The sequence below is a fragment of the Pseudorhodoferax sp. genome, assembly GCF_047601025.1.
Taxonomy (GTDB): Bacteria; Pseudomonadota; Gammaproteobacteria; order Burkholderiales; family Burkholderiaceae_C; genus Pseudorhodoferax.
The window spans coordinates 1286453-1342479 of sequence record NZ_JASGJZ010000001.1 but is presented as its reverse complement, the minus strand read 5'-3'; the positions used below and the strand labels follow the sequence as shown (position 1 = coordinate 1342479).

Here is a 56027-nt window from a genome sequence, read left to right as displayed (position 1 = left end):
GTGGCTGCCGCAGGCGGGCATGGCCGAGCTGTTCCAGACCAGCAAGCAGAACGTCGCCAAGCACCTGAAGGCGATCTTTGCCGAGGGGGAGCTGCGGCCCGAAGCAGTTGTCAACCAATGGTTGACAACTGCCTCTGACGGCAAGAACTACCGGGTGGCCTACTACAGCCTGGAGGCGATTCTGGCGGTCGGCTACCGGGTGCGCTCGCCGCGCGGCACGCAGTTCCGCCGCTGGGCCACGGAGCGCCTGGCGGAGTACCTGGTCAAGGGCTTCTCGCTGGACGACGAGCGCCTGAAGAACCCGCCCGTCGCCGGTTCCGCCGTTCCCGACCGTTTCGACGAGCTGCTCGAACGCATCCGCGACATCCGGGCCAGCGAGCGCCGGATGTACCTGCGGGTGCGCGAGATTTTCTCGATGGCGGCGGACTACTCGCCCACGCTGCCGGAAACCACCCGGTTCTTCCGCTTCATCCAGAACAAGCTGCACTTCGCCGTCACCGGCAAGACCGCCGCCGAACTGATCGCCGAGCGCGGCGACAGCCGCCGCCCCCACATGGGTCTGACGACCTGGAAGTCCGGCAGTGTGCAGAAGGCCGACGTGACGGTTGCCAAGAATTACCTGCTGGCGTCGGAAATCAGCGAACTCAACCGCGTCGTCACGATGTGGCTGGACTTCGCCGAGGATCAGGCGCGCCGACGCAAGGAGGTGTTTCTGAAGGACTGGGTGGAACGGCTCGATGCCTTCCTGGCCTTCAACGAGCGCGATGTGCTCACCGGCGCAGGCCGTATCTCCAAGAAGCAGGCCGACGCCCACGCCGAAAACCAGTACGAGCAGTTCGCCGCTCAGCGGCGGGCCTTGCTGGAGGCCGAAGGTGCAGAGGCCCATGCGCGCGCGCTGGAGGATGCCGCCAAGGCGCTGCCCAGGCCCGGCAAAACCGGCAAGAAGCGGGGATGAAGCACGGGCTCCGGCTTCCTCCGCACCGGTGAAGACACGCTGCGCGCCGGCCCGTGGCCTGCAGGCATCGTCAAGCCGGACGGCTGCGTGTTGCAGCGTCCGGAGACCTTGGGGCTGAAAGAGCCGTCCTGAAAGGCGGCCATGCCCCGTGTGCAGGGCGTGGCGCGCGTTTCTACAATCCGCGCCTTTTTGCCCGCTGCCCATGGACATCGTCGTCAACGAAGAACTCAAGGCCTACATCGATCCGCTGACGGCGGACGAGTACGCCGCGCTGGAGCGCAGCCTGCTGGCCGAGGGCTGCCGCGACGCGCTGGTGCTGTGGGGCGACGTGCTGGTCGACGGCCACAACCGCCATGCGATCTGCACCAAGCACGGCCTGCCGTTCCAGACCGTGCAGAACACGCGCTTCACGTCGATCGAGGACGTGCACCTGTGGATGATCGACCAGCACCTGGGCCGGCGCAGCGTGTCCGATTTCCAGCGCGGCGTGCTGGCGCTGCGCAAGCGCGAGATCGTCGCGGCGCGGCGCGCGCGGGCGCAGGCCGGCGCCGCGGCGGCGCAGGAGGACGCGGCTGCGGCGGCCGCACCGGCGCCGCTGCCGCCGGCCGAGTCGCTGGACAGCCGCGAGGCGCTGGCGCGCGCCGCGCGGCTGCGCAGCAACCAGGTGGTGATGATCGAGAAGATCCAGCAGAGCGCCGCGCCCGAGGTGGTGGCCGCCGTCAAGGCCGGCGAGATCTCGCTGAACGCCGCCGCCGCCGTGGCCAGTCTGCCGGCCGAGGAGCAGGCCGCCGCCGCGGCCGCCGGCAAGGACGAGCTCCGGCAGGCCGCCAAGCGCGTGCGCGAGGCCAAGCGCAAGCCGGCCCGCGCGCCGGCGGGTGACGACGACGCCGCCACCGAAGCCGCCGATGGGCCCGACGAGGGCGACCGCGAGGCCCTGCGCCGCCGCGTGGCCGAGCTGACGCAGGAGAACAAGCGGCTGCAGGCCGAGAACGCCGCGCTGCGCAAGCAGGTGCTCAACCTGCTGGACAGGCGCGGCCCGGCGCCGGCGGAATCCGCCGCGGCCGCGCCGCAGGACGACGCGCCGTTCTAGCGCGGGCGCCGCTCGCGGCCATCCCGCAGGGCGGCGCGGGTCAGGCCGTCACCGCGCCCCGCGCACGGGCCGCGCGCGGCGCCAGGCCGCCAGCGCCCAGCCGGTCGCCAGCAGCGCCCAGCCGGCCGGCTCGGGCACCTCGGCCGGCGGCGCGTCGAAGCGCAGCGTCGCCTGCGCCAGCGTGGCGCCCGTGTCGGCGCCGAGCTGGAAGCCGATCACCAGGAGTTCGTCCGCGGGCTGGGGCGCGGCGTGCAGCGTGGCCAGGTCCAGCCCGTCCACGTACAGGCCGGCGGCGCCGGCCGGCACGGCGCCGCCCATCCACAGCAGTGCGGTGGGGTAGCTGGTGTCCAGGAAGTTGGCGCCGAACAGCACCGCCTGGCCGCCCTGGCCGGTGTAGACCGTGGCCGCCGAGGCCAGGCCCTGGTCGCCGAAGCGGTAGGTCGTGCCGAGCAGGGTGAACTCCAGCAGCAGCGCGTCGCCGGTCAGGCGGTAGCTCGCGTAGTCCGGGTCCTCGAGCGTCTGCGGTCCCAGCAGCGCGGTGTCCACGCGGAAGCGGCCCTGCACGGGCGCGCCGGCGAAGGCCGGCGCGGCGGGGCCGGCGCCGAACAGCAGCGCGTCCTGCGCGATGCCGGAGAAGCTGCCGCTGACGATGGCGGCGGCGGCCTGCTGCGCGCAGGCGCAGCAGGCGATGGCGAGGACGGTGCGGGCGGGTGCGTGCATGCGGGGCTCCTGGCGGGCGGGACGGCCGCCGGACTATGCCAGCGACTGCGGCAGCGTGAACACCATGTTGGCCGCGCCGCGGAACTCGCCCTTGCGCGTCAGGAACCACAGCGTCGCCTGGTCGCCGAACACGGCGCCGACGTTGCCGCTGGCCGCGGCGCGGTTGGCCACCATCAGGCCGTAGGTGTTGCTGCCGGCCAGGTTCTCGGCCGTGAAGTGGTTGCCGGTGGCGTTCAGCAGCAGGCCGGCGCAGACCGACAGGTCGGCCGTGAAGGTGTTGCCCTGCAGCACCACGGTCTGGAACACGTCGCGCAGCGCGCCGGCCGTCAGCAGCTTGGCGGTCTCCTCGCCGATCGCCAGCCGCGCCAGCAGGTTGTGCGCGAACACCAGCTGGCCGGCGCCGGTGCCGGGCGCGAAGTCGCCGGGCTGCAGCGCGCGCAGCAGCTCGTCGCGCGGCACCGGCGTGGCCGGCAGGCCGTAGAACGCCACCGTGCCGGCGAACTGGCAGTGCTCCACGCTGCACAGCCGCTCGATCTTCTCGAACACGGCCGAGGTGCGCCGGCCGCCCGGCAGCACGCAGTGGCGCACGCGCACGGCGGTGCTGGTGCTGACGGTCAGGAAGGCCGGCATCAGGTCGTCGCGCCCCGTGATCGACACGCGGTCGATGTCGACCTGGGCGTTGTTGGTGGCGCTCACGATGCCGGTGCGCTCGGTCAGCGCGATCTGCAGGTCGCGCAGTTCCAGCGCGGCCAGGCCGGACAGCACGATGGGCCCGTCGGATTCGAGCGTGGCCGTGGGCCCGCAGCCGTGCAGCGACAGGCGCTGCGGCACGCCCGCGTTGGCGGCGTCCAGCTGCAGCCCGCCGGGCAACTGGTGCGTGCCGGGCAGGAAGCACAGGCACAGCCGGCCCGCGCCGCCCTCCAGCAGCTTGGCCAGCAGCGCGCTGTCCAGCGCCGGGACGTCGCCGCCCTCGCCGACGGTGATCTCGCAGCCGCGCGCGCCGCCGCCCTGCGCCGGCGCCTGGGCCAGCGCCGCGAACACCAGCGCCTGCCCGGCGACCGGCGTGCCGCCGCTGTCCAGCCGCTGCGCGCGCACGCGCTGCGCGCCGGCGGCGCCGAGCCGCCAGGGGCACTGCGCGAGGCCGTCGCCGTCGGTCAACATCTCGGCCACGCCGGCGCCGGGCGTGCCGACGGTGCCGCCGCCGGCTTCGAGCGTGAAGCGCACGCGGCTGCCGGCCACCGGCAGCGCGCCGCGCACCACGCGCACGCGCAGCGGCTCGGCCAGCGCGGCGCCGGGCGTGGCCTGCTGGCCGTCGCCGCCCCCGTAGAGCAGTTGCGTGAGCCGGGTCAGCGGCGGGAACGGCGTGCGGCAGTCCTCCACGGCGGCGACGAAGCCGTTCGCGTCCACGGTCACGATGCCCAGCCGCGCCCAGCCGTCCTGCACGCCGGCCGGCGGGCGGTCCTGCGGCGCGCCGTCCTCGTCGAGCGGCCATTCCACGTCGGCCGTGGCCGTGCGCGCCGGGATCTGCCAGTAGTCGCCCGGGCGGTAGCGCCCGCCCGGCGCGAAGCGCACCTGCACGCCGTCCTCCAGCGCGATCCAGGCGCCCTCCACCACGTCCAGCGCGTGCTGGCCCGCGGCCGCGGGCCGGTGGTCCCAGCGCCGCAGCAGCGGATGGAGGGATGCGTCCTGCCCCAGCGGGCCGCCGGGCACGCCGGCCAGCACCAGCTCCAGCGCGTCGTCGCCGTCGTTCAGGTACTCGAACAGCTGGCCGGCGCGCCGCTGCAGCGCGGCCGCGTTGTCCACCAGCTCCACGCGGTCGTGCAGCGCGAGGTCCAGCAGCGCGTCGCGGCCGCGCGCGGCCAGCCGCACCGTGGTGCGGCCGGCCACGGCGTCGATGGCCACGGACTGCACGGCGTAGGCCACCGAGCCGTTCTCGCGCGACCACTTGAAGGTGGCCGCGCCGGTGCTGGCGTCCACGCCGTGGATCTCCACGCGGTAGAGCTGGTTCTCCAGCCGGCGGTAGCCGGCGCTGGCGGCGATGTCGCACACGCCGGTGGCGGCCAGCTGCGGCTCGGCGCGCGCGGCCAGGCGCGCGCCGGGCGGCGCGGTCAGCGCGTCCCAGCCGTCCACCGCCGCGCCGCAGTGCCAGGGCGTGCCGCCGGCCGGCGATGCGCCCGGCGGCAGCGCCAGCGTGCGCACCTGGGCGATCTGCCGCGTGCGCGTGGCCGTGTCGGGTCCGCCCAGCGCCACCTCGCGGAGCGCCGGGTGCTCCAGCGCGCCGATGTGGCGCTGCCAGGCGTGCAGGTAGACCAGGTGCTGGCCGGGCGGCAGGCGCTCGGCCACGCCGCCGTCGGGCTGGTTGGCCAGCGAGCCGTCTTCTTCCCAGACGCAGTGCTGGCCCTGCACGTAGTAGCCCCCCGCGCCGATCAGGAGGCTGGCGGCCGGCAGCGCCGCCGCCGCGCCGGCGCCGGCCGCGGCCACGCGCCAGGCGCTGTCGCCGCCGACCAGCCAGGCGTCCGCCGCGCCGGCCACCGACAGGCCGGCCAGCGCCGGGCCGCCGGGCAGGGACTGGTCGGTCCAGCTGGCGCCGCCGTCCGCCGTGGCCAGCAGCGTGCCGCCGTCGCCGGCGGCCCAGCCGCTGCCGGCGTCGCGAAAGCGCAGCGCGCGCAGCCGGGCCGTGCTGCCGCTGGCCGCGGGGCTCCAGTTGGCGCCGCCGTCGCTGCTGGCCAGCAGCGTGCCGCCGTCGCCGGCCGCCCAGGCGCGCGCGCCGTCCAGCACCACGGCGCGCAGGGTGGCCGTGGTGCCGGCGTCGATGCGCGTCCAGCTCTGGCCGCCGTCGCTGCTGCGCACGACCGCGCCGCCCTGGCCCACGGCCAGGCCGTCCTGCGCGCTGGTGAAGGCCACGGCGTGCAGGCGCGCCACGCCGGCGGCGTGGCGCGTCCAGCTGGCGCCGCCGTCGGTGGTGCGCAGCACCAGGCCGCCGTCGCCCACGGCCCAGGCGCTCTGGGCGTCGAACGCGGCCACGCCGCGCAGCGTGGCCAGCAGGCCGCCGTCCTGCGCGGTCCAGCTGGCGCCGGCGTCGCCGGTGTGCAGCAGCGTGCCGCCGTCGCCCACGGCCCAGCCGGTGGCGCCCGCGCGCGCGACGGCGCGCAGGTGGCGCGTGGTGCCGGTGGCGGCCAGGGTCCAGCTGGCGCCGCCGTCGCCGCTGGCCAGCAGCACGCCGTCCTCGCCGGCGATCCAGACGCTGCCCGCGTCCTGCGCGTGCACGGCCAGCGCGCGCATGCCGCCCGCGAGCGCGAAGCCGGCGCCCTCGGCCGGCCCGCCGGCGGGGCCGATCACCTGCTCGGCCAGCCGCTCGTGGCGGTGGCGCGTGAGCTCGCCCTGTTCGTTGAAGTCCGCATCGGTCAGCACGCGGCCCTGCTGCAGGCGCACGGCGGTGTGGTGCGCGCGCGGGTCGAAGGTCTCGCGGGAGAGGTCGCCTTGCATGGTCGCTCCTTCCTTCCTGGTCTGGTCAATTCGCCTGGTGGATGCCTGCGACCAGGCCCAGGCGCAGGTACTCGTCCAGGGCCTCGCGCAGGTTGGCCGCGCGCTGCGGCTGGCGCAGGTGCTCGTGGGCGCCCATCTCGGCGCCGCTCTCCGCGCCGGTGCGGATCTGCACCGCGCAGCGCGGCTCCAGCTGGCCCAGCGCCGGGTCGCCGTAGCGGCGCGAGACGAACAGCGGGCGCACCGTGGCCTCGACCTCGGCGCGCAGCGTGGCCTTCTCGGCCGGCGTGGGCGCGGGCCGGCCGGCGGCCTGCGCCGCGGCGCGCAGCGCGGCCAGGCGCGTCTCGGTCTCCAGCTGCGGCTGGCAGCGGTAGCGCCGCGGCACGGCGGAGCCGGGCGGCACGTGGCAAAAGCGCACGCAGCCGCTCTGGCGCCGCGCGGCCGTGGCCGGTGCGTCGAAGATGCAGTCGCTGGCCGACAGCGCGAGGCCGTGCACTTCGCCGAGGAAGGTCGCGCGCGCGAGGTCCAGCGGCGCCTGCGGCGCGTGCAGCGCCGGCGCGCCGGGCAGGGCGGGGTCGGGCAGGCCGACGATGCTGTCCGCCACGGCCACGCCGGCGACGGGGCCGGCCACGGCGATCGGCGCGACCAGGCTGTGCAGCACGCGCAGCGCCAGCCGCGGGCTGTCGGCGCCGACGGTCAGCTGCCGCGCCGCGCCGGGCGGCAGCGTGCAGTGCGCCAGCTCCACCGCGCCGAGCGGCCCGGCGATCTCCAGCGGCCCCTGCAGCAGCAGGCCGTGCAGGAACAGCGCGCCGGCGTCGGGCGCGTCGGCCGCGGCCGTGCCCCGCACCTGCAGCCGGCCCTGCCAGTGCGCGCGCACCTGGCGCGCCTCGAAGCGGCCGGGCCGGCGCGCCACGCTGCCCGGCGGCGCGCCCGGGATCGGCTGCAGCGGCCACTGCCCGGCGACGACCAGCAGCTGCGTGCCGGCGCCGATCTCGATCGCCAGCGGCGCGGCGTTGGTCTCGGTCAGGCTGTCCATCAGCACGATCACGCCGGTGCGGCCGGGCGGCAGCGCGTTCCAGGCCTGCACGGCCGCGCGCAGCGTCGGGAACAGCGTGCCGCTGCCGTCGTCGGGCAGCAGGTGGGTGACGCCGGCCTGCCAGACGCCGGGGTCGAAGAAGCCGCCCGCCGCGTCCTCGGTGGCCGCGCCGGCGGACAGCCGGCGGCTCGCGGCGCGCAGCGCGTCGCCGCGGTCGTAGGGGCCGCCGCCGAGGTCGGCCGCGCTGCCGTGCGCGGCATGCACCCACACGCGCTCCACGTCGAGCGCGGCCGGAAAGCCGATGCGCCCGCGGCGCAGGTCCAGCGCGGCCACGCGCGGCGTGGGCACGGCCAGCTCCACGGTGTCGGGGATCTCGCAGATGCACAGGTCCTCGCGCGGGATCTCCACCGGCAGCGCCTCGCCGGCCAGCTGCGCGAACACGCGCAGCACCGGGTCGCGCGCCGTCATGAACACCGGCGCCGGCGCGGCGATGCCGGCGCGCAGCCGCTCCAGCTCGGCGTGCAGGGCCAGCGGGCGCAGCGGCGCGCTGGCGTTCTCCTCGCGCGCGGCGGCGGTCACGCTGCCGCCGGCCTCGGTGCGCGGCACGTTGAACAGCGGCGCGTCCACGCCGGCCGGGTGCACGTGCCAGAAGCCCTCGGGGCTGCGGCGCGCGCTGACGAAGTCGGCCTGCGCGTCGCCCGGGCTGCCCTGGCCCAGCGGCTGCGCCTGCAGGCGCCACAGGAAGAGGCCGACGTTCGGGATGTCGAAGCGCCCGGCCCGCGTGTCGGCGTTGCGCACCTCCAGCAGGTGGGCGAAGGGGTCGAACGCGCCGGCCGAGGCCTGCGCCAGCTCGGCCCGCGCGGCGTCGCGCACCGAGGCGGTGGCCATCGGCGCGCCGCGCACGTGGTTCATGTGCTGCGTGGTGGCCAGGCGCTGGAAGAACTCCACGGCCGCGGCGGGCCAGCCGGTCACGTCGCGCGCGAGCTGTTCGAGCACCAGCGCCGTGCCTTTGCGGCGCCGGTAGGCCAGCGTGTTGGCGACCCAGCCGCGGGTGCTGACGCCGGCCGAGGGCACGGGCCGGATCGGCCGCGCGCCCACCAGGTCGCCGATGTAGGGCACGGTCCATTCGTCGCAGGTCTCGATGAACCAGTTGTCGTACAGCCGCGCGGCCTCCTGTTCGAGCGCTTCGAGCTCCTCCTCGACCACGGCCAGCAGCGCGCGCAGCGGCAGGCCCTGCTCGGCGTCGCGCTGGCGGTGGATGGCGGGCAGCAGCTGGTACAGGCGTTCGGGGGTGAGCAGGCTCATGGCGGACCTCCAGCGACAACAAGGGCCGAGCTTTGCGATGGCCCGGATCGCAGGCCGAGCGCAGCGACGGCCCGGATGGGTGTCCGCCGGCCGGGGCCCCTGTGCCCACGCCGAGGAGCGCAGCGGCATGGGCGGCGCGCGAGCATCGCGCGCTTCGTGAACTGACTCATCGCATCTGTCTGAGCGGAGTTCGCGCAGCGAACGTAGCGAGTTATGCGATGCGCCCATGCCGCGAGCACCGCAGGTTGCCCGGAGCGCCGCAGGCGCGCAGGGTCGTGGGCACTGGGGTCGCCTTCTCTTTGGTTACTTTCTCTTGGCGAGACAAGAGAAAGTGACTGCGCCGCCGGGCGCACATCCCGGCCCCTGTGCGTGGCACGCACAGATGGAAATTCAGCTGCCGCAGGCGGGGATTTCGCCCCCGCGGGCGACTTCCTTTTCTTGTCTCGCCAAGAAAAGGAAGCAAAAGAAGGCGCCCCCGGTACCTGCGACCCTGCGCGCCTGCGGCGCTCCGGGCAACCTGCGCTGCTCGCCGCCAGCGGGGTCCGTGCAAACTCGCCCTTCGGGCTCAGACATGCACGGCCCTTTTCCCGCTGGCGGCTGCGCTGCTCGGCGCAGGCACAGGGGGAACAGCCACTCGGGCCATCGCTGCGCTCGGCCTTGGGTTGCCTTCGCTGCGCTTGGCCTGGGAGGGGGGCGGCGGGGGCATTCATAGCGTGGCCTCCGTCAGTTCCAGGGCGGCCGGGTTCAGCAGCAGCAACTCGGCGGACTGCATGGCGTGGGCCGCTGCGTCCCAGCGGGCGCCGAAGGCCGGCAGCACCTGCTGCACCGCGTCGGCCACGGCGGCCTCGCCGTACGGCTGCAGCCGCTCCAGGTCCACCGCCACCACGCCCGGCACCTGGTGCAGCAGCGCCAGCAGGGCGGCGGCCGTCACCGGCTCGGCCAGTTCGCGCGCGTCGAAGCCGAAGGCCTGCTGCAGCCGCGCCTGCGCGCCGGCCAGCACGGCGCCGGCCTCGTACTGCGCGTCGACCTGCACCCGCGCCGCGCAGCGGAAATAGCGCAGCGCCGCGGCCTGCAGCACGAAGGGCTGCGAGGGGTCGGACAGGCCGGCGATGGCCGCGCGCAGGTTGGCCATGACCTGATCGCCCGGCGCGCCGCCGGTCGCGCCCATCACCGACACCAGCACGCGCGTGCCGCCGCCGGCCGCGGCCAGGTCCGCTCGCGCCTTGCCGATGCCGGGGAACGCGCGCGCGAAGTCCTGGTAGTCCGACAGCGAGACCACGCGCTCGAAGGCCAGCAGCGCCAGCGGCGCGTTGCGGCGCGCGTCCTCCAGCCGCTCGGGCCCCTGCGCGCCGCTGGCCGGCAGCGGGTTGGTCACGCCGCGCAGGCCCAGCGGCAGCGCGCGCGGCATGGTCAGCGTGCCGGCCGCGACCTCGCCGTCCGGGCCGATGCCGGTGCGGTAGCGCGCCAGCACGTTCATCTGGCCGGTCGGCAGCCGCGCGCCCTGGCGGCCGTCGCCGAACAGGAGCGTCATGCGCGCGTCGTCGTCGATGCGCGTGGCGTAGACGTGCTCGTCGGGCCCGGCGCCGTACAGCGAGGGCCGTTCCTGCCAGAGCAGGCCGTTCACGCGCAGCGCGAGCGTGCTCTGCACGCCGCTGGCGCTGGCCGCCGACAGGTGCGTGGTCGGCGGCCGGCGCAGCGTGAAGCGCTGGAAGGCCAGGGCCGCGTCGCCGTGGCCCAGCACCTCCTGCACGCTCTCGCCGTGCGTGGCCGCGACCACGTTGGCATGAATGCGCAGGCCCTCGCGCACGTAGCCGAAGCGCAGCGCGTCCTGCAGCACCAGCACGCTGCGGCCGTTGGCGTGCACCACGTCGTCGATCCAGGCGATCTCGGCCGCGTCCACGCCGGCGATGTCGCTGCGCGGGCCGGCGAAGGCCAGCGGCCGGCCGCGCTGCAGGCCCAGCACCATGGTGGACAGCTCGATGCGCCGGCTGCCGGCGGCCACCGGCGCGTCGATCGGCAGCTCGGCCAGCGGCCGGCGCCGGCTGGCCACGTGGGCCGTGGTGTCGCGGAACTTGAAGTCCTCCCCCGGCGTGCCGTTCAGCGGCGCGCCGTTGCCGCCGGCCAGCCGCAGCGCCATCGCGCGGCCGGACAGGCCGTAGTCCGCGCGCGCGGTCTCGCGCGCGTCGAACAGCGCGTAGGGGGTCGCGGCCACGCTGGGCGCATCGAACACCATCCAGCTGCCGGGCGCGAGCCGCGGCACCGGCCGCTCCAGCAGCGCATGGCAGGGCGGGTGCTGCGTGCTGCCGATGTGGTCGCCGCCCTGCGAGTCCTCCCAGATGCTGCGCGCGGCCGCCAGGCCCGGGTTCACCGGGTCGGTGGTGGCGCCGTCGCCTTGGTCCCAGCCCTGCGGATACGGATCGCCGCGCAGGTTGCTGCGCGGCAGCGCGGCCCACTTGGGCGCGTTGTGGCCGAAGAAGCCCAGCCGCGCGTCGAAGCTGAACGCGCCGGCCTCGGGCGCGACCGGCTGCGCCGGCGGCCGGAAGCTGGCCGTGACCGCCTGCACCAGCTGCAGGCTGCTCCAGCCCTGGATCGCGACCATGGCCTGCAGCTCGTTCTCCTGCCAGGCCTGCGCGCCCACGGTGGTGGCGATGTTGCTGCTCGTGAACGACAGCGGCCGGACCTGCGCCTGCCCGAAGCTGCCGAACGCGGCGGCCGCGAACGGCACCTGCCAGTGCCAGCGGGGCGGCGAGGCCGGCGCCACCGGATCGGGCAGCGGCTCCAGCTCGATGCGCACGCGCTGGCGCGCGGCCTCTTCCTCCACCTCGCGCGCGCGCAGCACCAGGTGGCGCAGCGCGCTGCCGTTCTTGCCGACGAACAGCAGCAGCTCGCCGGCCTGGATGGTGCCGGCGTCCGGGCCCAGCACCACGCGCGCCACTTCCAGCGCATCGACCGTGGCCTCCACCGGCAGGCCCGGGTCCAGCCGGAACAGGTCGCCGCTGGCCAGGCCCGGGTGCAGGCCGGCGGTGGCGGGCGGCAGGCTGTCCGGCGGCAGCAGCAGCGCCAGGCGGCGCGCGCCGCCGGCCACGTCCAGCAGCGCCATGTCGGCCGGGCGCGTGAGGCGCGGGCGCAGCGCGTTCCATTCGGCGCGGGCCAGCAGTTCCTCGGCGGTCTCGAACACCTGGGGCAGCTTGTCCTGCGGCGGCACGCTCTGCACCGGGCTGCCGGCCGCGATGGTGCAGACGCCGGGCGCGCCCGGCGCGTCCTCGACCGTGAACACCAGGTGCACGGCCGCGGCCACGCCGGGCCGCAGCTCGTAGCCGACGGCGCGCGCCAGCTCCAGCACCGAGCGGCGCTCGGTCGCGGTGCGCAGGAAGCCCTCGTTGGCGATGCGCTCGTGGTAGAAGCCCAGCACGTCGGCGACGCAGGCGGCGGCGTCGACCAGCGCGACCGCGGGGTCGCTGCGCTCGCGCGTGGTCAGCGCGGCCAGCGGGCGCGGGGCGTCGGCGCCGAGGCCGGGGGCGCGCCACAGCGGCAGGTCGGCCAGCATGCGCTGGTAGAAGCCGGGCTGCGTGTCGATGCGCCAGGCGATCGCTGGCAGGCCGGGGTCGTTGTAGGCCGCCGCGCGCCCCGCCTGGCCCTCGCAGCAGTGGCAGCCATCCAGGATGTCGTCGTTCATGGCAGGCCTCCAGTGCAATCCGGGGCCGGGCGAAGCGACGGCAAACAGGGGCCGAGCGCAGCGATGGCCCGAATGGCTTCGGGGCCCCTGTGCCCACGCCGAGGAGCGCAGCGGCATGGGCGGCGCGCGAGCATCGCGCGCTTCAATGACTGACTCATCGCATCTGTCTGAGCGGAGTTCGCGTAGCGAACGCAGCGAGTTATGCGATGCGCCCATGCCGCGAGCACCGCAGGTTGCCCGGAGCGAAGCGGAGGGTCGTGGGCACTGGGGTCGCCTTCTCTTTGGTTACTTTCTCTTGGCGAGACAAGAGAAAGTGACTGCGCCGCCGGGCGCACATCCCGGCCCCTGTGCGTGGCACGTACAGATGGAAATTCAGCTGCCGCAGGCGGGGATTTCGCCCCCGCGGGCGACTTCCTTTTCTTGTCTCGCCAAGAAAAGGAAGCAAAAGAAGGCGACCCCGGTGCCTGCGACCCTGCACGCCTGCGGCGCTCCGGGCAACCTGCGCTGCTCGCCGCCAGCGGGGTCCGTGCAAACTCGCCCTTCGGGCTCAGACATGCACGGCCCTTTTCCCGCTGGCGGCTGCGCTGCTCGGCGCAGGCACAGGGGGAACAGCCACTCGGGCCATCGCTGCGCTCGGCCTTGGGTTGCCTTCGCTGCGCTCGGCCTGGGAGGGGGGGCGTGGTGCCGTTGCTCATGCCATTTCTCCGGGGGCGTGCACCTCGAAACGGATCTTTCCGTTCTCCGGCGCGTTCGGGTCGTTGTCCAGGCGCGCGATCTCCAGCCGCGCCATCGCGATGCGGCCGGCCTCGATCTCGCCGGCCGGGGCGCGGCCCAGCCGCGCGAAGCGCAGCGGCTCCACGTGCGACACGCCCGGCACCGCCATCGCCGCGGCGACCACCGCGCTCAGCAGGACCGGCTCGCCGAAGCTGAAGCGGTCCGGGTGGAAGAAGCCGCCCGGGCCCGTGCCGAAGGCCTGCAGCAGCCGGCGCCGCACGTCGGCCGGGAAGTGGCCCGGCCGCGTGCACACGTGCAGCGCCAGGTCCAGCGCCACGTAGGCCGGCGCGTCGATCTCCACGTCGTGGCCGGCCAGCCGGAAGCGGTCGATGAAGGCCGCGATGCCGGCCCCGAACGCGGCGTCCACGCCGGCGCCGCCGCGGCGGTCCACGGTGATGAACATGGTGTGCCAGCTGCCGGTCCAGCGCCGCGTGGCCACGGCGCGCTGCACGCGCGCGTCGCGCATCGCCACCTCGGCGTAGTCCTCGGCCGTGACCGCGCGCTCCTGCCGGCGGAAGGCCTGCGGCGCGTCCATGCGCGCGCGCGCCAGCGGCAGCGGATCGGTGCCGCCCGTGGCCGGCAGCGGGTTGCGCACGCGCACGATGCCGTCGAAGCCGCACAGCACGTGGGCGATCGCGTCGGCGCCCACGTTGCCGGCGCTGCCGCTGCCCTCGCGCAGGCGCAGCGACAGGGCCTGCGCCGCGCCCGGCCGCCGGCCGTTCACGCCGTCGCCGAAGCGCAGCAGCACCTGGCCGTCGTTCTGCGTCTCCACCACGCAGTCGGCCGCCTGCGCGCCGCTGCCCAGCAGGTCGCGCTGCACGCTCCACGCGCGGCCGTCGCCGTCGCTGGTGAGCTGCAGCGCCTCGCGCACGTCGGCCAGGTCGCGCGCGAGCGCGGCCGCGGCGGGCAGGGTTTCGTCGACCAGCGCGGGCCGCCCGGCCGCATCGCGCACCAGGCCCTGGCGCGTGGGCGGCAGCACGCTGCCTTCGGCCGGGCGGTAGCGCGGCACGCGGCCGCCGGGCACGGCCACCAGCGCCTGCGGGCGCGCCGGGCTCAGGCCGTGGTCGGCCAGCGCGACGTTGGCGCAGCCGCCGGCCATGTCCTGCACCAGCGTGCCGTCGATGACCTTGGACAGGCACAGGTCGAACGGCAGCGCGTCCTCGGCCGCCCACGCGACCTCGACGATGGCCGCCTGCGTGACCGGGTCGCGCCGCGGCAGCGGCGACGGCGCGCGCTGCGCGTCGGCCGCGGGGTCCACGTGCGTGAGCCGCACCACGGCGCGCTGGCGCGGGTCGGCGTCCTGCGCCAGGCCGGTGGTGCTGCCGGCGCGCGACTCCAGCAGCAGCAGGTCGCCCGGGCGCAGGCGCAGCCGCCGCGCCTCGTCGTCGCGCAGGAAGGCGCGCGTGGCGCCGCGCGGCAGGCAGCAGGCCTCGTCGCTCCAGGTGTACAGGCGCAGCGTGTTGTGGGCGCTGTACAGCAGCAGCGGCGACAGCAACTCGAACGGCTGCGCGCCGGCGGCGGCCACCAGCGCGCGGGCCTGCTCGCGCGAGGCGAGCCGCGTGTCCACGCCGGCGGCGCGCGTCAGCAGCAGCGTGCCGTCCAGGCCGGTGGCGGTGTCGCAGGCGTCCAGCCGCTGGCCGTCGGCCGCCGGGTCGATGTCGAAGGCGACCCAGGCGCGCGCGTTGCAGCCTTCGTGCACCGGGTAGTCCAGCAGCCGCGCGTGGCGCCGCACCGAGATGCGCTGGCGCGCCGTGCCGAGGTAGGCCTCGGTCGCCACGGCGTCCTGGAAGTAGGCGATCTCGTCGGCGCGGTAGGCCAGCGCCTCGGCCAGCGTGACCAGCAGGTCGGCCGGGCTGCGTTCGCGCCAGTCGGGCATCAGTACCGACAGCCGGTCGAGCACCAGGCGGCGAAAGCCCGCGTAGTCGCGCGCGAGGTAGTCGATGTCGGGCGCGGCCTGCGCCTCGGGCGGGCAGTCGGCCGCGCTGCGGCAGTCGAGGTCGCTCGGGCAGTCCACCTTGAAGCCGAACGCGATCTGCGCGAGCGCGGGGTCGATGCCGTCCGGCGGCGCGTCGGCGCCGGCCGAGGCCACGAGCCGCAGTTCGTAGCGCGAGAAGTCGCCGATGCCGTCCAGCTCCACGGCCAGCTGCCGCCCGCTGGCGGCCACGCCCAGCACGCGCGGGTCGCGCACGCGCACGCCGCCGCGGATCTCCACGTTAGCGGCCGCCAGCGGCGCGGCCGGCGCGTCGGCCAGGTCGTGCACGAAGTGCAGCACCAGCCGCGGCTGGCCGTGCACGATCTCCAGGTACTCGATGCCGTTGAACCAGCGCGGCGGCGCCTCGGCCGCGGCGGCGCGCACCGCCGCGATGCGGCGCGGGTTCGTGCAGAGGTATTGGTGCGTGCTCATGCAGAACCTCCACTGCAATCCGGGGCCGAGCGAAGCGATGGCCCGGATGGATGTCCGCTCCCCGGGGCTCCTGTGCCCACGCCGAGGAGCGCAGCGGCATGGGCGGCGCGCGAGCATCGCGCGCATCAATGACTGACTCATCGCATCTGTCTGAGCGGAGTTCGCGTAGCGAACGTAGCGAGTTATGCGATGCGCCCATGCCGCGAGCACCGCAGGTTGCCCGGAGCGCCGCAGGCGCGTAGGGTCGTGGGCACTGGGGTCGCCTTCTTTTGCTTCCTTTTCTTGGCGAGACAAGAAAAGGGAGTCGCCCGCGGGGGCGAAATCCCCGCCTGCGGCCTTTGAATTTCCATCTGTGCGTGCTACGCGCAGAGGCCGGGATGTGCGCCCGGCGGCGCAGTCACTTTCTCTTGTCTCGCCAAGAGAAAGTAACCAAAGAGAAGGCGCCCCCGGTGCCTGCGACCCTGCGCGCCTGCGGCGCTCCGGGCAACCTGCGCTGCTCGCCGCCAGCGGGGTCCGTGCAAACTCGCCCTTTGGGCTCAGACATGCACGGCCCTTTTCCCGCTGACGGCTGCGCTGCTCGGCGCAGGCACAGGGGGAACAGCCACTCGGGCCATCGCTGCGCTCGGCCTGGGATTCGGGCCTTTGCTGCGCTCGGCCCTGACGATCGGCAGGCTTCATGACACCTCCCGCGTGAACTCGGCGGTGCCGGCCTCGCCGGTCTGCAGCACCGTGTAGCGCACGCTCACCGTCAGCGCCGCGTCCTCGCTGCTGGCCGCCACCTCGTCGATGCGCAGCAGGTGGCCCAGGTACTGCTGCAGCGCGCCGTGCGCCAGGGCCTGCAGCGTGGCCGCCAGCTCCGGGCTGTTGGGCGCGAACACCAGCTGCATCAGCCCGCAGCCGAAGTCGGGCCGGTTCACGCGCTCGCCGGGCGCGGTGAACAGCAGTTGCTCGATCAGCTCGCGCACGTGCGCGTCGCGCGCGGCCAGCGCGCTGCGGCCGCGGCCGTCGGCGCGCAGCGGGAAGGCGAGGTCGGTGTCCATCGTCGAGCTCCTCTAGGTGCCGATCACACGGGTCTGCGCGGCCACCGGCGCCAGTGGCGTGCCGGTCGGCGCGCACAGGGCCTGGCTGCTCATCAGCAGCACCGGCTGGCCGCCGGCGAACACGCGCGTGGCCGCCACGATCCACTGCGCGCTGACGCACGGGCCGTTGCCGCCGGGCGGCGCGAACGCGCAGCCGGCCACCAGCCAGGGCGCGGCCTGCGTGGCCACCGGCTGGCCCGAGACCAGCACGCGCGGCATCGGCGCGCCCGGCGTGGCCTGGCCGCCGTGCGCGCACAGCACGGTGGCGCCGAGGTGCAGCAGGGGGCCGGACATGCGCTGCCGCTCCTACACCACGGTCAGCGCGCCGGCGTTGACCGTCACGGTCGGCCCGGTCATCACGATGGAGGCGCCCTTGCCGTTCTGGATGTAGATGCCGGTGTCGTTGACGATCAGCGTGGCGCCGGTGGCGCTCTTGAGCAGGATGCCGCCGCTCGGCCCCGGCAGGTCGCTGATCGTCAGGCCGTTCTGCAGCGGCGTCTGCAGCGTGATGGCCTGCACCGCCGGCGGCGTCAGCCGCGCCAGCGCCGGCACCTCGGCCGCGCTGCCCCAGAAGCAGCCGACCCAGATCGGGTGGTCCGGGTCGCCCTGCTCGTACTCGATCCACACGCCCGAGCCGATCATCGGCAGCGCGAACATGCCGTTCTGCATGCCGGCCACCGGCACGCAGGGCATGGCCCAGGTGGCCGGCAGCAGGCCGGTCACGTCGGGCACCTGCACCTGCAGCCGGCCGATCTGCATCGGATCGACGTTGTTGAGCACCAGGCCGCGGTACTTGCCGTAGAACTTCTCGCTCACGTGCGCTTCTCCTTGATCGTCCGATTCCTCGCACGCGATCGGCAACGCTGGCACGGCGGCGGGACCGGAGGCCGCGGAGCAGGCCATGCCAGCGGCCACCGCGGAACGGGCTCGTCGGCCGGGCCGCTGGCGGCGCCCCCGGCAAGGGGGTTGGCGAAGCGCGCAGCGCGCCGACCGGGGGCGTGCCTGGTCATGCGGGCACCCGGGGGGTGAGCGAGACCAGGCCGTTGCGCGTGAGCTCGAAGCTCTGCTTGAACGCGCCGCGCTGGAGCGTGCTGGTCACGCTGCTGACGTAGTACAGCCCGTCGTAGGCCACGCCGGCGCCGCGCACGCCGACCAGGCCGCGCGCCTTCAGCACGCGGCCGTAGCGCAGCACGTCCAGGCTGCCGCGGCCGCCCACGGCGTCCTGCGAGGCGGCGGCCTCGGCCAGGCCGGCCGAGATCGCGCGCATCGGGCTCATCTTGGCCGTGTCCTTGAGCATCTTCAGGTTGGCGATCGGCGTGGGCAGCGCGCCCAGCGGCGGCTGCAGCGGGTTGAGGTTCGGGATCGGGATGGGGATCGGCACCCGCGTCAGCTGGTTCTGGATGAACACCACCGGCAGCACGCCCTTGGTCGGGTCGAACGAGAACGACAGCGACTCCACGTTGGTCAGCGCGTCCATGTCCACGTTCAGCGCCGGCTGCGGCACGCCGACCTTGATCTCGGGCCCGAAGTACGCGACGTTGGTGCCCACGGCCGGCCCGGGCTCCACGTAGAACACGTAGCCGACCTGGCGCGCCAGCGCCTGGATGTAGGCCAGGTCCGTGCCCTGCTGCGCCGGGATCTTGTCGATCGGGATCTGCACGTCCGGGAACAGCACCGGGACCACCATCGGGATCAGCCCGAACGGCGCGTACTTGGCGCACAGCAGCGCCACGCGGCCTTCCACCGGCACGGCCGGGAAGGGCAGGCCGCTCCAGTCCTGCATGTCCATGGCCTTGGTCACGTCCTCGCCGGTCACGGTCAGGCTGCCGGGCTGGCCCTGGCCGCCGGGCTGCACCTCCACGTGCGTCATCACGCCGTCGAACAGCGGCTGCGCGCCGCCGTTCAGCGTCAGCACCAGCAGCACGCGCAGCGGCGGCGTGGCCATGCCGGTGTGGGTGCCGGCGGCCAGCAGGAAGATCGTGTTCAGCGCCGAGCGCGCGGTGATCGAGAACTTCAGCTGGAAGCCCGAGGCGCTGCCGGCCGCCGTGCGCACCTCCACGCTCTGCAGCGCCTCCAGCACCACGCGCGGCACCGGCACCGGCACGACGGGGCCGGCGAGCAGCGTGAGCTGGATGCCCTTGGCGAACATGTCAGTCCCCGGCCGGCGCCGGCACGCCCTCGGGCAGGGTGATCCGCAGCCGCGTGCCGGGCTCGGCGACCATGGCCTCGGGGTGCATCGCGCCGTTCGCGTCGGCCAGCCGCCACCACTGCGCGGCCGCGCCCAGGTGGCGCGCGGCGAGCTGGTCGGCGCGCTCGCCGGCGGCCACGGCCACGGTCTGCAGCAGCGCGAAGTTCTCCGGCGGCGGCAGCAAGCGCCGGGTGACGAACACCACCGTGCGGCCGCCGGGCAGCCGCGCCTGCGCGGTCGGCAGCCCGTGGTAGCGGCTGTCCGGCGGGAACGAGGCCGGCGCCAGGCCGTTGGCCTGCAGGAAGGACTGGAGCGCGTCGGCCATGTCATACCCCCGAGAGTCCGAGCGTGGACAGCGAGACCGGCTGCACCTTCGTGGCCAGCTGCTCGCGGCTCTGCAGATAGGCCATGAACAGCGCGCCGCCCCTGGACGAGAAGCCCAGGTCGTCCACCGTCAGCACGCGCAGGCTGAACGACAGCTTGGCGTGGATCGGGTTCAGCGCCGGGTCGAAGGCCTCCTCGGTGATCGAGAAGCTCGCCAGCCGGACCGGCAGCACGCGGCCCGCGCCCCAGACGAACAGCAGCAGCGGCGCCAGCATCGGCGCGATCTCCAGCGTGCCCGAGCCGGCGTCGCCGTCCACCTTGCGCAGCTGGGCGCTGCCGGGCTGGGTGAGCGCCTCCAGCGCGGCGAGCTGCGGCGCGATGCCGTAGGCCACGGCGTTGGCGTGCTGGTCCGGGAATTCGAGCTGGTCGGTCGCGTCCAGGTCGGCCTCGAAGCTGATGGTCTCCAGCGCCGGGCCCTTGAAGCGCGTGGGCTCGGCGCGGTCGCCGCCCTCGCCGCCGGCCTCCTGCGCCTTCAGCTCGCGCTTGAGCGACTCGGCGTTGTACTGCAGCGAGATCACGCGCAGCACCTTGGCCGACTCGGGGTCGATGGTGACCAGCCCGCCCTTCAGCGGCCGGGGGGAGAACGGCGTCGTCGTCATGGCAGGCGCTCCTGGTGGGTGGTGCCGGCCGGCGCCGCGGCGCCTTGCTGCACCACGTGGGCGAGTTCGTGCGCCAGCAGCCGGCGGCCCGCGTCGCTGGCCGGCGCGTACTGGCCGGCGCCGAACACGACGTGCGCGCCCACGGTGTAGGCGCGCGCCCGCACGGCCTCGGCGGAGGCCGCTGCGGCGCCGTCGGCATGCACGCGCACGCGGCCGAAGTCGTGGCCGAAGCGGTGCTCCATGCGGCCGCGCGTGGCCGCGTCCAGCGGCGCGCCGGCGCCGGCCAGCGTGGCCTGCACCGCGGCGCCGGCGTCCGCGGCCGGCGCGGCGGCACCGGCGTCGGCCTGGCGCTGCAGGCGCTCCGGCCCGCGCGGCGCCGAGGGGTGGAAGTGGTCGTAGAGCTTGACCAGGTCCAGCTGCAGCGTGAAGCGCACGTCGCGCTGGCCGGCGTAGAGGTCCGGCAGCGCCGGCGTCTGCGCCATCACGCGCGTGCCGTCCTCGCCCGCCAGGGGGTAGGGCGAGATGCCGTTGCGAAAGCCGCCCGCCAGCTGCACGCCGTCGCCGAACAGGCCGAGTTGCACCTGCAGCGCCGACAGCGTGGCGCCTGTTCCGCCGGCCGTGTCGAGCCGGCCGCTGGTGTCGAGCTTCAGGCTGGAGATGCGCGTGTCGAACACGCCCTGGTTGAAGACCTGCACCAGCTTGGAGGCGTCCAGCCCCAGCTCGAACGCGAAGCGCGTCTGCGCGCCGTCCAGGATGCGGTACTGGAAGGTCTTGACCGGGAAGTGCGGCACGATGCCGGGCAGCAGCGCGAGGTTGAAGTCGTCGAACTGCCGGCGCATCGCCGGGTCGGCCAGCGCCATGCCCCACAGGAACATGTAGTTCGCGCCCAGGAACACCGGCACGCCCACGCTGAGGGGCGCCGGCTGGGCCAGGAAGCGGTCCGCCAGGCGCTCGCTGAACTGGGTGAAGGCCGGGTTGTTCTCGCCGAGCTGCGTGCCGAGCGTGGCCAGGCCTTCGCCGACCGGGCTCGGCGGCTTCTTCTTGCGGTCGTCCTCGCCGTCGCGCTGCAGCGGCGGCGCGGCCACGCGCGTGAGCGGCGGCGGCGCGGCGCCGGCCAGCACGCGCTCGGCCGCGGCGTCGGCCTCGCGCTCGAAGCGGTCGCCCGGCGCACCGACGGCGAGCTTGGGCTGCAGGCCCAGCATCGCCCGGCGCGCGCAATCGGGGCAGCGGCCCGTGGCGCCGGCACCGGCGCCGCAGGCGCACTTGCGCTGCAGCAGCGGCCCGGCGGTTCGGGCGGAGGCGGTGGCTAGGGCGTGCATGGCCGTTGTTCGCGCCGCGCTGCGGCAGGGTGGACGATCGGGACGGCCGCGGCGCGGCCCAGCGTGGCCGCGCCGGCGCCGGCGGGCAGCGCGACGCGGCCGGCGCGCAGCACGGCCGTGCCGCCGTGCGCGGCCAGGGCGGCGGCGCCGTCGGCGGCCAGCAGGCGCTGCAGCTCGGCCTGCAGCGCCTGCGTGACGGCGGGCGCGTCGGCGGCATCCACGCCGCGCAGTACCAGCCGGTCGACGTGCAGCACGATGCGCGTCATGGCGCCTCCCCGGGCGCGGCCCAGGCCACGCGGTCCTCGAACGCGAGGTACAGGTCCGATCCCAGGTCCTGCGGCGCGGCCAGCGGCGCCATGCCGCGGCAGCGTGCGACATGTCGCGCACCGCCCTGCCGCGCATCGCCCTGCCGCGCACCGCCCTGCCGCGCACTGCCCTGCAGCACTTCGGCCACGGTCAGCAGCAGCCCGCGCCGGCCGTACAGGTACTCGTGCGCGTAGTGCCCCGGCAGCAGGATCTCGTGCGGCAGCACCAGGTCGGGCGGCCCCAGCGCCTGCAGCACCGTGTCCGGCGGCAGCTTCGCGGGCGCGGCCATGACGGCCAGTCCGCCGCGCGACCACAGCGTCAGCGCGCCGGCGTAGTCGCTGCGCAGTGCGGGCCGTGCGCCGAGCGGCTCCGTGCCCTGGGCGGACGGCGCGCCGAACAGGGCGTCGAACGCGGCGACCGGCGCCGGCGGCAGGCCCTGCCAGGCCGGCAGGTCGCCGTCCAGCAGCGGTTGCAGCAGCACGTGCAGGGACTGCAGGTTCATGCCATCCCCGCAAGTTCGTGCCGGCCGAGGAAGTACGCCGCGCGGAAGTTGCTGTCGCCCACGCGCACGCGGATCGTCTCGGCACCGGCGCCGGCCGCCCCGTAGCCGATGGTGTCGGCCGCGGGCGCGGGGCAGGGCGCACCGCTGACGCCGGCTTCCAGCCGGCTCTTGAAGGCCGGGTCCGAGGCGGCCTTGGGCCGCACGCGCTGGTTGAACAGCTGCACGCCCAGCACTTCGGTGAAGCCCTCGCGGATGACTTGCGGAAAGCGCACCCTGCCGGCCATGGCGTTGAAGTCCGGGTGCACCAGCGCGTGCAGCACCTCGTGGCACAGCGTCTGGATGCCGCGCCAGTGATCGGTGCAGGCGTCCGCCGCATCGGCGTCGAACCCGGTGACCAGCCCGATCGTGGTGGCTGCGCCGGTGCCGCTCTTGCGGCCGGTGTGCTGCAGCAGCCGGTCGACGATGGCCGCGACCGTGGCGTCGCCGGCCAGCGCCGTGGCCACGGCCAGCAGTTCGCGCCGGTCGTCGGGGCGCGAGCCGTCGAAATGCGTCTGGTCGAAGATGTTCGCGTCGTTGATCGCGGGCGTCACGGCGGCGCTGCGGCCCACGATCTCGGCGCGGTTCAGCAGGTAGCCGATGCGCTGGTCGGCAGTGGGCGTGGACGCGCCCACGTCGAAGATGTGGGCCGAGGCATGCCAGGCCGGCCGCAGGTCGTACAGGTTGCCGATGGCCGCGTCGGCATACGGCGCGAAGAAGCTGCGCGCCTCGGCCTGCACGATGTCGCCGATGGCCTGGAAGGCCGACAGCGAGCGCGTGCCGACGTGGGTCCAGCGCGCCGGGTCGAGCCGCTGCAGCAGATGCGTGAGCGCCGGCGGCAGGCGGCGATGGAACTCGGCCACGTCCAGCGGGTCGGTCGCGCTGCCGCTGGAGGGAACGGGGTTCACGACGGCGTCGACGGCCGCGCGGTCGGCGGCGCCGGGCACCGCCAGGCGCTGGGCCTGCGCGGTCTGCGACCACCCCGATTCGCGCAGCGCCTCGCGCACGAACAGGGCGTCCGGATCGGGCAGCGGGCGGTGCTGCGCCATGGGCGCGTAGGCCAGCAGCCGCTGCACGGCGAGCCCCCCGTTCAGCGTGCTGGCGGCGCTGCGGTTGCGCTGCAGCAACTGCAGCGCGAACAGCAGCCATTCCTGCGCGCCGGCGTCGAGCGCGCGCGTGGCGCTGTCCTGCACGGCATCGGCCGGCGCGCCGGCCAGTGCGGCCATCAGCGCGAGGATGCGGCCCGGGCGGTCGGCCGCGGTCACGCGGATGATGGGGCTGTAGTCGACCTCCACGCGCAGCGCGCCCTGGCGGACCTCGGCACGCTGCAGCAGGACGGGCGGCGCGGCCGACTGCTGCACCACATGCGCGAGTTCGTGCGCCAGCAGCCGGCGGCCGGCCCCGCCGTGCGGCGCGTACCGGCCGGCGCCGAACACGATGTGCGGGCCGACGGTATAGGCCAGCGCCGCGACGTCCTGCGCCGAGCGCGCGGCGGCCGCGTCGCGGTGCACGCGGACCTGGCCGAAGTCGTGGCCGAAGCGTGCGCCGAAGTCTGCGCGCAGCGCATCGTCCAGCGGCATGCCGGGCGTGCGCAGCGTGGCGAGCACGCTGCCGGGCAACGGCTCTGCCGCCTCGGTCCGGGGCGCCAGGCGGCGCCCGCGCCACGCCGCGGCCGGCGGCCGGGCGCCGCCTTGCAGCGCGCGCTCGGCGGCCTGGTCGGCCTCGTGCTCCAGCGGGTCGTCGGCCGCGCCGACCGCGAGCCGGCGCTGCAGCACGCTGCGGTGCAGGCCGTCCAGCCCGGCGGGCGGGCTGCCGGCGCCGTTGCGCTGCAGCCCGGGCCCGGCAACGCCGGTGTCCGGGCGCGCGGGTCGCGGGGCGGCCGTCCGGCACGTCATGTCCAGCTCCTCAGCTCGGCCTCGGGGAACGGCCGCTCGCGCTTGGCGCCTTCCATGCGCACGGCCTGCTGCAGCTGCGCCATGCCGATCGGCGTGCCGGCCTCGGCGGCCAGGAACGCGGCCGACAGCGCGATGTTGCGGATGGCGCCGCCGGTGGCGTCCAGCCGCGCCAGCCGCGCGAAGTCCACGCCGGCGTGCAGCGGCGCGGCGGGCGGGAACACGGCGCGCCAGATACCTTCGCGCTGCGCGGCGTCCGGGAACGGGAAGTGCACGACGAAGCGCAGCCGGCGCTGGAACGCCGGGTCCAGCGCGGCCTTGTGGTTGCTGGTCAGGATCGCCAGGCCCTCGTAGGCCTCCATGCGCTGCAGCAGGTAGCTGACTTCGATGTTGGCGTAGCGGTCGTGGCTGTCCTTGACCTCGCTGCGCTTGCCGAACAGCGCGTCGGCCTCGTCGAACAGCAACACCGCGCCGGCGGTCTCGGCCGCGTCGAACACGCGGCGCAGGTTCTTCTCGGTCTCGCCGATGTACTTGCTGACCACGGCCGACAGGTCCACGCGCAGCAGCGCCAGTTCGAGTTCGTGGGCCACGACCTCGGCGGCCAGCGTCTTGCCGGTGCCGCTGTCGCCCCAGAACAGCGTGGCCAGGCCCAGGCCGCGCGCGCCCTGGCCGGCGAAGCCCCAGCCGTGGTGCACCGTGAGCCGGTGGCGCGCATGGGCCACCAGCTGGCGCAGCAGCGCCTGCTGGGCCGGCGGCAGCACCAGCGCGTCCCGGCCGGCGCGCACCGGCACGCGCTGCGCCAGGCCCGGCAGCGCGGCGGCCCGGGCCTCGCGGCCGGCCTCGTCGCGCGCGGCGCGGTGCAGCGCCGCGGCGTCGGCGCCGCCGCCGTCCGGCGCGCGCGCGGCCTGCGCGATCTCGGCGATGCGGCGCGCGCCCAGCCGGTACTGGCTGGCCAGCGCGTCCAGCGCGGTGGATGGCAGCGCGGCGGCGGCCTCGCCGAGCGCCTGCTGCCAGAGCCGGCGGCGCTCGGGCGCCGCGGGCAGGTCCAGCCGCAGCCGGCGGCCGCGCCACTCCGTGGCCGGCCATTGGCGCGCGGCCAGCAGCACCAGGCCCGGCAGCCGCCCGGCCAGGCGCAGCGCGGCGGCCTGGGCCTCCGGGCCGGTGGCGTCGTCGCCTTCCAGCAGCAGGCCGGCCCCCAGCAGCGCCGCCTCGCGGCCCCACAGCGCCGCGAACGCGGCCTGCTCGGCCGCGGCCGGCGGCACCTCGGCCGCGCGCAGCAGGTACAGGCCGGCGCCGAGCCGGGCCGCCAGCGCGGCGGCCAGGTCGCGCTGGGCGCCGGTGTCGTCGCCTTCGAGCAGCAGCGCCGGGCCCGGCAGCAGCGGCTGCGCGAACAGGCGGTCGAGAGCGGCGGCATGGGCCGCGGCCAGCGGCGCGGCCGTGTCGGGCAGCGGCTGCAGCAGCGGCTGCAGCCGCGGGTCGAGCCGGTTCAGGCCGGCCAGGTAGTGCAGCACGCGCTCGTCCAGCCGCAGCCGCGCCGTGGCCAGGCCGGCGCCCTCGTCCAGGTCCAGCAGGCGCCAGCGGCGCAGCGGCGCGTCGGGCGACAGCGCGCTCCAGTGCGGCTGGTCCAGCGCGGCCAGCGCCAGGCCGAAGCTGGCCCAGGGCCGCTGCGCGGCGCCGGCCTGCGCGCACAGCGCGGCCAGTTGCGCATCCATCTCGACGCCGGCGGCCAGCAGCACGAGCTCGCGCTCGAACGCGCTGAGCTGGAACAGCGCGGCCAGCGTGTCGATCGCCGCCGGTGCCGGCAGCGCCGCGCGCGCCAGCGCGCACCGCGCGTCGGCCGGCGGGCCGTCGCCGGGCGGCGCGCCCAGGCGCTGGCGCAGCCGCGCGAACTCGGCCGCGAGCAGTTGCTGGTTCGCGCTGCTCCAGTCCAGCGCGGGGGCGGCGATGCGGTCGGGCGCGTTCATGTGATCGTCACCGTGCGCGGCAGGAACCGGGGCGCTTCGCCGGGCGTGAAGTCCATGTTCACGATGGGGCTCTCGATGCCGTCCACGCGCAGCCGCGCGAGGTGGGTGCCGGGCTCGGCGCCGGCGATGCGGAACGACAGCGAGCCCGGCGTGGCGCCGGCCGCCAGCGGCGCGATCTCCGCGCTGCCGAGCACCAGCGTGGCGTGCTGGCCGCTGCGCAGCGCGGGCGCGAAGGCGAGCGTGACCGTGGCCGCGCCATCGCCGCCGCGCGCCACGGTCTGCGGCAGGTCGGTGAGGCGCGGCGCGACCGCCAGCGCCAGCCGGTTGCTCTGCAGGCGCCGCGGCTGGTCCAGCACGTCGGGCCGCGTGACGAGCAGGCTCACGCGGTAGATGCCGACCGGCAGCGCGGCCTCCTGCCCGGCCAGCGAGAACGCGACCGTGGTCGCCGCCGGGTGGCCCGGCAGCTGCTCGGGTTCGGCCGGCAGCTCCAGCGCGACCTCCCAGGCGTCGTTGGCCAGCAGCACGCGGCGGTCGGCGCCGTCCAGCGCCTGGCCGCGCAGCACCACGAGGTCGCCGATGCCGGCCACGGGCTGGCCGTCCGGCGGCTCGGCCGTGGCCAGCAGCGGCACGGCGGCCGCCAGGCCGGGCTGCACGGCGATGCCGGTCTCGCGGCCGGCCGCGTCGCGCGGGCCGCGCGTGAGCACCGGCAGCGCGCTGCGCGCCGGCGCGCGCGCCTGGATCAGCACCACCGAGACGGTGTAGGCCGCGCTCGGGCGCAGGTGGCTCTGCGTGGCGGTCCACAGCTTGGACATCTCCTCGGCGTTCTGCACGGCCGGCGTGATCTTGACCAGCTCGATCTGCTCGGCCAGGCCGGCCTCGGCCAGTGCGTCCGCCAGCGCGTTGCCGGGGCCGGGCGGCGGCGTCAGCGCGGCGCGCACGGCCGCGCGCGAGAGCACCGGCGTCTCGTGCAGCAGCTGCATCGCGTGGCCGAGCAGCACCTCGGCGTGCAGGTCGCCGCCGCTGTAGGCCGACAGCAGGTAGTGCAGGTCCAGCGCCAGCGGCGGGTCGGTCAGGCGCGCGCGGCCGCTGCCGTCCAGCGACGGCAGCGCGGCGTTGCGCCAGCCCGGGTTCGGCGTGGCCAGGTACAGGAACAGGTTCAGCTGCGAGGCCTCGGCCGCGTTGGCGGCGACCACGCGGTCCGGCGCCAGCACGCTGACGCCGACGCTGGCGCCGAGCACGCCGGCCACGTTGCGGGCCGCCAGGCCGTCGGCCAGCAGGTCGCGCAGCACGGCGGTGACGCCGGCGATGGCCAGGGCCGTGCTCACGGCTGCCTCCTGCGCTGGGCGAGGTAGGCGTCCAGCGACAGCGGCGGCGTGCGCTCGCGCGCGGCGCGCGGGCGCGGCGCGGGCGGCGGCACGGCGGTGACCTCGATGCGGCCGATGTGGACGTGGACTTCGGTGGGGGCGGCGTCGGCCGTGGCTGCGGCGGCGGCTGCCGGCGCGCGGCGGGGGGCTGCCAGCGGATGTGGTCGGACAGTGGCCGCGGGGGCGGGCGGCAGCAGCGGCGGCGGATCGGCTGGCGCCGCGGGCGGCCGGTCCGCCTGGTGCGGTCCGCCAGGCTGCGGGCGGCGCGGCGGCATGGCGGGCGGCTGCGCGTCGCGCACGAGGGCGTGGGGCTGCGATGCGCCGGCCGCCGGCGGTGGTTCGGGCGATGGCGCGGGAGGTGCCGCGCCCGGCGCGGCGGCGGAGGATCGCGCCGGCAGCAGCGGCGCCGGATCGGCCTGCGCGGCCGCGGCCATCGGCGACGGGTGCGCGGGTGGCGCATCGCTGGCGTGCGGTGGCAGCGGCGCGGCCGGCGCGTCGGCCGGCTCCTGCAGCGGCCTGGTGGACACGGGGAACGGCATCTCGTCCGGCGTGGCCGGGGCCGGCGCCGCGGCGAACGGCAGCCGCGCGTCGCTGCGCACGGCCCAGGCGGTGCCGGTGGCGCGGGCGGCGAGGCGCTGCAGCAGGCCGCTCATGCGGCGTCTCCGTACGGCCTGTCCGTCGGCGCATGGTCGGCGCCCCAGCCGCCTTCGCTGGGCCGATCCCCGCGAGCGGGGCCCCTCGTCCTCGCGCTCATGCGGCGCCTCCCGTCAACGCCAGGTAGTGCGCACGCCGCAGCGGCGACAGCGCCAGCACCTGCGGTTCGCTCCAGCCGTAGGCCTGGGCGAGCTGGTGCACTGCGCGCAGCAGCGCGCGCGCACGGGCCTCGATCTCGTCCCACAGCAGCGCGGCCGCGTCGAGCTGGGCCAGGTCCTCCGTGCCGCAGGCCGCGCAGCGCAGCGCGAGCGCGAGGTCGGCCTGCGGGTCCAGCGCTTCCAGCGCCTGCTCGGCGGCCAGGCGCGCCGCGTCGTCCAGCGCGTCGGGCGTGCCGGCCAGCATGCAGCGCGCCAGCAGGCGGCGCGCGGCCTCTTCGGCCTGCAGCGCGGCGACGGCGGCCAGGTCGCGCAGGCTGGGCGCGCGCAGCCGCAGGCCGGCGGCCGTGGTTTCGCCCGGCACCGGCTCCGCGGGGGCCTCGGCCAGCAGGTCCCGCAGGTCCAGCGTGAAGCCCAGGCGCTCGCCGCAGTGGCGGCAGTCGGCATGGCCGTCCAGCCGCGTGCCGAAGCTGGCCACGCGCAGCCGCAGCAGCGCGTCGCCGACGGCGCCCAGCGGCCGGTCGGCGATGCTCTCGGGCGGCCAGTCGGGCCGCGCGGCGGCGGCCAGCAGCGCGGCGCGGTCCAGCGCATGGCGCGCCGCGCCGCGTTCCCACAGCGACAGCAGGGCGGTGTCGTCGAGCGCGCGCATGTCAGCGGCCTTTCACGCGCTCCACCCCTGCCGCTTCCCGCGCGGGAGAGGGGCCGGGCGTCGCGGGGTGGCGCAGGGCGGTTGCATGGCCTCAGGCCGGCTCGGTGAAGGACGGCTCGCTCGGCTCGGCCACGTCGTAGTCGCGCTCCCAGCCCTCGTTCTCCAGCTTCAGCGTCTGGATCGCGACGGCGTTGGCGTTGGCGTCCAGGTCCGGCAGCGCCTGGTACTCGGACACCCAGCAGCGGAACACCTTGTAGGCCAGCGCCAACTGGCCGGCCTCGTTGTAGACCTCGATGATCAGGTCCTTGCGGAAGTCCTTCAGCGAGACCTCGGCGCCCAGGCCCGAGCCGAAGTTCCAGACCTTGTTGGCCCACTTCTCGAACTCGGTGTCGTGCGTCACGCCGCGCTCCAGCGTGACGGCCTCGTACTTGGTGCGGCCGGGCGACTTGCGCGTGGTGGAGGGGTCGCCGCCCTCGCGGTGCTCCACCGGCTCGGTGCTGCGCTTGAGCGCGCCGACCTTGGAGATGCCGGCGACGTAGCGGCCGTCCCACTTGACGCGGAATTTGAAGTTCTTGTACGGGTCGAAGCGGGTCGCGTTGACGCTGAACTGTGCCATTTCAAGATCTCCGGTCTGTGGTGCACGGGGCCGTGCCGGCCTGGCGGGCGAGGTGCCGCCGGGGCCGGGGCGCCCGCGGAACGGGCCTGGCCCGGCCGCCGGGGGCGCCCCCTCGGGCGGGGCGCCGGCTGCACGACGTGGGCGAGGGACGCGGGCGGGCCATGTCTAGGTCTCGATCTGGCCGGCCATCTGCTGGATCCTGATGACCACGAACTCGGCGGGCTTGAGCGGCGCGAAGCCCACGACCACGTTGAGCACGCCGAGGTTGATGTCGGCCTGCGTCGTGGTCTGGCTGTCGCACTTGACGAAGTAGGCGTCGCGCGCCGAGGCGCCCTGGAACGCGCCCTGGCGGAACAGCCCCTGCATGAAGGCGCCGATGGACAGCCGCACCTGCGCCCACAGCGGCTCGTCGTTGGGCTCGAACACGGCCCACTGCGTGCCGCGGTACAGGCTTTCCTCCAGGAACAGCGCGAGCCGGCGCACCGGCAGGTACTTGTAGTCGTCGGCCGCGGCGTCGGCGCCGCGCAGCGTGCGCGCGCCCCAGACCACGCGGCCGTTGACGCCCATGCTGCGCAGGCAGTTGATGCCCAGCGGGTTGAGCTGGCCGTTCTGCAGGTCGTTCAGGTTGAGCTGCAGGTCCTGCACGCCGGCGATGGCGGCGTCCAGGCCGGCCGGCGCCTTCCACACGCCGCGCGCCACGTCGGTGCGGGCCATGATGCCGGCGATGGCGCCGCCGGGCGGGAAGGTGTCCACGCGGCTGTCGCGCAGCGGGTCGGCCATGCGCAGCGCCGGGAAGTACAGCGCCGCGTTGCGCGCGGCCGGGCCGCCGAGGTTCAGGTTCAGCCGGCCCTGCATCGCGTTGGGCAGCGCGTCGGCCACGGGGCTGGCCCAGGCCGGGTCGGGGTCGACCACCAGCAGCGCGCGGCGCTGCACGCACAGCGCCAGCGCCGCCTGCCAGACGTCGGGCGGCACCACGGTCCAGGACGAGGGCAGCGTGCTGGTGTCGCGCGCCAGCGGCGGGATCACGAGGATGTTGAACAGGTCGGCCGCGGCCAGCGCGTGGATGCCGGTCTGCGCGCCGGCGTTGCCGAGCAGGTCGGTGTTCTGCAGCGCGGCGCCGTCGCTGCCGCCGCTGGCGGCGGTCCAGGTCAGCGTGCCGTTGGCGGCCACGCCCGAGGCCGGCCGCTCGGTGGGCATGCTGCCCGAGACGCGCACGAAGGCCGATTCGCGCTCCAGCACCCGCGGCAGGTAGCGCGGGTCGGTGGCGTTCGTGGAGACCGCGCCCAGCGTCTCGGCCACGAACTCGTCGCGGCCCGCGCGCGGCTGCCAGCGCACGCGCAGGTTGAAGCGCGTGGCGTCGGTGGCGCCGCTGCCCAGCGCCAGGTCGGTGTCGTGGTCGACCAGGGCCGACAGCCGCTCGCCCCAGGCGCCGGCGCTGCTGGCCGCGAGCACGAGGTTGCCGCCGCCACCGCCGCCCGCCAGCGTGATCGTGGACGCGGCGGCGTCGCTGGCGGCCACGCGCACGACCAGCGCCAGCGCGCCGCCGTTCAGGTAGAAGTCGCGCACGGCATAGCTCATCGGGCTGGCCAGGTCCAGGCCGCCGAAGCGGCGCTCGTAGTCGGCGTAGCTGGTCAGCATGACCGGTTCGTTCACCGGTCCGGCGGCGGCGCGGCCGACGAAGGCCGTGATCGAGGTCGCGACGCCGGTCAGCGTGCGCACGCCGCTCGCGACTTCTTCCACGTAGACGCCTGGGTAGCTCAGGGCACTGGGCATGGATTCCCCCTTCATCGGTTGACGCTTCGAGAGCCCGCGGGCTCCGCCTGCTCATGCGCCCGGTGGGGCGGCGGCGCGGTACACCGTCTGCCCGTCGGGGCCGGTGGCGCATTCGATCTCGCCGCCGGCCGCCAGCAGCGCCAGCGCCGCAGCCACCGTTTCCGGCGTGCGGCCGGCCGGTAGCGGCCACCAGGCCGCGATGCCGGCCGCGGTGTCGCAGGCCTGCGGGTGCTGGCGCAGGTAGCGCCGCAGCGCCTGCGCCACCTGCGTCACCGCGTCCATGCCGTCGCACTGCACATTCGGCCACTCCAGGAAGCCCATGAGCGGTGGTCTGCGTCGCAGCATGCGTGCCATCCGCGGTGCAGGCGCAAGTGCTTGATCGGGAACGATGTTTTTCAGGGCGGCGGAAGCGCCCGTGTGCCGGCGCGCACGGCGCGGGCGGGGCGGCCGGCGGCAGCGGGGCCGTGTAGTCGCCGGCACGGCCGTGCGCGGATCGACACGGCCCGGCGCTGCCGCGCGGCGGCTACTGCGGGTGGCTCTTCACGCCGTACTTCTTGGCCAGCCGGCTCAGCGCGGCGCGCTCCACGCCGCTGCGGCGCGCGGCCTCGCTGATGTTGCCGGCCGTGCGCGCCAGCCAGTCCTCGACGAAGCAGCGCTCGGCCTGGTCGGCGGCGGCGCGCTTGGCGGCGCGCAGGTCCTGCGCCAGCGGCGGGGTGGCCGCGGCGCCGGCCGCCGCCGGCAGGGTGGCCAGTTCCGGCGCGCTGCGGCGCAGCTCGGGCACGCCGACCTCGGCGCCCGGGCAGACCACGTGGGCCTTCAGCAGCACGTGCTCGAGCTGGCGCACGTTGCCGGGCCAGCCGTAGGCGGCCAGCAGCGCCAGGCCCGGCGCGTCGATGCCGCGCGGCCGGCCGTCGGTGGCGTGCGCGGCCTTGGCCAGCAGGTGCGGCACCAGCAGCGGCAGGTCGTCCAGCCGCTCGCGCAGCGGCGGCAGCGCGACGCGGAACGCGTCCAGCCGGTACAGCAGGTCGTCGCGGAACGCGCGCGCGGCGGCCTGCCCGCGCAAGTCCACGTTGGAGGCGGCGACGATGCGCACGTCCGCGTGCAGCAGCTGGTTGCCGCCCAGCGCGCGGTAGCTGGAGTCCTGCAGGAAGCGCAGCAGCGCGCCCTGGCCGTGCGGCGACAGGGCCTCGACCTCGTCCAGGAACAGCGTGCCGCCCTCGGCCATGCGCACGAGGCCGGTGCGGGCCTGGCTGGCGTCGGTGAAGGCGCCGCGCGCGTGGCCGAACAGCTCGCTCTCGACCAGCGTGTCGGGCAGCGTGGCGCAGTTGACCGGGATGAACGGGCGGTGCCGCCGCGGGCTCAGGTAGTGCACGGCGCGCGCGACCAACTCCTTGCCGGTGCCGGTCTCGCCGTGGATCAGCAGCGGCGCGTTCCAGGCCGCGTACAGCCGCACCAGTTCCATCGCCTCGCGAAAGCGTACGCTGCGGCCGATCAGGTTGTGCGCCAGCGCGGCCTGGGCGCATGCCGCCGCCGGTGCGAGGTCCTCGTCTGCGCGCATGGCCGTCGTTCTCCACGGATTCGTCGCCGCTCGGACCGGCCATTGTGGACCGGGTCCCGTCGCGGTTCTGTTGCGATCTCGTTTTGTGACGGCTCCGGCGGCCCGGGGCAAGTGACTCCTGTCATGCGCGGCCCGATGCGGCCGCGCCCGTGGCTTACCAGGCGTGCAGCGCGTCGTCCGGGAAGCTGCCGTCCTTGACCGCGCGCACGTAGGCCGCCAGCGCGGCCTGGATGCCGCCGGCGCCCTCCATGAAGTTGCGCACGAACTTCGGCATGCGGCCCAGGTTCATGCCCAGCATGTCGTGCAGCACCAGCACCTGGCCGGCGGTGCCGCGGCCGGCGCCGATGCCGATCGTGGCGCAGTGCGCCAGCTCGGCCGTCAGCGCGGCGGCCAGCGCGGCCGGCACCATCTCCAGCACCAGCAGCGCGGCGCCGGCGTCCTGCAGCGCCAGGGCCTCGGCGCGCAGCCGGGCGGCGGCGGCCTCGCCCTTGCCCTGCACGCGGTAGCCGCCCAGCGCATGCACGGTCTGCGGCGTCAGCCCCAGGTGGGCGCAGACCGGGATGCCGCGCTCGACCAGGAAGCGCACGGCCTCCGTGGTCCAGCCGCCGCCCTCGAGCTTGACCATCTGCGCGCCGGCCTGCATCAGCACCGTGGCGCTGGCCAGCGCCTGCTCGCGCGACTGCTGGTAGCTGCCGAAGGGCAGGTCGGCGACCAGCCAGGCCGCGCCCTGGGCGCGCTGCAGGCCGCGCGCCACGCATTCGGTGTGGTGGCGCATGGTCTCCAGCGTCACCGGCACGGTGCTGGACAGGCCCTGGCAGACCATGCCGAGCGAGTCGCCGACCAGCAGGCAGTCCACGCCGGCGGCGTCGGCCACGGCCGCGAAGGTCGCGTCGTAGGCCGTCAGCATGGCGATCTTCTCGCCGCGCGCGTGCATCTCGGCCAGGCGCGGCAGGTGGACGGGCTTGCGCGCGGCCGCCGGCGGCTGCGCCGCGGCAGCGCCGTAGGGAGCGCCGGCCATGGTCAGGCGGCGGCCGGGCGGCTTGCGCCCGGCAGGTGGTCGGAAATCGCGCGGCGGGGCGCGGACGGCGGCAGCGTGCAGGGCATGGACGGGCCTTCCGAAAAAGGGGACAGGGCGCGGACCGCGGCGGACGGCGCGGCGCGGACGGGGGCCGCGCATGATAGTCGCGGCCCCTCCGGGCGCGCCGCACGCCCTCCGGGTGTGTGGCGTCCCTCCGGGCGCGCGGTGTCTCTTGGGGCGCGCGGCGTCCCTCCGGGCGCGGTGTCCCTCCGGGCGTACCGCACCCCTCCGGGCGTACGGCGCCGGCCCGGCGCGGCAGGTCGGGTCAGATGTCCACCGGCACCTTCAGCTGCGACAGCGGCACCAGCCCCTGGTCGCCGTCCTCGTAGACCAGGTAGACCACGCTGTCCACCAGGCTCCAGCACGCGGTGTAGCGCTGGCCCTGCAGCGTCGCCGTGGCGGTGCGGAACCGCGGGTGCACGGCCGGGTCGATGTGCTGCAGCACGGAACGGCTGGTGCAGGCGCCGTCGCGCAGGCGGATCGAATCCCGGCCCTGGTTGACGACGAGGTCGCCGGCGCCGGCCGGCGCGGCCACCAGGCCGGCCAGGGCCACGCACAGGGCGGACGACAGGGCATGGGCGCGCATGGCGGTCCTCCGGTACGCGCGGCGGATGCGCCGCGCCATGGATTGATTCTGGCCGGCGCGCGCGCCGGCGCTGTAGGACGCGGGCGGTCCGTGGCGCAGGGCATTGGGGCATGATCGGCGGTTTTCGTCCGCCGCCATGCCCGTCCTGTCGCCCCCTTCCGTCCGTCCCGTCTGGCTGACCGCCAACCTGGTCGCGCAGCTGGCGCTGGGCCTCCTGGCCATGACGATCTGCCTGCCCTCGATGCAGGCCTGGCCGGCCGAGTTCGGCGCCACGCAGGCCGAGGTGCAGCTGGGCTTCGGCGGCTACGTGGCCGCCTACGGCGTGTTCCAACTGGTGTACGGCGCGGTGTCCGACCGCATCGGCCGCAAGCCGGTGCTGCTGGCCGGGCTGGTGCTGGCGGCGGCCGGCTCGCTGGCCGCGGCGCTGGCCGACAGCCTGGCCGCGCTGAACCTGGCGCGCACCGTGCAGGGCGCCGGCTGCGCGGCCGGCATGGTGATCGGCCGCGCCATGGTGCAGGACCTGTTCACCGGCGCCGAGCGCACGCGGGTCATGGCCTTCGTCGGCATGATGATGGGCCTGTGCCCGCCGGCCGCGATGCTGCTGGGCGGCCAACTGCACGGCCGCCTGGGCTGGCAGGCCAACTTCGCGCTGATGGCGCTGCTGGCCGCGGCGCTGTTCGTGGCCGCCTGGCGCTGGCTGCCGGCCGCGCGGACGCCGCGGCCCGGCACGGGCGGCGGCCTGGCCGCACTGCTGGGCGGCTATGGGCGGCTGGCGCGCGCGCCCTCGTTCGTGCTGCACGTGGCCGTCCTGGCGGCCACGGCCGCGATGTTCTACACCTTCCTCGGCGGCGCGCCCATCGTGCTGGCCGGCTACGGCGTGGGGCCCGAGCGCGTGGGCCTGTACGTGATGGCGCCGCCGCTGGCCTACGTGGCCGGCAACCTGCTGACGCAGCGCCTGGTGCGCGCGGGCCGGAGCGACCGCTTCCTGATGGCGGCGGGCCAGGCCGTCACGCTGGCCGGGCCGCTGGCGGTGCTGGCGCTGGGCCTGGCCGGCGTGCGCACGCCGCTGGCACTGGCGTTGCCGATGCTGTGCATGGGCATCGGCCACGGCCTGCTGCTGCCGCCCACGCTGACCGGCACGGTGGGCCTGGTGCCGGCGCTGGCCGGCTCGGCCGCCGCGGTGGCCGGGCTGATGCAGCAATTGCTCGGCGCCGTGGGCGGCTTCGTCGTCGGCCTGGTGCCGATGGACGGGCCGGTCGGCCTGGCGCTGCTGATGCTGGGCTGGGCGCTGGCCGGGGTGGCGCCGCTCGCGCTGCTGCTGGGCGGGGCGCGCCGGCGCGCGTCCGGCGGCGCGTAGGGGCGGCCGCAGCGCCGGCCGCCAGGGCCGTCCGCCCGCGGTGCTGCCCTGGGCGCGGTCGCGCAGGACGTCGCGGCCCGCAAGGCGCCGGTGGCACGCCTGTCGCACGATGCACGCACGGCATGACGCGCTGCCCTGGCCCGCCCCGCCGCCTGGTGTTTCACGACCGCCTGGCGCACGCGCTGGCGGCCGCGCGCCAGCACGGCACCTGGCCGCCGCGCTGCCCATGGACCTGGATGGCTGCAAGCCCCGTCGACGACGGCCGCGGCCGTGCCGCCGGCGATGCGCTGGCGGGGCGGGAAATGCAGCGGGCAGTCGCTGGGCGAAAGCGACGGTGGCGGGCGGCCGCCCCGAACGTCCCCGAGATCGAGGTGCGAAAAGGTGCCGCGGCCGTTGGTCAGAAGCTGATCTGCACCGACGCCGCGCTGCGCTGCGCCGGCCCGTGGAACACGGCTTCGACGTTGTTGCCGTCCGGGTCGAGCACGAAGGCCGCGTAGTAGCCGGGGTGGTAGGGCCGCTCGCCGGGCGCGCCGTTGTCCCGGCCGCCGTGGGCCAGCGCGGCCTGGTGGAAGGCGTCGACCATCGCGCGGTCCCGGGCCTGGAAGGCCAGGTGGTGGCGGCCGGTCAGCCGGCCCTGGGCGGCCTGGCTGTCGGCGCTGGAGACGAACAGCTCGTCGGCCCAGAAGTAGCCCTCGCCGCTGCCGCCCAGCGGGACGCCGAGCGCAGCGAGCACGGCCGTGTAGAAGGCGCGGCTGGCAGGCAGGTCGCGCACCACCAGCTGGAGGTGGTCGATCAGCCGGCCGCGGTGCAGTTCGTTCGTTTCCATGGGGGCTCCGGGGGGTGGGCGGCCCGGCAGGTTACACCGCGGCGGCGGCCGCGCGGCGCCGGCCCCACCAGCGGGCGGCCCGCGGCAGCAGCAGCACGGCCAGCACGACGACCAGCAGCGCCAGCGACATCGGCCGCTGCAGGAACACCATCGGGCTGCCTTCGCCGATGGACAGCGCGTTGCGCAGCTGCGCCTCGGCCAGCGGCCCCAGGATCATGCCGACCAGCACCGGCGCCGTCGGGAAGCCGAAGCGCCGCATCGCCACGCCCACCAGCGCGATGCCGTACAGCAGGAACAGGTCGAACGCGCTCTGGCGCATGCCGTAGGCGCCGACGGTGGAGAAGATCAGGATGCCGGCGTACAGCTGCGGCTTGGGCACCCGCAGCAGCCGCACCCACAGGCCCACCATCGGCAGGTTCAGCACCAGCAGCATCAGGTTGCCGATGTAGAGCGAGGCGATCAGCGCCCAGACCAGCGCCGCGGCCGTGGTGAACAGCTGCGGGCCGGGCTGGATGCCGTAGTTCTGGAACGCGCCGAGCAGGATGGCGGTGGTGTTGCTGGTCGGGATGCCCAGCGTCAGCAGCGGGATCAGCGCGGTGGTCACGGTGGCGTTGTTGGCGGCCTCGGGGCCGGCCACGCCTTCGATCGCGCCGCTGGTGCCGAACTCGGCCCTGGCCTGCGGGTCCCGGGCCAGCTTCTTCTCGGCCGCGTAGGAGAGGAAGGTCGGGATCTCGGTGCCGCCGGCCGGGATGCAGCCGAACGGCGCGCCGATGACGGTGCCGCGCAGCCAGGCCGGGATCGAGCGCCTCCAGTCGCGCGCCGTCATGTGCACGCGGCTGAGCGCGTTCTGCGTCTCGGCCTGGCGGCCCTCGTACAGCGCGGCGTACAGCACCTCGGCCACGGCGAACAGGCCCACGGCCACCAGCACGATCTCGATGCCGTCCAGCAGCTCCGGGATGTTGCCGACGTAGCGGCCCTGGCCGGAGATCTGGTCCATGCCGACGCAGCCGACGGCCAGGCCGATGAACAGCGCCGCCATGCCGCGCAGCGTGCTCTGCCCCAGCACCGCGCTGACGGTGGTGAAGGCCAGCAGCATCAGCATGAAGTACTCGGGCGGGCCGAGCCGGACCGCGAACTCGGCCACGCCGGGCGCGAACAGCGTGACCACGACGGTGGCGATGGTGCCGGCCACGAAGGAGCCGATCGCCGCCGTGGCCAGCGCCGCGCCGGCGCGGCCGCTCTTGGCCATCTTGTTGCCTTCGAGCGCGGTGACCATGGAGCTGGTCTCGCCCGGCGTGTTCAGCAGGATCGAGGTGGTCGAGCCGCCGTACATCGCGCCGTAGTAGATGCCGGAGAAGAAGATCATCGAGGCCGTGACCTCGACCTTGCCGGTGATCGGCAGCAGCATGGCCACGGCCACCGCCGGGCCGATGCCGGGCAGCACGCCGACGGCCGTGCCCAGCGCGCAGCCGACCAGGCACCACAGCAGGTTGCTGAAGCTGACGGCCTGCGCGAAGCCGTGGAGCAGTGCGTCGAAGATGTCCATGTCAGAGCCAGCCGGTCCCGGTCAGGCCGGGCAGGTTGATCGCCAGGAACTGTGTGAACATCCAGTAGACCGGCGCGGCGATCGCCAGGCCGGTGAGCAGGTCGAGCGCCCAGGTGCGCGGCCGGCCCGCGATCGGCTGGCCGGCCGCGCGGCGCAGGCCCTGCACCGCCAGCAGGTAGCACAGCGCGCAGCCGAGCACGAAGCCCACGCGCTCGATCAGCGCCGCGTTCAGCAGCAAGCCGGCGGACACCCAGACGAAGCTGCCGCGGTTGGGCGGCACGCCGTCGGGCGGGTCCATCTCGCGGTAGCCGCCGGTGCAGGCCTCGCGCAGCAGCAGCACGCCGCACAGCACCAGCGCGCCGGCGCACAGCAGCGGCAGGAAGTTCGGCCCCACGCCGCCATAGCCGGCGGCGGACGGGATGTCCAGCGCGCCCCAGCCCATGGCCAGGCCGGTCGCCAGCACCGCCAGGCTGACCAGCGCCTGCGGCGTGTTGCGGGCGCCGGCCATCACACCATGCCGGACTTGGCCATGATCGCGCGCAGCGACGCGAACTCGTCGTCGACGAACTTGTCGAACTCCGGCCCGGTCAGCACCGCGGGCGTCCAGTCGTTCTTCTTCAGCGCCTCCTGCCAGGAGGCGCTCTTGAGCGCGGCCAGCACCATGTCGGTCAGCGCCTTGCGCTGCGCGGCCGACAGCGCCGGCGCGCCGTACACGCCGCGCCAGTTGCCCAGCACCACGTCGATGCCCTGCTCCTTCAGCGTGGGGACGGCGCTGCCGGCCAGGCGCTCGGGCGAGGTCACGCCGATGGCGCGCATCTTGCCGTCGGCGATGTAGGGCGCGAACTCGCTCATGCCGCTGCCGCCGATGCTGACGTTGCCGCCCAGGATGGCGGCCGTGGCCTCGCCGCCGCCGCGGAAGGCCACGTAGTTGATCCGCGACGGGTCGACGCCGACCCTCTGGGCGATCATGGCCGCGGCGATGTGCTCGGTGGCGCCGCGCGAGCCGCCGCCCCACTTGACGCTGCCCGGGTCCTTCTTGAGCTGGGCCACCACGTCGGCCATGGTCTTGAACGGCGAATTGGCCGGCAGCACGAACACGTTGTACTCGCTGGTCAGCCGCGCGATCGGCGTGGCCTGCGACAGGTTCACCGGCGGCTTGCCGGTGATGATGCCGCCCAGCATCACGGCGCCCATGACCATCAGCGCGGTCGGGTCGTTCTTCGCGCCGTTCACGAACTGGGCCAGGCCCAGCGCGCCGGCGGCGCCGCCCTTGTTGTCGTAGCTCACGGTGCCGGCGACCTTGGCGTCCACCAGCGCCTTGCCGAGCGCGCGGCCGGTGATGTCCCAGCCGCCGCCGGGGTTGGCCGGGATCATCATCTTCACGTTGGGCGCGGACTGCGCGAAGGCCGGCGTCGCGCCGGCGGCGCAGAACGCGGCGAGGGTCTTCAGAAAGGTGTCGCGGCGCATGGAGTCTCCTGTGGCGTGGTGGGTGGCGGGCCGGCCCGGGGCGGGCCCGGCCGATCCATGATCGCATGGCTATCATGCGGCGTGCTCCTGTCGTTCGGCTGTCCGCCGGCCTGGGAGAAACACCAATGAAGCTGCTGCTGATCGAGGACGATCCCGCCATGCAGGCCACGCTGCAGCGCGCGCTCGGGCGCCGGCAGATCGACGTGCGCCTGTGCGGCGACGGCGCGCAGGCGCTGGCCCAGTGGCAGCAGCTGCGCCCGGACGTGGTGGCGCTGGACCTGAGCCTGCCGGGCCGCGACGGCCTGCAGGTGCTGGCCGACGCCCGCGCCGGCGGCCTGCACACGCCGGTGCTGCTGCTGACCGCGCGCGGCACCGTCGGCGACCGGGTGCTGGGCCTGAACGCCGGTGCCGACGACTACCTGCCCAAGCCCTTCGACCTGGACGAGCTGGAGGCGCGGCTGCGCGCGTTGCGCCGGCGCCAGGCCGGCGCGGCCGAGCCCTGGCCCGAGGTCGGCGGGCTGCGGCTGGAGCCCGACAGCGGCGCTGTCTACCTGCGCGGCGAGGTGCTGGAGCTGACGCCGCGCGAGGCCGCGCTGCTGCGCGCGCTGATGGCGCGGCCCGGCCATGCGGTGGCCAAAGACCGGCTGCTCGCGCTGGTGTTCCCCGGCCAGTGCGACGTGCAGGCCGACGCCGTCGAGGTCGTCGCCTACCGGCTGCGCAAGAAGCTGGCCGGCAGCGGCGCCAGCCTGGTCACGCTGCGCGGGCTGGGCTACCTGCTCAAGGCTCCTCCGGCATGAGGCGGCGACGCAAGCCGGCGGCGGCCCGCACCTCGCTGCGCTTTCGGCTGCTGCTGGGGCTGCTGGTGCCACTGACGCTGTTCATCGCGGCCAACAGCGTCAGCGTCTACCACCAGGCGCTGGGCGCGGCCACCACGGCCTACGACCGCACGCTGCTGGCCTCGGCCAAGACCATCGGCGAGCAACTGGAGGTGCAGGGCTACGACGAGCTGGCCGAACTGAGCGCCACGGTGCCGTATTCCGCGCTGGAGGCCTTCGAGGCCGACAACCACAGCCGCATCTACTACCGCGTGTCGCGGCGCGACGGCGAGATGATCTCCGGCTTCGCCGAGCTGCCGTTCTGGCGCGGCACGCTGCCCGCGCGCCCGCCCTATGCGGCGCTGGTGGACTTCTACGACGCCCAGTACCGCGGCCAGCCGGTGCGCATGGCCGTGCTGCTGCAGCCGGTGGCCAGCGCGCACGGCCTGGGCGTGGCGGTGGTGCAGGTGGCCGAGACGCTGGAGCTGCGCGAGGCGCTGGCCCGCCGCCTGCTGCTGGACATGCTGTGGCGCCACCTGCTGCTGCTGGCCGTGGTGGCCGCCAGCACCGTGTTCGTGGTGCAGTGCGCCACGCGCCCGGTGCGCGCGCTCGGCCAGGCCATCGAGGCGCGCGCGGCCGACGACCTGTCGCCGATCCGGACCGCCGACGTGCCGCGCGAGCTGGTGCCGCTGGTCCATGCGATGACGTCCGTGATGGGCCGCCTGCAGCGCCTGCTGGACCACCAGAAGCGCTTCGTGCGCGATGCCTCGCACCAGCTGCGCACGCCGCTGGCCGTGCTGAAGGCCCAGGTGCAGTCGGCCCGGCGCGGCGACGCGCCGCCGCAGCAGGCGCTGGCCGAGATCGGCCAGACCGTGGAGCGCGCGACCGCGCTGGCCAACCAGATGCTGGCGATGGCCCGGGTCGAGCAGCTGCGCCAGCAGTCCGAATCCGAGGTGCTGGACCTGGCCGAGGCGGTGCGTGCGGTGGCGCTGGACGTGGCGCCGCTGCTGGCCGAGAAGGAGCTGGATTTCTCGCTGCAGGCCGAGCCCGTGCCGGTGCGCGCGCACCGCTGGATGCTGCAGGAACTGGCGCGCAACCTGCTGCACAACGCCGCGCGCCACAGCCCGGCCGGTGCGCCGCTGCGGGTCGAGGTCGCCCTGGAGGACGGCCGGCCCGTGCTGCGCGTGGCCGACAGCGGCCCCGGCATCCCCGACGAACTGCGCCAGCGCCTGTTCACGCCGTTCGCGGCCGGCGACGTGGCGCACGGCTCCGGCCTGGGGCTGGCGATCTGCCGCGAGATCGTGCAGGCGCTGGGCGGCACGCTGTCGATGGACAACCGGATCGCGCCCGACGGCCGCACGCTGGGGCTGGACGCGACCGTCCGGCTGCCGGCCGCGCACGACGCCGCCGCGCCGCAGGACGCGTGCTGAAGCGCCGGTCCTGTGCCGGGGCGCGATGGTTCAGTGCGCGGCGCTGGCCTTGCGCAGGATCGCGTACAGCTCGTCCTTCAGCGCCAGCTTCTCCTTCTTGAGGTTCTCGATCTCCACCGGCCCGCCGGGCTCGATGTGGGATTCCATGTTCTTGATCCGCTGGTCGAGCGCGTTGTGCTTGTCGAACAGGTGCAGGAAGCGGTTGTCGCTGGTTTTGAGCTGGGTGATCAGTTCGCGGTATTCAGGGAACATGCGGTCTCCGTTGGCGGGCCGGGCGGACCCCGGCCCCATGGACACTGTAGCGCCGCGCGGCCCGGGCGGGTAGACGCAGGTCAAGGTTCGCGGCCGCTGGCGGCGGGTGGTACAAGGACGGCCCGCGTTTTGCCGCTCCCGGAGTTCCCATGCCACGCTTCGCCGCCAATCTCAGCATGATGTACCACGAACATGCGTTCCTGGACCGCTTCGCGGCGGCGGCCGGGGACGGCTTCGCCGGCGTGGAGTTCCTGTTCCCCTATGCCTTCGACGCGCGCGAGATCGCGGCCCGGCTGGTCGACGCCGGGCTCGAACAGGTGTTGTTCAACGCCCCGCCGGGCGACTTCGAGGCCGGCGAGCGCGGCCTGGCCGCGCTGCCGGAGCGCGAAGCCGAGTTCCGCAGCGGCTTCGCGCAAGCGCTCGACTACGCCGAACGGCTCGGCTGCCCGCGCCTGCACGTGATGGCCGGCCTGGTGCCCGCCGGCGCCGACCCGGCCCGGCTGCACGACCAGTACTGCCGCAACCTGTCCTGGGCCGCCGAGCAGGCCCGCGCGGCCGGCCGCACCGTGCTGATCGAGCCGATCAACGGGCGCGACATGCCGGGCTACTTCCTGCAGCGCCAGGAGCAGGCCCATGCCGTGGTCGAGGCCGTCGGCAGCGCCGGCCTGGCCGTGCAGATGGACCTGTACCACTGCCAGATCGTCGAGGGCGACCTGGAGACCAAGCTGCGCCGCTACCTGCCGACCGGCCGCGTCGGCCACATCCAGATCGCCGGCGTGCCGGCGCGGCACGAGCCCGACACCGGCGAGCTGAACTATCCGCACCTGTTCGGCGTGCTCGATGCGCTGGGCTACGCGGGCTGGGTCGGCTGCGAATACCGGCCCGCATCGGGCACCCGCGCCGGCCTGGGCTGGCTTCGGCGGGCGCTCGCTGACGGGCGCTGAGGCCCTGCGCGGAGGCCGGCGCGCGGCGCACCAGGCGCCCCGGCCCGCCGATCCAGGGCCGGCCGCCGTGAACAAGTGGCTGGGCGCATCGACGTGCAATGCATACATTTCTCCAGACGAAATTGAATGTATGCGTATGGACACCATCGAACGGGAACGGCCGGAGGCGCACTGGCCGCGCTGGATGGCACAGCGGCGCCGGCCGCGCGTGCTGCTGGCCTGGGAGCACGGCCGCAACTTCGGCCGCCTGGCGCGGCTGCTGGCCGTGGCGCGCATGATCGAGCAGCAGGGCGGCGAGCCGGTCTGGGTGCTGCCGCGCAGCCAGCGCGACGCCGCGCCGCTGGCCGGCCTGAACCACCGCCGCTTCGTCGCGCCGGTGCTGGAGCAGCAGACCTTCGGTGTGGATTTCCGCGCCGATTCGTTCGCCGACGTGCTGCAGTCGGCCGGCTTCGACCGCGCCGACCGGCTGCTCGAGGCGGTGCAGGCCTGGGCCCGGCTGCTGGAGCAGGAGGCGCCCGAATGCGTGGTGCTGGACTACGCGCCCGCCGCGCAGCTGGCCTGCCAGCTGCTGGACGTGCCGGCCGTGCAGATCAGCAACGGCTTCGACGCGCCGCCGCCGGACTGCCCGCCCTATGCCTGCGTGCGCGCGCAGTCGCCGCTCGGACAGCGCGCCGCCGAACGCGCGGCCGCCGTGTCCGAGACGATCACCCGGGTCGGCCGAGCCTTCGGCGCGGCGCGGCCGACCTCGCTGGCGGCCATCCTGCGCCACCCGCGGCTGGTCTTCGAGTGCATTCCCGAGATCGACCCCTACGGGCCGCGCACGGACGGCCTGTGGATCGGGCCGCTGGGCGCCCCCGGCGACACCGTGGACGTGCCCTGGCCCGAGGGCTGGCAGCGCCGCCGCGTGTTCGCCTACCTGCGCAGCGCGGTCGGCGCCACGGCGCTGCTCGACGAGCTGCTGCTGTCCGACGCGGTGACGCTGTGCGTTTGGCGCGACGCGCCCGACGAGGTGCTGGAGCGCTACCGCAACACCGGCGTGCGCGTGCTGCGCGAGCCGATGCGGCTGGAGCGCGTGCTGGCCGAGGCCGATGCGGTGGTCAACCACGGCTCGACCGCGATGGTCTGCCGCACGCTGCTGGCCGGCAAGCCGCAACTGATCCTGCCGGCCGATTTCGAGAAGCTGAAGGTGGCCCAGCGCACGGTCGAAAGCGGCGCTGCCGCGCTGTGGAACCCGGCCCAGTGCAGCGCGCGCGAGGCCGTGCGGCTGCTGCTGCACACGCCCGCCAGCGCCACCGCCGCGCGCCGGATCGCCGCGCGCTACGCGCCGGCCTGGTTCGAGGCCGGCCGCAACCGCTTCGCGCGCGAGCTGATCGGCGGCGTGGTGGCCTAGACCGCCAGCGGGTCCACGTCCACCGCCCAGCGCAGCACGCCCTCGATGCCGGCCGCGCGCCGGGTGGCGTGCAGCACCGGCTGCCAAGCCGCCAGGAACTGCTGCAGCGCCGCGCGCGAGTCGCTTTCGACCAGCATCTGCGCGCGCTCCACGTTGGCCACGCGCTGGACCGCCATCGGCACCGGCGGGTAGCGGCTGACCAGGTCGGCGCCGGGCAGCGCCTCGGCGTCGGCGCCGGCCTGCGCCAGGAAGGCCTGGGCCGCCTGCTGGGTGCGCGCCTCGGCCCGCACCAGCGCCTGGTGGCTGAACGGCGGCATGCCGGCCTGCTGGCGCTCGGCCAGCTGGGCCGCGGCGAAGGCCGGGAAGTCGTGCCGGCGCAGCGCCGCGAACAGCGGGTGCTGCGGGTGCGCGGTCTGGATCCACATCTCGCTGGCCGCGCCCTGCGCCGCGTCGCGGCCGGCGCGGCCGGCGGCCTGCATCAGCAGCGCGAACAGCCGCTCCGGCGCGCGGAAGTCGCTGGAGAACAGCGCGCCGTCCGGGTTCACGGCCGCCACCAGCGTGATGCGCCGGAAGTCGTGGCCCTTGGCGATCATCTGCGTGCCGACCAGCACGTCGACGGTGCCGGCGTGCACCCGGGCCAGCTGCTCCTCCAGCGCGCCCTTGCGGCGCGTGCTGTCGGCGTCGATGCGCAGCACGCGCGCGCGGGGGCTCTCGCCGTCGGCGGCGCCGGGCCGCTCCACGTGCGCCAGCAGGTGCTCCAGGTGTTCCTCCAGCCGCTCGGTGCCGCGGCCGATCGGCGCCAGGTCCACGTCGCCGCATTCGGGGCAGGCCTGCGGCACGCGCTCGGCGAAGCCGCAGTGGTGGCAGCGCAGCGAGCGGTCGATCTTGTGGAACACGCGGTAGGCGCTGCAGTGCGGGCACAGGCTCTTCCAGTCGCAGCTGGCGCAGCCCAGCACCGGCGCGTAGCCGCGCCGGTTCAGCAGCAGCATGGACTGCTCGCCGCGCGCGATGCGCTCGGCGATGGCCGCCACCAGCGCCGGCGCGATCTGCGTGTGGCGCGGCACCAGGCCCATGTCGACCAGGCGCACCGCCGGCAGCCGGCCGGCGCCGATGCGGCTGGGCATGGCCAGCCGCTGGTAGCGCCCGCCCTCGGCGGCCGGGCGGCTGTGGTGCCAGCTCTCCAGCGAGGGCGTGGCCGAGCCCAGCAGCACCCGGCAGTGCTGCGGGTCGCCGGCGCGCCGGCTCTCCTGCCGGGCGCGGTAGACGGCCAGGTCGCGGGCCGAGTAGCGGGCGCCTTCCTGCTGCTTGTAGCTGGGGTCGTGCTCCTCGTCGACCACGATCAGCCGCAGGCCGGGCATGGAGGCGAAGACCGCCATGCGCGTGCCCAGCACGATGCGCGCGCCGCCGGCGGCCGCGCCGGCGTGGGCCGCCAGCCAGCTGGCCAGGCGCTGCGCCGGCGTCATGCCGCTGTGCAGCGCGACCAGCGCCTGCGGGCCGTACAGCGGCGCGAAGCGGGCCGCGAAGCGCGCCTGCAGCTGCGGCGTCAGGTTGATCTCCGGCACCATGACCAGGGCCTGCGCCGCCGGGTCCGCCGCCAGCAGCTCCTGCACCGCGCGCAGGTAGACCTCGGTCTTGCCGCTGCCGGTGCTGCCGAACAGCAGGAAGGGGCCGGCCTCGCTGCGCAGCCGGGCCAGCGCGGCCGCCTGCTCGGCGCTGGGCGCCGGGACGGGGGCCGGGTCCGGCGCGGCGGCGTCCCCGGCGCCTGCGCCGCGGGCCTTGCGGCCGAGCCGGCGCTGCCACTGCGCGGCGTCCAGCTCGCGCAGCTGCGGCGGCAGGGCGGCCAGCGCCACCTCGCCCAGCGCGCGCTGGTAGTAGCCGGCGGCGAAGCCGACCAGCTGCCGCCAGGCGGCCGACAGCGGCGCGATGCCGTCCAGCACCGCGGCCACCGGCCGCACCTCGCCCGGCCCCGGCTCGGCCTCTCCGTCCCACACCACCCCCAGCGTCTCGCGCTTGCCCAGCGGCACGCGCACCAGGGTTCCGGGCGCAAGCGCCCGCTCGCTCGCGTAGCTCAGCGGGCCGGACAGCGCGCTGTGCGCCGGCAGCTGCACGACGACCGGCAGGCGTTCAGCCATGGCCGGCGCCTCCCGCCGTGGATTGTTGAAGTGGTCTCAAGGTATCGGGCTTAAGTCGTTGATTCCAGGCTCGTTTGCGAGTCATCCAGAATTCCTGTGGATAACTTTGTTGATAGCGCCGGCGCGCCTGTGCCAAACCCTTGCAAATCAAGGCCTGGCGCCACGTTGCCCGTAAAAAAAGCAAATCCACAACTCCATATGAATCAACGGCTTGCGATGGCTATGGGTTTTGTAGCGGGGAGGCGAAGGGGCTTGACAGCGGCCCCGCAAGCATCCCTTGTTTTGTGCATAAGTAACGCGGGGCCGGCTTCTCCGTGCCGCCCGGGCTGCGCGCCGGTGCCTGCGCGCCCGCGGCCGCCCTCAGCCGCGCAGGCGCCGCGAGTGCGTGTGGACCGCTTCCACCAGCGCCCGCACGTGCTCCGGCGGCGTGTGCTGGCTGATGCCGTGGCCCAGGTTGAACACGTGCGTGGGCCCCTGGCCGGCGCCCTGGTGCGGGGTGCCGAAGCGCTGCAGCAGGCGCGCGACCTCGGCCTCGATCGCCGCCGGCGGCGCGAACAGCACGTTCGGGTCCAGGTTGCCCTGCAGGGCCTTGCGGTCGCCGACCTCGGCGCGGGCGCGGCCCAGGTCCACCGTCCAGTCCAGGCCCAGCACCTCGCAGTCCAGGTCCGCCATCTCCTGCAGCCAGGGGCTGCCGCCCTTGGTGAAGACGATGCGCGGGATGCGCTGGCCGGCGTGCACGGTCTCCAGCCGGCGCAGCACCTGCTGCGTGTAGGCCAGGCTGAACTGCTGGAACGCCCCGTCGGCCAGCACGCCGCCCCAGCTGTCGAACAGCATCACCGCCTGGGCGCCGGCCTGGATCTGCGCGTTCAGGTACGCCGCCACGGCGTCGGCGTTGACCTGCAGCATGCGGTGCATCAGGTCCGGCCGGGCGTACAGCATGGTCTTGACCAGGCGGTAGTCGTCCGAGCCCTGGCCCTCGACCATGTAGCAGGCCAGCGTCCAGGGGCTGCCAGAGAAGCCGATCAGCGGGACCCGGCCGTTCAGCGCGCGGCGGATCGAGGCCACGGCGTCGAACACGTAGCGCAGCTCGTCCATGTCCGGCACGGCCAGCCGCTGCACCGCGGCCTCGTCGCGCACCGGGTGCGCGAAGCGCGGGCCTTCGCCGAGCGCGAACGACAGGCCCAGGCCCATCGCGTCCGGCACGGTCAGGATGTCGCTGAACAGGATGGCCGCGTCCAGCGGATAGCGCGCCAGCGGCTGCAGCGTGACCTCGGTCGCGTAGTCCGGGTTCGTCGCCAGCCCCATGAAGCTGCCGGCCTTCGCGCGCGTGGCGCGGTACTCGGGCAGGTAGCGGCCGGCCTGGCGCATCAGCCAGACGGGCGTGTGGTCGGTGGCCTGGCGCAGGCAGGCGCGCAGGAAGCTGTCGTTCTGGAGCGGGGCAAACATGGCGGCGATTGTCGCGCAGGGGGTGCGGCCGCCCCGGCCCGCGGCCGGCGGCTAGCGCACCGGCAGGAACTGCAGGAACTGCCCGCCCACCAGGGTCTGCACGTAGCCGATCGCGGCGCGGCGGTACTTCTCGGTCAGGTAGGCGGCCAGCAGGTCCAGCCGGGCGACGATCTTGCCGAACTCGCGCTCGAAGCTCAGGTTGCGCTCCTGCGCGCCGATCTCGTCGGCCAGCAGCAGCGGCCGGCCGTCCGCGCCGCGCCGCGTCGCCAGCAGCCAGGCGGCGGCCTCCACGTTGCGCGCGGCGTTGTACAGGTGCTGCGGCTCCAGGCTGTCGAGCAGCGTGAAGTGGGTGCGGCCGCCGTGCGCGGCGACCAGCATGTCGGCCAGGGCGTAGACGAAGGCGCCGACGCGGTCGCCCACGAAGTCCGGCGCCAGGGCCAGCGCCAGCGCCGCCACGTCGCGCCGGCCCTGCAGCGCGGCCGGCGGCTGCTGCTGGCGGATCGCGGCGGCCAGGCGGTCCAGCGCGTCGTCGCGGCTGGCCAGGCCCGCGCGGCGCCACGCGATCGGGTTGCGCCGGTACAGCTTGTCGGCCAGCCGCATCAGGCTGTCCATGTTGTCGCGCATGGCCAGCGTGGCCATGCGGTTGGTGTCGGACTGCAGCAGCTCGCCGGAGGAGGCCGCCTCGCCGCGCACGCGGCCCTGCGGCGCCGGCGCGCCGGCGCAGCCGGCCAGAAGGGTCAGCGGCAGCGTGCCCAGCGCCGCCAGGGCGGCGCGCCGGCCCTCAGCCGAAATGGTCGAACGAGGCGAAGCGCGCATCGACGGGCCGGCCGTCCGGTTCGACCACGCGCACGCCCGGCGTGGCCTCGACGCGGCCGATGCGCGTGACCTGCAGGCCGGCGTGCACGCTGGCGCCCTTGACGCCACCGCGCGCCGTGGCCGGCGCGGTGAACACCAGCTCGTAGTCGTCGCCGCCGGCCAGCGCGAACTGCAGCGTCTGCGCGTCCGTCAGCACGCCGGGCGGCGTGGCCATTAGCGTGCGCGCGGCCGCGGCGTCGATGCGCGCGCCGACGCCCGAGGCCTTCAGCACGTGGCCCAGGTCGCCGAGCAGCCCGTCGCTCACGTCCACCGCGGCCGAGGCCACGCCGCGCAGCGCCTGGCCCAGCACGCTGCGCGGCTCGGGCCGCTCCATGCGCGCGCGCGCCGGCGCGAACACCTCCTGCGGCACGGACAGCGTGCCGCGGAACACCTCCAGCGCCAGCCGCGCGTCGCCCACCGTGCCGCTGACGTAGATCTCGTCGCCCGGCCGCGCGCCCGAGCGCAGCAGCGCCTGCCCGCGCGGCACTTCGCCGAAGGCGGTGATGCAGATGTTCAGCGGGCCGCGCGTGGTGTCGCCGCCGACCAGCTCGCAGCCGTGCGCGTCGGCCAGCGCCAGCAGGCCCTCGGCGAACGGCGCCAGCCAGGCCGCATCGGCCGCCGGCAGCGCCAGCGCCAGCGTGAAGGCGAGCGGCCGGGCGCCGCAGGCGGCCAGGTCCGACAGGTTCACGGCCAGCGCCTTGTGGCCCAGCGCGCGCGGGTCCACCGTGGGCAGGAAGTGCCGGCCCTCGACCAGCATGTCGCTGGTCACGGCCAGCTGCATGCCGGGGGCCGGCTGCAGCAGCGCGCAGTCGTCGCCCACGCCCAGCGCGGCGCGGCGCACCGGGCGCTTGAAGAAGCGCTCGATCAGGTCGAATTCACCCATGTCGGTCGTCGTCCGTTGCGCAGCGCGGCCGCGGCCACCTGCAGGGATGTGTCATGGCTCGCCGCCGCGGAAGCGGCCGGCTGCCTGGCGGACCACCTCGGCCAGCAGCCGCTCCTCGGCCTGGCGCTCGCGCAGCCAGCGCGCGTCGTTGCGGTTCTGGTCCACCTCGGTGCGCAGCAGCGCCAGGCCGGCCTCGGCGCCGAGCTCGCGCGCGTGCGGCGCAAGCTGCTCCATGGTTGCGCGGATGTGCTCGCGCAGCGGCAGGTGCTCGCCGCTGGCCGGGTCCACGTAGACCGCGTCCAGCCCGAAGCGGCAGGCCTGGAAGCGGTTGTAGGTGTAGACGAGGTAGTCGTCGTCCTCGGGCACGAAGGGCCGGTCGTGCATGCACCAGGCGGCCAGGCTCTGCACGTAGGCGGCCAGCGCGGCGGCGCGCTGCACGGTCAGCGGCGTGTCGAACACGCGGATCTCGATCGTGCCGTATTCCGGCTTGGGCCGGATGTCCCAGTAGAAGTCCTTCATGCTCCTGACGACGCCGGTGCGCGTCATCTTGTCGAAGTAGGCCTCGAACGCGTCCCAGGTCAGCGCGAACGGCGCGCGGCCCGACAGCGGGAACGCGAACACCGAGTTCAGCCGCGCCGAGTCGAACATCGTGTCCTGCCCCTGCACGTAGGGCGAGGAGGCCGACAGCGCGATGCAGTGCGGGATGTAGCGCGACAGCTGGTGCAGCGTGACCAGGGCGGTGTTGGCGTCCGGGCAGCCGATGTGCACGTGCTGGCCGAAGATCGTGAACTGCTTGGAAAGGTAGCCGTACAGCGCCGACAGCTCGCGGAAGCGCGGCTTGTCGTAGATGCGCTGCTCGTGCCACTGCTGGAAGGCGTGCGTGCCGCCGCCCAGGATGGCGATGTTCAGCTTGTCGGCGCAGGCCACCAGCGCGTCGCGCAGCGCGGTCAGCTCGTCCAGCACCTGGCCGGCGCTGCGGCACACGCCGGTGGAGATCTCGATCATGCTGGAGGTCATCTCCGGCACCACCGAGCCGGGCAGTCGGCGGGCGGACATCAGCCGCAGCATGTCCTGCGCATAGGGCGCGAGGTCGTAGTCGTGGGTGTTGACGAGCTGCAGCTCCAGCTCCACGCCCAGCGACAGGGCGTCGGAGCGGCCGAACGGTTCCAGGCCGGCGCCGGTACTGGTGGGCGGCGGGGCGGCGCTCATTCCAGGCCTCCGCGCCCGCTGTCGTTGGCCTCGCGCTCGGCCAGGCGCGCGCTCTCGCCGGCGCGCTGCAGCGCCAGCGTGGCGATCACCGCGCCCACCACCTCCATCATCAGGATGGCCGGCAGCGCCACGCCGGCGATCGTGGCGCGGTGCGCCTCGGACGCCAGCGCGAACTGCGAGGCCAGCAGCAGCGCCACGGCCGACATCGGCGACATCGCGCAGCCGGTCCACAGCGCCTGCGACAGCCGCAGGCCGCTGCCCGGGCTCGCCACCACCGTGCCCGCCACCTTGGCGGCCAGGCGCACCGCCACCACGCCGAACACCAGCGCCGCGCTGGCGGACGTCCACACCGTGCCGGCCGCCACCGTGGACACCAGCACGAACATCAGCATCGTCAGCATCGCCGCCGCCGTGCCCAGCTGGCGCGGCCAGACCCAGGGCCGCGGGTTCAGCTGCTTGAGCAGCAGCCCCGCCAGCAGCGCCGACAGCGGCGCCGAGCCGCCGACCAGCGCGGCCAGCGCGGTGCTGGCCGCGATCAGCGCCAGCAGCAGCATCGAGGTGTTCTCGCTGGCCGGGCTCATCACGTGCAGCGCCGCGCGCATGGCCAGGCCCAGCAGCGCCGCCACCACCAGCGACAGCGCCAGCAGGACGACCACCGGCGCGATCGACTCGGCCACGCCGGTGCGCTGGCCGCCGTCGATCAGGCCGGCCAGCGCGCCGCCGAGGGTCAGCGCGTACAGCGTGGACAGCGTGGACAGCACGATGGCCCGCTCGGTCACCGGGCCGGCGGCGCGCGCGTCCATCACCACGCGCGTCAGCACCGCCGGCGAGGCCGCCACGGCCACGACGGCCAGCGGCTCGGCCGCGCCCTCGTCCACGCCGAAGCGGCGCAGCAGCCAGTACACGGCGACGAAGGTCAGCACCGACTCGGCCAGCGACTGCACCAGCACCATCGGGTTGTGGCGGAACCAGCGCAGCGAGATGCGCGCGCCGGCCTCGAACAGCACCACCGCCATGCCGATCTCCAGCAGGAACAGCGCGTTGCCGGCCAGCGGCCAGGCCGCGTCGGCGAAGCCGAAGAAGCCGGCCACGCCCCCCACCACCGAATAGCCCGCCACCTTGGGCAGGCCGCTGTAGCGCTGCACCAGGTAGCCGGCCGCCGCCGCCGCGGCCAGCACCAGCGACCAGGCCAGCGTCGTCAGGCCGGGGCCGGCCTCAGCGTTCCACGAGCTCAGCAATGCCTGCATCGTTTCCTGGTCTCCTCGTCGCGTCGTCGTGGGCCGCCGCGGTGGCGCTGCGCAGCGGCAGGAAGAACTGCAGCGGCCGGCGGCGCAGCCGCGAGCGGATGGCTGCGTAGATGCGCGCGCGGTCCACGCCGCTGACGTTGTGGGCGCGCGCCGCCACGCGGAACGCCAGGTAGAAGCTGACCGCCAGGTTCAGCGCGCCGATCGCCGGGATCGCCGCCGCGCACCACCAGAACGCGGGCTGGCGCAGCACCTCCCAGCCCAGCGCCGCCACGGCCGCGGCCAGCTGGCCGGCCGACAGCGTGACGTGCCGCACGTCCAGCGCCAGGCCGAAGAAGGCCGCGAACGCCGGCACCAGCCCCAGCATCAGGCCCAGGCTGATGTTGCTGGCGAAGCCCGACACGTTCTCGCGCATGAAGCCGGCCCAGCGCGCCGCGCGCTGCACGCCCAGCACGCGCGTGATGCGCGGGTTGTAGCGCAGCGCCGAGTCCAGCCGGTGCAGCACGAACCAGTTCTCCACCCAGCCGGCGACGATGCTGGCCGCGAACAGCAGCACGCCGGTGAAGGCCGCGTACAGCGCGGTCGGGCCGCGCAGGTCCAGCGCATGCAGCACGTAGTGCGCGCCCGCGGCGTCGATCATCGGATGGCCCAGCGCGCGCTGCATCAGTAGGCTCAGGCCCAGCACCGCCGGCACCACCAGCAGCACGTTGCCCAGCACGGCCGCCACCTGCGAGCGCGTGAGATGGGTGATCTCGTCGACGAAGCACACGACCGCGTCGCCGCTCAGGTCCTTCAGCCGGGCCGCCATCGCCGGCGCCGTCATGGCCGGCTGCTTGGTCGCCAGCGTGCAGTGCAGCAGCTGGATCAGCACGAAGCTGGCCGCGTAGGCCAGCCCGGACCAGAAGCCGCCCCAGAACGCCGGCAGGCCCAGGGCGACGATGCTGAACTTCAGCAGCACGGTGACGCTGGTCAGCACGCCGCCGCCGGCGGCCTTGCGCAGCATCCGCAGGTAGCTGGCCGCGTCGCGCGTGATGTAGTGCTCGCCGGTCTCGGCGCTGCGCTCGGCCACCTTGGCCGCCAGCAGCGAGGAGTTGGCGCGCACCAGCGCGCGCACGCTGCGCTTGTCCTGCTCGGCCTGGGCCATGCGCGCGATCAGCCGCGCGCCGCTGGCCAGCGGCCGCCCGCCCAGCAGCATGTCCAGCAGGTCGCGCACGCGCAGGATGCGCTCGCGCAGCTGGCGCAGCCGGAACACCACGCCGACCGAGATGCCGTTCTCGTCCAGGTGGGCGTAGACGTCGCCCACCGCCTGGCGGCAGGACTCCAGCCGCTCGCGCAGCTGCTGGGCCGCGGCGTCCACGGCCTCCTGCGAGGCGGTCTGGCGCACCGCGCGCGCGAGCTGGTCCACGTCGCCGACGAGCTGGTGGAAGGCCCGGTCCGCGCGCGCCTTCTCGCCCATGCGCAGGCGCAACTCGGGCGCGAAGCCGTTGGCCTGGATCTGGCCCGCGCAGTAGGTGATGGCGTCGAGCACGATGTTCTGCCAGGGCGGCTTGCGCGGGTCGTCCGGGTCGGACAGCTGCACGGCCAGCCGCCGCAGCAGCGGCTCGTCCAGCGCGGCCAGCCAGGCGCCGTCGAGGCGGTGCGGGAACGCCAGCGAGAACAGCGCCGAGGCGTCCACCGTCTCCGGCGTGCCCGGCAGCAGCTTGCGGCGCAGCCGCTCGGACAGCTCGCTGAAGAAGGCCGTGCGCGGCGCGAAGCCGTGGTCGCCCAGCAGCACCGAGAAGTCCACCGTCAGCACCATGGTGCGCCACCAGGCGCGCAGGCGCGGCAGCAGCTCGGGCCGCGCCTCCAGCGCCTCGACCAGGAACTGCACGCGGCTGACCGCGGCCGGCACCGACCGGCCGTCGCCGCGCACCCAGTCGAGCACGCCGATCAGCCAGATGTGGCGCTGCGCCAGCGGCGCCGACGGGTCCAGCGCATCGAGGATGCGGTTGATGTCCTGCATCGCGGCGGGATCAATGCAGCACGCGCGCGCCGCCGCCCGCGTCCAGGATGAAGGCCGGGATCTCGGCCTCGAAGCGCGTGCCGTCCTCGGCCACGCAGAAGTAGCTGCCGCGCATCGCGCCGGTGGGCGTGCGCAGCCGGCAGCCGCTGGTGTACTGGAAGGATTCGCCGGGCTGCAGCAGCGGCTGCTGGTCGACCACGCCCAGGCCCTTGACCTCCTCGGTGCGGCCGTTGCCGTCGGTGATGATCCAGTGGCGCGAGATCAGCTGCGCCGCGACCGTGCCGCTGTTGTGGATGGTCACCTGGTAGGCGAAGCCGTAGACGGCCTGCTCGGGCGAGGACTGGTCCGCCAGATGGTGCGGAACGGCCTCGACGGTGAACTGGTATTGGGGCATGGCCGGCATCCTAACTGCTGCCCCCGCGGCGCCCTGCAATACCCGGCTCGGGGAAAATGCCCGCCCATGAGCCCCTCGACCCGCCGCCCCACCCATCGCATCGCCCCCTCGCTGCTGTCCGCCGATTTCACGCGGCTCGGCGCGGAGGTCGCCGACGTCATCGCCGCCGGCGCCGACTGGATCCATTTCGACGTGATGGACAACCACTACGTGCCCAACCTGACCTTCGGCCCGATGATCTGCAAGGCGCTCAAGCCGCTGTGCCGGCAGGCCGACGGCACGCCCGTGCCGATCGACGTGCACCTGATGGTCCAGCCGGTGGACGCGCTGGCCGCCGCCTTCGCCGAGGCCGGCGCCGACCTGATCAGCTTCCACCCCGACGCCAGCACCCACGTGCACCGCAGCATCCAGGCGATCCGCGCGGCCGGCTGCCGGGCCGGCCTGGTGTTCAACCCGGCCGCGCCGCTGGACGTGCTGGACTGGGTGCTGGAAGACCTGGATCTGGTGCTGGTCATGAGCGTGAACCCCGGCTTCGGCGGCCAGGCCTTCATCGACAGCGCGCTGCGCAAGATCGAACTGGTGAGACAACGCATCGACGCCAGCGGCAAGGACATCCGCCTGGAGGTGGACGGCGGCATCAAGGCCGACAACATCGCCCGCGTCGCCGCGGCCGGCGCCGACACCTTCGTGGCGGGCAGCGCCATCTTCGGGCAGAAAGATTACAGGGCCGTGATCGGGAGGATGCGCGAGGCGCTGGCGGGCTGAAGCATCACGAGCGTATCCGCTGCAGTCATTCCGACAGCCCCGAGGCATCGGCCAGGGCGTCGATCGTCTGGCGCAGTTCGGCGACCAGTGACAGGGCTGGCGCGTCATCCAATCGCCGGTACGCGGCATCGGCTGCGGACAGGACTTCGAGTGCTTGCTGGAGCTCTCCGCCCATGGCCAGCACCTGCGCGAGCAGTACGCCGATGGCGCCGATGGCATTGACCCGACCGGTCTGCATGCTGATCGAAAACGCCTGCGCCAGGTGGTCGTGGACCTGCTGCAGGGCTCCGTGCTCGTGGTCGCCGCGGGCCAGCAGGACGCCGGCGATCGCGTAGTGGGCCTGGGCGATGCCGGCGGCATCGCCCAGCCGGGTCAGGACGGGCAGCCGCTCCTCGTGGATGCGCAGGGCCTCGTCGAACTGTCCGCGGTCCTGCAGGATGTCGGCGACCTGGCCCATGGCGATGGCCTTCTCGCGCACGTCGCCCAGCCGCTCGTAGACGGACAGCTGTTCGTGCTGTCGGATGCGCAGGGCCTCGTCGAGCTGTCCGCGGGCCTGCAGGATGTCAGCGACCTTGCCCATGGCGATGGCCTTCTCGCGCACGTCGCCCAGCCGCTCGTAGACGGGCAGTTCTTCGTGCTGTCGGATGCGCAGGGCCTCGTCGAGCTGTCCGCGGGCCTGCAGGATGTCGGCGACCTTTCCTCGGGTGATGGCCTTGGCGCGCACGTCGCCCAGCCGCTCGTAGACGGGCAGCTGTTCATGCTGTCGGATGCGCAGGGCCTCGTCGAGCTGTCCGCGGTCCTGCAGGATGTCGGCGACCCGGCCCATGGCGATGGCCTTGGCGCGCACGTCGCCCAGCCGCTCGTAGACGGGCAGCTGTTCGTGCTGTCGGATGCGCAGGGCCTCGTCAAGCTGTCCGCGGTCCTG

General features: G+C 74.9%; 47 protein-coding genes (2 of these 47 running past the window's edge). 8 read left to right on the top strand and 39 right to left on the bottom strand.

The features are described from left to right. Together QM782_RS06325 and QM782_RS06320 are read left to right on the top strand one after the other, a co-directional pair. Positions 1–955: the 3' portion of a virulence RhuM family protein gene (locus tag QM782_RS06325; RefSeq protein WP_415202064.1), read on the top strand. Its footprint begins 98 nt before the window's first position; only the last 955 of its 1053 coding nucleotides appear in the window; the start codon falls outside the window, past its left edge; it ends in the stop codon at positions 953–955. Positions 956–1157: 202 nt separating this feature from the next. Then, positions 1158–2045: a plasmid replication/partition related protein gene (locus tag QM782_RS06320; protein WP_415202063.1), complete on the top strand. Its 888-nt coding sequence runs from the start codon at positions 1158–1160 to the stop codon at positions 2043–2045. A gap of 48 nt (positions 2046–2093) precedes the next feature. On the opposite strand, the gene QM782_RS06315 is transcribed toward QM782_RS06320, so the two are convergent. From QM782_RS06315 to QM782_RS06195, 25 genes are all read right to left on the bottom strand, one after another. Continuing rightward, a complete protein-coding gene (locus tag QM782_RS06315; RefSeq protein WP_415202062.1) occupies positions 2094–2765 on the bottom strand; it encodes a hypothetical protein in 672 nt (223 codons plus the stop codon). A 33-nt stretch (positions 2766–2798) separates the two neighbouring features. After that, positions 2799–6251 (bottom strand): DUF6519 domain-containing protein, encoded by a 3453-nt coding sequence (locus QM782_RS06310; RefSeq protein ID WP_415202061.1) that lies wholly within the window; start codon positions 6249–6251, stop codon positions 2799–2801. Between the two features lie 25 nt (positions 6252–6276). Next, positions 6277–8589, bottom strand: coding sequence for a hypothetical protein (locus QM782_RS06305; RefSeq protein WP_415202060.1), 2313 nt, complete (start codon positions 8587–8589; stop codon positions 6277–6279). A gap of 706 nt (positions 8590–9295) precedes the next feature. Next, positions 9296–12265, bottom strand: coding sequence for a putative baseplate assembly protein (locus QM782_RS06300; RefSeq protein ID WP_415202059.1), 2970 nt, complete (start codon positions 12263–12265; stop codon positions 9296–9298). Positions 12266–12956: 691 nt separating this feature from the next. After that, positions 12957–15443, bottom strand: coding sequence for a putative baseplate assembly protein (locus QM782_RS06295; RefSeq protein ID WP_415202058.1), 2487 nt, complete (start codon positions 15441–15443; stop codon positions 12957–12959). Positions 15444–16117: 674 nt separating this feature from the next. Further along, a complete protein-coding gene (locus tag QM782_RS06290; RefSeq protein ID WP_415202057.1) occupies positions 16118–16483 on the bottom strand; it encodes a GPW/gp25 family protein in 366 nt (121 codons plus the stop codon). A gap of 12 nt (positions 16484–16495) precedes the next feature. Then, entirely contained in the window at positions 16496–16816 is a 321-nt protein-coding gene (locus QM782_RS06285; RefSeq protein WP_415202056.1) for a hypothetical protein, read from the bottom strand. A gap of 12 nt (positions 16817–16828) precedes the next feature. After that, positions 16829–17338: a phage baseplate assembly protein V gene (locus tag QM782_RS06280; RefSeq protein ID WP_415202055.1), complete on the bottom strand. Its 510-nt coding sequence runs from the start codon at positions 17336–17338 to the stop codon at positions 16829–16831. Positions 17339–17528: 190 nt separating this feature from the next. After that, a complete protein-coding gene (locus tag QM782_RS06275; RefSeq protein ID WP_415202054.1) occupies positions 17529–18671 on the bottom strand; it encodes a hypothetical protein in 1143 nt (380 codons plus the stop codon). Between the two features lies 1 nt (position 18672). Continuing rightward, the gene (locus QM782_RS06270; RefSeq protein ID WP_415202053.1) at positions 18673–19035 is read right to left on the bottom strand and encodes a LysM domain-containing protein; all 363 of its coding nucleotides are present in this window, start codon (positions 19033–19035) and stop codon (positions 18673–18675) included. A 1-nt stretch (position 19036) separates the two neighbouring features. Next, positions 19037–19693: a hypothetical protein gene (locus QM782_RS06265; protein ID WP_415202052.1), complete on the bottom strand. Its 657-nt coding sequence runs from the start codon at positions 19691–19693 to the stop codon at positions 19037–19039. Next, entirely contained in the window at positions 19690–21012 is a 1323-nt protein-coding gene (locus tag QM782_RS06260) for a DUF4157 domain-containing protein (RefSeq protein WP_415202051.1), read from the bottom strand. The genes QM782_RS06265 and QM782_RS06260 overlap by 4 nt, the downstream gene beginning before the upstream one ends. After that, on the bottom strand, positions 21000–21278 hold the full coding sequence (locus tag QM782_RS06255) for a hypothetical protein (RefSeq protein WP_415202050.1): 279 nt from the start codon (positions 21276–21278) through the stop codon (positions 21000–21002). Before QM782_RS06255 ends, QM782_RS06260 begins: the two co-directional genes overlap by 13 nt. Then, the gene (locus QM782_RS06250; protein WP_415202049.1) at positions 21275–21820 is read right to left on the bottom strand and encodes a hypothetical protein; all 546 of its coding nucleotides are present in this window, start codon (positions 21818–21820) and stop codon (positions 21275–21277) included. Before QM782_RS06250 ends, QM782_RS06255 begins: the two co-directional genes overlap by 4 nt. Further along, a complete protein-coding gene (locus QM782_RS06245) occupies positions 21817–23751 on the bottom strand; it encodes a DUF4157 domain-containing protein (RefSeq protein WP_415202048.1) in 1935 nt (644 codons plus the stop codon). The genes QM782_RS06250 and QM782_RS06245 overlap by 4 nt, the downstream gene beginning before the upstream one ends. Beyond that, positions 23748–25712 (bottom strand): ATP-binding protein, encoded by a 1965-nt coding sequence (locus QM782_RS06240; protein WP_415202047.1) that lies wholly within the window; start codon positions 25710–25712, stop codon positions 23748–23750. Before QM782_RS06240 ends, QM782_RS06245 begins: the two co-directional genes overlap by 4 nt. Continuing rightward, positions 25709–27037 carry a Pvc16 family protein gene (locus QM782_RS06235; protein WP_415202046.1) on the bottom strand — a complete coding sequence of 443 codons (1329 nt, stop codon included), beginning with the start codon at positions 27035–27037 and terminating at the stop codon, positions 25709–25711. The genes QM782_RS06240 and QM782_RS06235 overlap by 4 nt, the downstream gene beginning before the upstream one ends. Beyond that, the gene (locus QM782_RS06230) at positions 27034–27729 is read right to left on the bottom strand and encodes a hypothetical protein (protein ID WP_415202045.1); all 696 of its coding nucleotides are present in this window, start codon (positions 27727–27729) and stop codon (positions 27034–27036) included. Before QM782_RS06230 ends, QM782_RS06235 begins: the two co-directional genes overlap by 4 nt. Positions 27730–27826: 97 nt before the next feature. Continuing rightward, positions 27827–28534, bottom strand: a complete 708-nt coding sequence (locus tag QM782_RS06225; RefSeq protein WP_415202044.1) for a hypothetical protein — start codon at positions 28532–28534, stop codon at positions 27827–27829. Between the two features lie 91 nt (positions 28535–28625). Beyond that, positions 28626–29150, bottom strand: a complete 525-nt coding sequence (locus tag QM782_RS06220; RefSeq protein ID WP_415202043.1) for a phage tail protein — start codon at positions 29148–29150, stop codon at positions 28626–28628. A gap of 165 nt (positions 29151–29315) precedes the next feature. Continuing rightward, positions 29316–30923: a phage tail sheath family protein gene (locus QM782_RS06215; RefSeq protein ID WP_415202042.1), complete on the bottom strand. Its 1608-nt coding sequence runs from the start codon at positions 30921–30923 to the stop codon at positions 29316–29318. 51 nt (positions 30924–30974) lie between these two features. Continuing rightward, positions 30975–31268 (bottom strand): hypothetical protein, encoded by a 294-nt coding sequence (locus tag QM782_RS06210; RefSeq protein ID WP_415202041.1) that lies wholly within the window; start codon positions 31266–31268, stop codon positions 30975–30977. Positions 31269–31446: 178 nt separating this feature from the next. Continuing rightward, positions 31447–32481: a sigma 54-interacting transcriptional regulator gene (locus QM782_RS06205; protein ID WP_415202040.1), complete on the bottom strand. Its 1035-nt coding sequence runs from the start codon at positions 32479–32481 to the stop codon at positions 31447–31449. A gap of 154 nt (positions 32482–32635) precedes the next feature. Beyond that, a complete protein-coding gene (gene panB, locus QM782_RS06200) occupies positions 32636–33499 on the bottom strand; it encodes a 3-methyl-2-oxobutanoate hydroxymethyltransferase (protein ID WP_415202039.1) in 864 nt (287 codons plus the stop codon). Positions 33500–33824: 325 nt separating this feature from the next. Continuing rightward, positions 33825–34145: a hypothetical protein gene (locus QM782_RS06195; RefSeq protein ID WP_415202038.1), complete on the bottom strand. Its 321-nt coding sequence runs from the start codon at positions 34143–34145 to the stop codon at positions 33825–33827. A gap of 136 nt (positions 34146–34281) precedes the next feature. On the opposite strand from QM782_RS06195, the gene QM782_RS06190 reads away from it, so the two are divergent. After that, positions 34282–35502 (top strand): MFS transporter, encoded by a 1221-nt coding sequence (locus QM782_RS06190; RefSeq protein WP_415202037.1) that lies wholly within the window; start codon positions 34282–34284, stop codon positions 35500–35502. Positions 35503–35899: 397 nt separating this feature from the next. On the opposite strand, the gene QM782_RS06185 is transcribed toward QM782_RS06190, so the two are convergent. From QM782_RS06185 to QM782_RS06170, 4 genes are read right to left on the bottom strand one after another with little or no spacing between them, the layout of a single operon-like run. Next, positions 35900–36328 (bottom strand): VOC family protein, encoded by a 429-nt coding sequence (locus QM782_RS06185; protein WP_415202036.1) that lies wholly within the window; start codon positions 36326–36328, stop codon positions 35900–35902. Positions 36329–36359: 31 nt separating this feature from the next. Beyond that, complete coding sequence (locus QM782_RS06180) at positions 36360–37874, bottom strand: tripartite tricarboxylate transporter permease (protein ID WP_415202035.1); 1515 nt, start codon at positions 37872–37874, stop codon at positions 36360–36362. Between the two features lies 1 nt (position 37875). Further along, positions 37876–38382: a tripartite tricarboxylate transporter TctB family protein gene (locus QM782_RS06175; RefSeq protein WP_415202034.1), complete on the bottom strand. Its 507-nt coding sequence runs from the start codon at positions 38380–38382 to the stop codon at positions 37876–37878. Beyond that, a complete protein-coding gene (locus tag QM782_RS06170) occupies positions 38382–39341 on the bottom strand; it encodes a Bug family tripartite tricarboxylate transporter substrate binding protein (protein ID WP_415202033.1) in 960 nt (319 codons plus the stop codon). The genes QM782_RS06175 and QM782_RS06170 overlap by 1 nt, the downstream gene beginning before the upstream one ends. Positions 39342–39466: 125 nt before the next feature. Between QM782_RS06170 and QM782_RS06165 the strand changes: the two genes are divergently transcribed. Together QM782_RS06165 and QM782_RS06160 are read left to right on the top strand one after the other, a co-directional pair. Then, positions 39467–40138: a response regulator transcription factor gene (locus QM782_RS06165; RefSeq protein WP_415202032.1), complete on the top strand. Its 672-nt coding sequence runs from the start codon at positions 39467–39469 to the stop codon at positions 40136–40138. Next, entirely contained in the window at positions 40135–41586 is a 1452-nt protein-coding gene (locus QM782_RS06160; RefSeq protein ID WP_415202031.1) for a sensor histidine kinase, read from the top strand. Before QM782_RS06165 ends, QM782_RS06160 begins: the two co-directional genes overlap by 4 nt. 30 nt (positions 41587–41616) lie before the next feature. On the opposite strand, the gene QM782_RS06155 is transcribed toward QM782_RS06160, so the two are convergent. Then, a complete protein-coding gene (locus QM782_RS06155) occupies positions 41617–41838 on the bottom strand; it encodes a YdcH family protein (protein WP_415202030.1) in 222 nt (73 codons plus the stop codon). A 149-nt stretch (positions 41839–41987) separates the two neighbouring features. On the opposite strand from QM782_RS06155, the gene otnI reads away from it, so the two are divergent. Next, on the top strand, positions 41988–42782 hold the full coding sequence (gene otnI, locus QM782_RS06150; RefSeq protein WP_415202029.1) for a 2-oxo-tetronate isomerase: 795 nt from the start codon (positions 41988–41990) through the stop codon (positions 42780–42782). Between the two features lie 136 nt (positions 42783–42918). Further along, the gene (locus QM782_RS06145) at positions 42919–44172 is read left to right on the top strand and encodes a glycosyltransferase (protein ID WP_415202028.1); all 1254 of its coding nucleotides are present in this window, start codon (positions 42919–42921) and stop codon (positions 44170–44172) included. On the opposite strand, the gene priA is transcribed toward QM782_RS06145, so the two are convergent. From priA to apaG, 8 genes are all read right to left on the bottom strand, one after another. Continuing rightward, a complete protein-coding gene (priA, locus tag QM782_RS06140; RefSeq protein ID WP_415202027.1) occupies positions 44169–46304 on the bottom strand; it encodes a primosomal protein N' in 2136 nt (711 codons plus the stop codon). The genes QM782_RS06145 and priA overlap by 4 nt on opposite strands. A gap of 360 nt (positions 46305–46664) precedes the next feature. Continuing rightward, positions 46665–47750, bottom strand: a complete 1086-nt coding sequence (hemE, locus tag QM782_RS06135; RefSeq protein ID WP_415202026.1) for a uroporphyrinogen decarboxylase — start codon at positions 47748–47750, stop codon at positions 46665–46667. Between the two features lie 51 nt (positions 47751–47801). After that, positions 47802–48566 (bottom strand): hypothetical protein, encoded by a 765-nt coding sequence (locus QM782_RS06130; RefSeq protein ID WP_415202025.1) that lies wholly within the window; start codon positions 48564–48566, stop codon positions 47802–47804. Then, positions 48532–49488, bottom strand: coding sequence for a thiamine-phosphate kinase (gene thiL / locus QM782_RS06125; RefSeq protein WP_415202024.1), 957 nt, complete (start codon positions 49486–49488; stop codon positions 48532–48534). Before thiL ends, QM782_RS06130 begins: the two co-directional genes overlap by 35 nt. 51 nt (positions 49489–49539) lie before the next feature. Continuing rightward, a complete protein-coding gene (locus QM782_RS06120; protein WP_415202023.1) occupies positions 49540–50697 on the bottom strand; it encodes a YbdK family carboxylate-amine ligase in 1158 nt (385 codons plus the stop codon). Continuing rightward, entirely contained in the window at positions 50694–51944 is a 1251-nt protein-coding gene (locus QM782_RS06115; RefSeq protein ID WP_415202022.1) for a cation:proton antiporter, read from the bottom strand. Before QM782_RS06115 ends, QM782_RS06120 begins: the two co-directional genes overlap by 4 nt. Continuing rightward, positions 51913–53943, bottom strand: coding sequence for a site-specific recombinase (locus QM782_RS06110; RefSeq protein WP_415202021.1), 2031 nt, complete (start codon positions 53941–53943; stop codon positions 51913–51915). The genes QM782_RS06115 and QM782_RS06110 overlap by 32 nt, the downstream gene beginning before the upstream one ends. 10 nt (positions 53944–53953) lie before the next feature. Further along, positions 53954–54337 carry a Co2+/Mg2+ efflux protein ApaG gene (gene apaG / locus QM782_RS06105; protein WP_415202020.1) on the bottom strand — a complete coding sequence of 128 codons (384 nt, stop codon included), beginning with the start codon at positions 54335–54337 and terminating at the stop codon, positions 53954–53956. Positions 54338–54403: 66 nt separating this feature from the next. Here apaG and rpe point away from each other — a divergent pair, with 66 nt between their 5' ends. Then, a complete protein-coding gene (gene rpe / locus QM782_RS06100) occupies positions 54404–55102 on the top strand; it encodes a ribulose-phosphate 3-epimerase (RefSeq protein WP_415202019.1) in 699 nt (232 codons plus the stop codon). 25 nt (positions 55103–55127) lie between these two features. Here the strand turns inward: rpe and QM782_RS06095 are convergent, their stop codons facing one another. Beyond that, on the bottom strand, positions 55128–56027 hold the 3' end of the coding sequence (locus QM782_RS06095) for a CHAT domain-containing protein (RefSeq protein WP_415202018.1). It continues 3801 nt past the right edge of the window; the window shows 900 of its 4701 coding nt (coding positions 3802–4701); its start codon lies off the right edge, out of view — the gene reads right to left on this strand; it ends in the stop codon at positions 55128–55130.

Coding starts and splice junctions, on each gene's coding strand:
- QM782_RS06320 (WP_415202063.1), top strand. CDS start 1,158: ATGGACATCGTCGTCAACGAAGAACTCAAGGCCTACATCGATCCGCTG.
- QM782_RS06315 (WP_415202062.1), bottom strand. CDS start 2,765: ATGCACGCACCCGCCCGCACCGTCCTCGCCATCGCCTGCTGCGCCTGC.
- QM782_RS06310 (WP_415202061.1), bottom strand. CDS start 6,251: ATGCAAGGCGACCTCTCCCGCGAGACCTTCGACCCGCGCGCGCACCAC.
- QM782_RS06305 (WP_415202060.1), bottom strand. CDS start 8,589: ATGAGCCTGCTCACCCCCGAACGCCTGTACCAGCTGCTGCCCGCCATC.
- QM782_RS06300 (WP_415202059.1), bottom strand. CDS start 12,265: ATGAACGACGACATCCTGGATGGCTGCCACTGCTGCGAGGGCCAGGCG.
- QM782_RS06295 (WP_415202058.1), bottom strand. CDS start 15,443: ATGAGCACGCACCAATACCTCTGCACGAACCCGCGCCGCATCGCGGCG.
- QM782_RS06290 (WP_415202057.1), bottom strand. CDS start 16,483: ATGGACACCGACCTCGCCTTCCCGCTGCGCGCCGACGGCCGCGGCCGC.
- QM782_RS06285 (WP_415202056.1), bottom strand. CDS start 16,816: ATGTCCGGCCCCCTGCTGCACCTCGGCGCCACCGTGCTGTGCGCGCAC.
- QM782_RS06275 (WP_415202054.1), bottom strand. CDS start 18,671: ATGTTCGCCAAGGGCATCCAGCTCACGCTGCTCGCCGGCCCCGTCGTG.
- QM782_RS06270 (WP_415202053.1), bottom strand. CDS start 19,035: ATGGCCGACGCGCTCCAGTCCTTCCTGCAGGCCAACGGCCTGGCGCCG.
- QM782_RS06265 (WP_415202052.1), bottom strand. CDS start 19,693: ATGACGACGACGCCGTTCTCCCCCCGGCCGCTGAAGGGCGGGCTGGTC.
- QM782_RS06260 (WP_415202051.1), bottom strand. CDS start 21,012: ATGCACGCCCTAGCCACCGCCTCCGCCCGAACCGCCGGGCCGCTGCTG.
- QM782_RS06255 (WP_415202050.1), bottom strand. CDS start 21,278: ATGACGCGCATCGTGCTGCACGTCGACCGGCTGGTACTGCGCGGCGTG.
- QM782_RS06250 (WP_415202049.1), bottom strand. CDS start 21,820: ATGAACCTGCAGTCCCTGCACGTGCTGCTGCAACCGCTGCTGGACGGC.
- QM782_RS06245 (WP_415202048.1), bottom strand. CDS start 23,751: ATGACGTGCCGGACGGCCGCCCCGCGACCCGCGCGCCCGGACACCGGC.
- QM782_RS06240 (WP_415202047.1), bottom strand. CDS start 25,712: ATGAACGCGCCCGACCGCATCGCCGCCCCCGCGCTGGACTGGAGCAGC.
- QM782_RS06230 (WP_415202045.1), bottom strand. CDS start 27,729: ATGAGCGGCCTGCTGCAGCGCCTCGCCGCCCGCGCCACCGGCACCGCC.
- QM782_RS06225 (WP_415202044.1), bottom strand. CDS start 28,534: ATGCGCGCGCTCGACGACACCGCCCTGCTGTCGCTGTGGGAACGCGGC.
- QM782_RS06220 (WP_415202043.1), bottom strand. CDS start 29,150: ATGGCACAGTTCAGCGTCAACGCGACCCGCTTCGACCCGTACAAGAAC.
- QM782_RS06215 (WP_415202042.1), bottom strand. CDS start 30,923: ATGCCCAGTGCCCTGAGCTACCCAGGCGTCTACGTGGAAGAAGTCGCG.
- QM782_RS06210 (WP_415202041.1), bottom strand. CDS start 31,268: ATGCTGCGACGCAGACCACCGCTCATGGGCTTCCTGGAGTGGCCGAAT.
- QM782_RS06205 (WP_415202040.1), bottom strand. CDS start 32,481: ATGCGCGCAGACGAGGACCTCGCACCGGCGGCGGCATGCGCCCAGGCC.
- panB (WP_415202039.1), bottom strand. CDS start 33,499: ATGGCCGGCGCTCCCTACGGCGCTGCCGCGGCGCAGCCGCCGGCGGCC.
- QM782_RS06195 (WP_415202038.1), bottom strand. CDS start 34,145: ATGCGCGCCCATGCCCTGTCGTCCGCCCTGTGCGTGGCCCTGGCCGGC.
- QM782_RS06190 (WP_415202037.1), top strand. CDS start 34,282: ATGCCCGTCCTGTCGCCCCCTTCCGTCCGTCCCGTCTGGCTGACCGCC.
- QM782_RS06185 (WP_415202036.1), bottom strand. CDS start 36,328: ATGGAAACGAACGAACTGCACCGCGGCCGGCTGATCGACCACCTCCAG.
- QM782_RS06180 (WP_415202035.1), bottom strand. CDS start 37,874: ATGGACATCTTCGACGCACTGCTCCACGGCTTCGCGCAGGCCGTCAGC.
- QM782_RS06175 (WP_415202034.1), bottom strand. CDS start 38,382: ATGGCCGGCGCCCGCAACACGCCGCAGGCGCTGGTCAGCCTGGCGGTG.
- QM782_RS06170 (WP_415202033.1), bottom strand. CDS start 39,341: ATGCGCCGCGACACCTTTCTGAAGACCCTCGCCGCGTTCTGCGCCGCC.
- QM782_RS06165 (WP_415202032.1), top strand. CDS start 39,467: ATGAAGCTGCTGCTGATCGAGGACGATCCCGCCATGCAGGCCACGCTG.
- QM782_RS06160 (WP_415202031.1), top strand. CDS start 40,135: ATGAGGCGGCGACGCAAGCCGGCGGCGGCCCGCACCTCGCTGCGCTTT.
- QM782_RS06155 (WP_415202030.1), bottom strand. CDS start 41,838: ATGTTCCCTGAATACCGCGAACTGATCACCCAGCTCAAAACCAGCGAC.
- otnI (WP_415202029.1), top strand. CDS start 41,988: ATGCCACGCTTCGCCGCCAATCTCAGCATGATGTACCACGAACATGCG.
- QM782_RS06145 (WP_415202028.1), top strand. CDS start 42,919: ATGGACACCATCGAACGGGAACGGCCGGAGGCGCACTGGCCGCGCTGG.
- priA (WP_415202027.1), bottom strand. CDS start 46,304: ATGGCTGAACGCCTGCCGGTCGTCGTGCAGCTGCCGGCGCACAGCGCG.
- hemE (WP_415202026.1), bottom strand. CDS start 47,750: ATGTTTGCCCCGCTCCAGAACGACAGCTTCCTGCGCGCCTGCCTGCGC.
- QM782_RS06130 (WP_415202025.1), bottom strand. CDS start 48,566: ATGCGCGCTTCGCCTCGTTCGACCATTTCGGCTGAGGGCCGGCGCGCC.
- thiL (WP_415202024.1), bottom strand. CDS start 49,488: ATGGGTGAATTCGACCTGATCGAGCGCTTCTTCAAGCGCCCGGTGCGC.
- QM782_RS06120 (WP_415202023.1), bottom strand. CDS start 50,697: ATGAGCGCCGCCCCGCCGCCCACCAGTACCGGCGCCGGCCTGGAACCG.
- QM782_RS06115 (WP_415202022.1), bottom strand. CDS start 51,944: ATGCAGGCATTGCTGAGCTCGTGGAACGCTGAGGCCGGCCCCGGCCTG.
- QM782_RS06110 (WP_415202021.1), bottom strand. CDS start 53,943: ATGCAGGACATCAACCGCATCCTCGATGCGCTGGACCCGTCGGCGCCG.
- apaG (WP_415202020.1), bottom strand. CDS start 54,337: ATGCCCCAATACCAGTTCACCGTCGAGGCCGTTCCGCACCATCTGGCG.
- rpe (WP_415202019.1), top strand. CDS start 54,404: ATGAGCCCCTCGACCCGCCGCCCCACCCATCGCATCGCCCCCTCGCTG.